This is a genomic window from Pseudomonas sp. R-28-1W-6, assembly GCF_009799925.1.
Classification (GTDB): Bacteria; Pseudomonadota; Gammaproteobacteria; order Pseudomonadales; family Pseudomonadaceae; genus Aquipseudomonas.
This window is the reverse complement of sequence record NZ_WELK01000008.1, coordinates 62,085-116,705: the sequence shown is the minus strand read 5'-3', so window position 1 is coordinate 116,705 and position 54,621 is coordinate 62,085. Positions and strand designations below refer to the sequence as shown.

The 54,621-nt window shown below is 65.3% G+C and carries 56 protein-coding genes and 4 tRNA genes (2 of these 60 running past the window's edge); 30 read left to right on the top strand and 30 right to left on the bottom strand.

What is annotated here, in order from left to right:
• The 5 genes from F3I62_RS15140 to F3I62_RS15120 form a co-directional block, all read left to right on the top strand.
• On the top strand, positions 1–854 hold the 3' portion of the coding sequence (locus tag F3I62_RS15140) for an RnfABCDGE type electron transport complex subunit D (protein ID WP_160490474.1). It extends 178 nt beyond the left edge of the window; only the last 854 of its 1,032 coding nucleotides appear in the window; the start codon falls outside the window, past its left edge; the stop codon is at positions 852–854.
• A gap of 1 nt (position 855) precedes the next feature.
• Positions 856–1,512, top strand: a complete 657-nt coding sequence (gene rsxG, locus F3I62_RS15135) for an electron transport complex subunit RsxG (RefSeq protein ID WP_160490473.1) — start codon at positions 856–858, stop codon at positions 1,510–1,512.
• Positions 1,505–2,215 carry an electron transport complex subunit E gene (locus F3I62_RS15130; protein ID WP_160490472.1) on the top strand — a complete coding sequence of 237 codons (711 nt, stop codon included), beginning with the start codon at positions 1,505–1,507 and terminating at the stop codon, positions 2,213–2,215. Before rsxG ends, F3I62_RS15130 begins: the two co-directional genes overlap by 8 nt.
• Positions 2,212–2,850: an endonuclease III gene (gene nth / locus F3I62_RS15125; RefSeq protein ID WP_160490471.1), complete on the top strand. Its 639-nt coding sequence runs from the start codon at positions 2,212–2,214 to the stop codon at positions 2,848–2,850. The genes F3I62_RS15130 and nth overlap by 4 nt, the downstream gene beginning before the upstream one ends.
• Positions 2,851–2,957: 107 nt before the next feature.
• Positions 2,958–3,143: a PA3496 family putative envelope integrity protein gene (locus F3I62_RS15120; protein WP_160490470.1), complete on the top strand. Its 186-nt coding sequence runs from the start codon at positions 2,958–2,960 to the stop codon at positions 3,141–3,143.
• 152 nt (positions 3,144–3,295) lie between these two features.
• Here the strand turns inward: F3I62_RS15120 and gloA are convergent, their stop codons facing one another.
• The 3 genes from gloA to F3I62_RS15105 all read right to left on the bottom strand — a co-directional run bounded on the left by gloA (position 3,296) and on the right by F3I62_RS15105 (position 6,017).
• On the bottom strand, positions 3,296–3,688 hold the full coding sequence (gloA, locus tag F3I62_RS15115; protein WP_160490469.1) for a lactoylglutathione lyase: 393 nt from the start codon (positions 3,686–3,688) through the stop codon (positions 3,296–3,298).
• A 74-nt stretch (positions 3,689–3,762) separates the two neighbouring features.
• Positions 3,763–4,980: an argininosuccinate synthase gene (locus tag F3I62_RS15110; protein WP_160490468.1), complete on the bottom strand. Its 1,218-nt coding sequence runs from the start codon at positions 4,978–4,980 to the stop codon at positions 3,763–3,765.
• Between the two features lie 119 nt (positions 4,981–5,099).
• Complete coding sequence (locus tag F3I62_RS15105; RefSeq protein WP_256667784.1) at positions 5,100–6,017, bottom strand: OmpA family protein; 918 nt, start codon at positions 6,015–6,017, stop codon at positions 5,100–5,102.
• Between the two features lie 150 nt (positions 6,018–6,167).
• Between F3I62_RS15105 and pyrC the strand changes: the two genes are divergently transcribed.
• From pyrC to alaC, 8 genes are all read left to right on the top strand, one after another.
• Positions 6,168–7,214: a dihydroorotase gene (gene pyrC / locus F3I62_RS15100; RefSeq protein ID WP_160490466.1), complete on the top strand. Its 1,047-nt coding sequence runs from the start codon at positions 6,168–6,170 to the stop codon at positions 7,212–7,214.
• Positions 7,211–7,885, top strand: coding sequence for a ribonuclease T (rnt, locus tag F3I62_RS15095; protein ID WP_160490465.1), 675 nt, complete (start codon positions 7,211–7,213; stop codon positions 7,883–7,885). The genes pyrC and rnt overlap by 4 nt, the downstream gene beginning before the upstream one ends.
• Positions 7,886–8,057: 172 nt before the next feature.
• A complete protein-coding gene (locus tag F3I62_RS15090; protein WP_160490464.1) occupies positions 8,058–8,276 on the top strand; it encodes a bacterioferritin-associated ferredoxin in 219 nt (72 codons plus the stop codon).
• Positions 8,277–8,415: 139 nt separating this feature from the next.
• Positions 8,416–8,625, top strand: a complete 210-nt coding sequence (locus F3I62_RS15085) for a YgdI/YgdR family lipoprotein (protein ID WP_160490462.1) — start codon at positions 8,416–8,418, stop codon at positions 8,623–8,625.
• A gap of 216 nt (positions 8,626–8,841) precedes the next feature.
• Entirely contained in the window at positions 8,842–10,056 is a 1,215-nt protein-coding gene (locus tag F3I62_RS15080) for a CmpA/NrtA family ABC transporter substrate-binding protein (RefSeq protein WP_160490461.1), read from the top strand.
• Between the two features lie 21 nt (positions 10,057–10,077).
• The gene (locus F3I62_RS15075) at positions 10,078–10,656 is read left to right on the top strand and encodes an ANTAR domain-containing response regulator (protein ID WP_160490460.1); all 579 of its coding nucleotides are present in this window, start codon (positions 10,078–10,080) and stop codon (positions 10,654–10,656) included.
• Between the two features lie 179 nt (positions 10,657–10,835).
• Positions 10,836–12,200, top strand: coding sequence for a pyridoxal-dependent decarboxylase (locus F3I62_RS15070; RefSeq protein WP_160490459.1), 1,365 nt, complete (start codon positions 10,836–10,838; stop codon positions 12,198–12,200).
• 120 nt (positions 12,201–12,320) lie between these two features.
• On the top strand, positions 12,321–13,559 hold the full coding sequence (gene alaC, locus F3I62_RS15065) for an alanine transaminase (RefSeq protein ID WP_160490458.1): 1,239 nt from the start codon (positions 12,321–12,323) through the stop codon (positions 13,557–13,559).
• A 139-nt stretch (positions 13,560–13,698) separates the two neighbouring features.
• Here the strand turns inward: alaC and F3I62_RS15060 are convergent, their stop codons facing one another.
• The gene (locus F3I62_RS15060; protein WP_160490457.1) at positions 13,699–14,085 is read right to left on the bottom strand and encodes a hypothetical protein; all 387 of its coding nucleotides are present in this window, start codon (positions 14,083–14,085) and stop codon (positions 13,699–13,701) included.
• 173 nt (positions 14,086–14,258) lie between these two features.
• Here F3I62_RS15060 and F3I62_RS15055 point away from each other — a divergent pair, with 173 nt between their 5' ends.
• The 7 genes from F3I62_RS15055 to F3I62_RS15025 all read left to right on the top strand — a co-directional run bounded on the left by F3I62_RS15055 (position 14,259) and on the right by F3I62_RS15025 (position 20,089).
• Positions 14,259–14,585: a transcriptional regulator gene (locus F3I62_RS15055; RefSeq protein WP_160490455.1), complete on the top strand. Its 327-nt coding sequence runs from the start codon at positions 14,259–14,261 to the stop codon at positions 14,583–14,585.
• A gap of 370 nt (positions 14,586–14,955) precedes the next feature.
• Positions 14,956–16,239, top strand: coding sequence for a CmpA/NrtA family ABC transporter substrate-binding protein (locus F3I62_RS15050; protein ID WP_160490453.1), 1,284 nt, complete (start codon positions 14,956–14,958; stop codon positions 16,237–16,239).
• A 17-nt stretch (positions 16,240–16,256) separates the two neighbouring features.
• A complete protein-coding gene (gene ntrB, locus F3I62_RS15045; protein WP_160490452.1) occupies positions 16,257–17,114 on the top strand; it encodes a nitrate ABC transporter permease in 858 nt (285 codons plus the stop codon).
• Between the two features lie 10 nt (positions 17,115–17,124).
• Positions 17,125–17,916, top strand: coding sequence for an ABC transporter ATP-binding protein (locus tag F3I62_RS15040; protein ID WP_160490451.1), 792 nt, complete (start codon positions 17,125–17,127; stop codon positions 17,914–17,916).
• Positions 17,917–18,261: 345 nt separating this feature from the next.
• Positions 18,262–18,636, top strand: coding sequence for an MAPEG family protein (locus tag F3I62_RS15035; RefSeq protein WP_160490450.1), 375 nt, complete (start codon positions 18,262–18,264; stop codon positions 18,634–18,636).
• Complete coding sequence (locus F3I62_RS15030; protein ID WP_160490449.1) at positions 18,633–19,094, top strand: hypothetical protein; 462 nt, start codon at positions 18,633–18,635, stop codon at positions 19,092–19,094. Before F3I62_RS15035 ends, F3I62_RS15030 begins: the two co-directional genes overlap by 4 nt.
• Positions 19,095–19,171: 77 nt before the next feature.
• On the top strand, positions 19,172–20,089 hold the full coding sequence (locus F3I62_RS15025) for a LysR family transcriptional regulator (RefSeq protein WP_160490448.1): 918 nt from the start codon (positions 19,172–19,174) through the stop codon (positions 20,087–20,089).
• Positions 20,090–20,164: 75 nt separating this feature from the next.
• On the opposite strand, the gene F3I62_RS15020 is transcribed toward F3I62_RS15025, so the two are convergent.
• From F3I62_RS15020 to F3I62_RS15005, 4 genes are read right to left on the bottom strand one after another with little or no spacing between them, the layout of a single operon-like run.
• Complete coding sequence (locus F3I62_RS15020; RefSeq protein ID WP_160490447.1) at positions 20,165–20,902, bottom strand: S-methyl-5'-thioinosine phosphorylase; 738 nt, start codon at positions 20,900–20,902, stop codon at positions 20,165–20,167.
• Between the two features lie 25 nt (positions 20,903–20,927).
• Positions 20,928–21,926 carry a beta-N-acetylhexosaminidase gene (gene nagZ / locus F3I62_RS15015; RefSeq protein ID WP_160490517.1) on the bottom strand — a complete coding sequence of 333 codons (999 nt, stop codon included), beginning with the start codon at positions 21,924–21,926 and terminating at the stop codon, positions 20,928–20,930.
• Between the two features lie 21 nt (positions 21,927–21,947).
• Positions 21,948–22,472 carry a L,D-transpeptidase gene (locus tag F3I62_RS15010; RefSeq protein WP_160490446.1) on the bottom strand — a complete coding sequence of 175 codons (525 nt, stop codon included), beginning with the start codon at positions 22,470–22,472 and terminating at the stop codon, positions 21,948–21,950.
• Between the two features lie 44 nt (positions 22,473–22,516).
• The gene (locus tag F3I62_RS15005; RefSeq protein ID WP_160490445.1) at positions 22,517–23,221 is read right to left on the bottom strand and encodes a TetR/AcrR family transcriptional regulator; all 705 of its coding nucleotides are present in this window, start codon (positions 23,219–23,221) and stop codon (positions 22,517–22,519) included.
• Positions 23,222–23,461: 240 nt separating this feature from the next.
• Here F3I62_RS15005 and lexA point away from each other — a divergent pair, with 240 nt between their 5' ends.
• Positions 23,462–24,073, top strand: coding sequence for a transcriptional repressor LexA (gene lexA / locus F3I62_RS15000; protein ID WP_160490444.1), 612 nt, complete (start codon positions 23,462–23,464; stop codon positions 24,071–24,073).
• A gap of 33 nt (positions 24,074–24,106) precedes the next feature.
• Positions 24,107–24,580, top strand: coding sequence for an SOS-induced cell division inhibitor SulA (sulA, locus tag F3I62_RS14995; RefSeq protein WP_160490443.1), 474 nt, complete (start codon positions 24,107–24,109; stop codon positions 24,578–24,580).
• Between the two features lie 79 nt (positions 24,581–24,659).
• Here the strand turns inward: sulA and F3I62_RS14990 are convergent, their stop codons facing one another.
• The 7 genes from F3I62_RS14990 to F3I62_RS14960 form a co-directional block, all read right to left on the bottom strand.
• Positions 24,660–24,893 (bottom strand): hypothetical protein, encoded by a 234-nt coding sequence (locus F3I62_RS14990; RefSeq protein ID WP_160490442.1) that lies wholly within the window; start codon positions 24,891–24,893, stop codon positions 24,660–24,662.
• A 71-nt stretch (positions 24,894–24,964) separates the two neighbouring features.
• The gene (locus F3I62_RS14985; RefSeq protein ID WP_160490441.1) at positions 24,965–25,483 is read right to left on the bottom strand and encodes a DUF6586 family protein; all 519 of its coding nucleotides are present in this window, start codon (positions 25,481–25,483) and stop codon (positions 24,965–24,967) included.
• A 69-nt stretch (positions 25,484–25,552) separates the two neighbouring features.
• Positions 25,553–28,162, bottom strand: a complete 2,610-nt coding sequence (gene topA, locus F3I62_RS14980; protein WP_160490440.1) for a type I DNA topoisomerase — start codon at positions 28,160–28,162, stop codon at positions 25,553–25,555.
• 102 nt (positions 28,163–28,264) lie between these two features.
• Positions 28,265–28,501, bottom strand: a complete 237-nt coding sequence (locus F3I62_RS14975; protein WP_160490439.1) for a DUF1653 domain-containing protein — start codon at positions 28,499–28,501, stop codon at positions 28,265–28,267.
• Positions 28,502–28,719: 218 nt separating this feature from the next.
• Positions 28,720–29,895 (bottom strand): acetyl-CoA C-acyltransferase FadA, encoded by a 1,176-nt coding sequence (fadA, locus tag F3I62_RS14970; protein ID WP_160490438.1) that lies wholly within the window; start codon positions 29,893–29,895, stop codon positions 28,720–28,722.
• Between the two features lie 30 nt (positions 29,896–29,925).
• Positions 29,926–32,073, bottom strand: coding sequence for a fatty acid oxidation complex subunit alpha FadB (gene fadB / locus F3I62_RS14965; RefSeq protein ID WP_160490437.1), 2,148 nt, complete (start codon positions 32,071–32,073; stop codon positions 29,926–29,928).
• Between the two features lie 384 nt (positions 32,074–32,457).
• Entirely contained in the window at positions 32,458–32,895 is a 438-nt protein-coding gene (locus F3I62_RS14960) for a hypothetical protein (RefSeq protein ID WP_160490436.1), read from the bottom strand.
• Between the two features lie 87 nt (positions 32,896–32,982).
• Between F3I62_RS14960 and F3I62_RS14955 the strand changes: the two genes are divergently transcribed.
• On the top strand, positions 32,983–33,423 hold the full coding sequence (locus F3I62_RS14955; RefSeq protein WP_160490435.1) for a universal stress protein: 441 nt from the start codon (positions 32,983–32,985) through the stop codon (positions 33,421–33,423).
• A 20-nt stretch (positions 33,424–33,443) separates the two neighbouring features.
• On the opposite strand, the gene F3I62_RS14950 is transcribed toward F3I62_RS14955, so the two are convergent.
• Both F3I62_RS14950 and F3I62_RS14945 read right to left on the bottom strand, forming a co-directional pair.
• The gene (locus F3I62_RS14950; protein WP_160490434.1) at positions 33,444–34,130 is read right to left on the bottom strand and encodes a hypothetical protein; all 687 of its coding nucleotides are present in this window, start codon (positions 34,128–34,130) and stop codon (positions 33,444–33,446) included.
• 20 nt (positions 34,131–34,150) lie between these two features.
• On the bottom strand, positions 34,151–36,067 hold the full coding sequence (locus F3I62_RS14945; RefSeq protein ID WP_160490433.1) for an ATP-binding cassette domain-containing protein: 1,917 nt from the start codon (positions 36,065–36,067) through the stop codon (positions 34,151–34,153).
• A 183-nt stretch (positions 36,068–36,250) separates the two neighbouring features.
• On the opposite strand from F3I62_RS14945, the gene F3I62_RS14940 reads away from it, so the two are divergent.
• Complete coding sequence (locus F3I62_RS14940; protein WP_160490432.1) at positions 36,251–38,179, top strand: transglycosylase SLT domain-containing protein; 1,929 nt, start codon at positions 36,251–36,253, stop codon at positions 38,177–38,179.
• A 57-nt stretch (positions 38,180–38,236) separates the two neighbouring features.
• On the opposite strand, the gene F3I62_RS14935 is transcribed toward F3I62_RS14940, so the two are convergent.
• The 6 genes from F3I62_RS14935 to F3I62_RS14910 all read right to left on the bottom strand — a co-directional run bounded on the left by F3I62_RS14935 (position 38,237) and on the right by F3I62_RS14910 (position 45,945).
• Positions 38,237–39,040, bottom strand: coding sequence for an MOSC domain-containing protein (locus F3I62_RS14935; protein WP_372240142.1), 804 nt, complete (start codon positions 39,038–39,040; stop codon positions 38,237–38,239).
• A 77-nt stretch (positions 39,041–39,117) separates the two neighbouring features.
• The gene (locus F3I62_RS14930) at positions 39,118–40,044 is read right to left on the bottom strand and encodes a chemotaxis protein CheV (RefSeq protein WP_160490430.1); all 927 of its coding nucleotides are present in this window, start codon (positions 40,042–40,044) and stop codon (positions 39,118–39,120) included.
• A gap of 128 nt (positions 40,045–40,172) precedes the next feature.
• A complete protein-coding gene (yegS, locus tag F3I62_RS14925; RefSeq protein ID WP_160490429.1) occupies positions 40,173–41,075 on the bottom strand; it encodes a lipid kinase YegS in 903 nt (300 codons plus the stop codon).
• 62 nt (positions 41,076–41,137) lie between these two features.
• Positions 41,138–42,697, bottom strand: coding sequence for an FGGY-family carbohydrate kinase (locus F3I62_RS14920; protein WP_160490428.1), 1,560 nt, complete (start codon positions 42,695–42,697; stop codon positions 41,138–41,140).
• A 66-nt stretch (positions 42,698–42,763) separates the two neighbouring features.
• Entirely contained in the window at positions 42,764–44,344 is a 1,581-nt protein-coding gene (locus tag F3I62_RS14915) for a glycerol-3-phosphate dehydrogenase/oxidase (RefSeq protein WP_160490427.1), read from the bottom strand.
• Between the two features lie 2 nt (positions 44,345–44,346).
• Positions 44,347–45,945 (bottom strand): FAD-binding oxidoreductase, encoded by a 1,599-nt coding sequence (locus tag F3I62_RS14910; protein ID WP_160490426.1) that lies wholly within the window; start codon positions 45,943–45,945, stop codon positions 44,347–44,349.
• 126 nt (positions 45,946–46,071) lie between these two features.
• Here F3I62_RS14910 and F3I62_RS14905 point away from each other — a divergent pair, with 126 nt between their 5' ends.
• Entirely contained in the window at positions 46,072–47,100 is a 1,029-nt protein-coding gene (locus tag F3I62_RS14905) for an AraC family transcriptional regulator (protein ID WP_160490425.1), read from the top strand.
• Positions 47,101–47,288: 188 nt separating this feature from the next.
• Here the strand turns inward: F3I62_RS14905 and glp are convergent, their stop codons facing one another.
• Together glp and moaB are read right to left on the bottom strand one after the other, a co-directional pair.
• Complete coding sequence (glp, locus tag F3I62_RS14900; protein ID WP_160490424.1) at positions 47,289–48,485, bottom strand: gephyrin-like molybdotransferase Glp; 1,197 nt, start codon at positions 48,483–48,485, stop codon at positions 47,289–47,291.
• On the bottom strand, positions 48,482–49,021 hold the full coding sequence (gene moaB / locus F3I62_RS14895) for a molybdenum cofactor biosynthesis protein B (RefSeq protein WP_160490423.1): 540 nt from the start codon (positions 49,019–49,021) through the stop codon (positions 48,482–48,484). The genes glp and moaB overlap by 4 nt, the downstream gene beginning before the upstream one ends.
• Before the next feature lie 65 nt (positions 49,022–49,086).
• Here moaB and mobA point away from each other — a divergent pair, with 65 nt between their 5' ends.
• Both mobA and F3I62_RS14885 read left to right on the top strand, forming a co-directional pair.
• Positions 49,087–49,692 carry a molybdenum cofactor guanylyltransferase MobA gene (gene mobA / locus F3I62_RS14890; protein ID WP_160490422.1) on the top strand — a complete coding sequence of 202 codons (606 nt, stop codon included), beginning with the start codon at positions 49,087–49,089 and terminating at the stop codon, positions 49,690–49,692.
• Between the two features lie 152 nt (positions 49,693–49,844).
• A tRNA-Pro gene (locus tag F3I62_RS14885) sits at positions 49,845–49,921 on the top strand.
• A gap of 111 nt (positions 49,922–50,032) precedes the next feature.
• Here F3I62_RS14885 and F3I62_RS14880 read toward each other — a convergent pair.
• Positions 50,033–50,572, bottom strand: coding sequence for a methylated-DNA--[protein]-cysteine S-methyltransferase (locus tag F3I62_RS14880; protein ID WP_160490421.1), 540 nt, complete (start codon positions 50,570–50,572; stop codon positions 50,033–50,035).
• Between the two features lie 102 nt (positions 50,573–50,674).
• Between F3I62_RS14880 and F3I62_RS14875 the strand changes: the two genes are divergently transcribed.
• Positions 50,675–51,076, top strand: coding sequence for a hypothetical protein (locus F3I62_RS14875; RefSeq protein WP_160490420.1), 402 nt, complete (start codon positions 50,675–50,677; stop codon positions 51,074–51,076).
• A gap of 194 nt (positions 51,077–51,270) precedes the next feature.
• Here the strand turns inward: F3I62_RS14875 and F3I62_RS14870 are convergent.
• Positions 51,271–51,347: transfer RNA gene (locus F3I62_RS14870), tRNA-Arg, on the bottom strand.
• A gap of 362 nt (positions 51,348–51,709) precedes the next feature.
• Here F3I62_RS14870 and F3I62_RS14865 point away from each other — a divergent pair.
• On the top strand, positions 51,710–52,036 hold the full coding sequence (locus F3I62_RS14865) for an Arc family DNA-binding protein (protein WP_160490419.1): 327 nt from the start codon (positions 51,710–51,712) through the stop codon (positions 52,034–52,036).
• Between the two features lie 90 nt (positions 52,037–52,126).
• Here F3I62_RS14865 and mgtE read toward each other — a convergent pair whose 3' ends face one another.
• Positions 52,127–53,569, bottom strand: coding sequence for a magnesium transporter (gene mgtE, locus F3I62_RS14860; protein ID WP_160490418.1), 1,443 nt, complete (start codon positions 53,567–53,569; stop codon positions 52,127–52,129).
• Positions 53,570–53,887: 318 nt separating this feature from the next.
• Between mgtE and F3I62_RS14855 the strand changes: the two genes are divergently transcribed.
• Positions 53,888–54,379 carry a DUF4124 domain-containing protein gene (locus F3I62_RS14855; RefSeq protein WP_256667778.1) on the top strand — a complete coding sequence of 164 codons (492 nt, stop codon included), beginning with the start codon at positions 53,888–53,890 and terminating at the stop codon, positions 54,377–54,379.
• Between the two features lie 40 nt (positions 54,380–54,419).
• Here F3I62_RS14855 and F3I62_RS14850 read toward each other — a convergent pair.
• Both F3I62_RS14850 and F3I62_RS20245 read right to left on the bottom strand, forming a co-directional pair.
• A tRNA-Arg gene (locus F3I62_RS14850) sits at positions 54,420–54,496 on the bottom strand.
• A 72-nt stretch (positions 54,497–54,568) separates the two neighbouring features.
• A tRNA-Arg gene (locus tag F3I62_RS20245) sits at positions 54,569–54,621 on the bottom strand (it continues 124 nt past the right edge of the window).

The following is a 54,621-nucleotide window of genomic DNA, read 5'->3' as shown; positions in this document are numbered from 1 at the left end:
CGATCCTGGCCGCGCGTAAGCGTCCGATCGCCTTCTTCCTCAAGGATGGCAGTGCCCTGGTCACCGCCGTGCTGCTGGCCCTGGCCCTGCCGCCCTATGCGCCCTGGTGGCTGACCCTGGTCGCGGTCGGCTTCGCCATCGTGTTCGGCAAGCAGCTGTATGGCGGCCTCGGTCAGAACCCATTCAACCCGGCGATGATCGGCTACGTGGTGGTGCTGATTTCCTTCCCGATCGACATGACCAGCTGGCCCAAGCCGCACACGGTGGGCGCCTGGGATGGCATCCAGCAGATCTTCGGTCTCGCCGCCCTGCCCGACGGCTGGAGCCAGGCCACCGCCCTGGACAGCCTGAAGGTCAACAAGAGCCTGACCATGGACGAGCTGTGGGCGCAGAACCCGGCCTTCGGCGAGTTCGGCGGCAAGGCGGTGGAATGGGTCAATCTGGCCTTCCTGCTCGGCGGCCTGTTCCTGATCTACAAGAAGGTGATCAGCTGGCACGCGCCGCTGGGCATGCTCGGCGCGCTGTTCGTCATCAGCCTGCTGTGCTGGAACGGTTCCGGCTCGGACTCCAACGGCTCGCCGCTGTTCCACCTGCTAACTGGCGCGACCATGCTCGGCGCCTTCTTCATCGTCACCGACCCGGTGTCCGGCGCCACCAGCAACCTGGGGCGGATCCTCTTCGGCGCAGGCACAGGCGTGCTGGTCTACATCATCCGCACCTGGGGCGGCTACCCGGACGGCGTGGCCTTCGCCGTGCTGCTGATGAACCTGTGCGCCCCGACCATCGACTACTACACCCGCCCGCGCACCTACGGCCATCGCAAGCCGGAGCGCGGCTTCAAGCTGGGGGAATGACATGGCCCTGCCGGAAATTTCCCGCTCGATGCTGAAGAACAGCCTGGTACTCGGCCTGTTCGCCGTGGTCACGGTCGGCGTGGTGGCGATCACCCAGCAAGGCACCGCCGGGCGCATCGCCACCGCCGAACGCGAAGCCAAGGCCCAGGCGCTGGCGCAGATCCTGCCCGCCGGCAGCTATGACAACCACCTGCTGGACCACCCGCGCCTGGTGTTCGACCCGCTGCTCGGCAACAAGACGCCGACTCCCGCCTACCTGGCCACCCTGCAGGGCGAGCCGACGGCGGTGATCCTCCAGGCCACCGCGCCGGACGGCTACAGCGGCAGCATCTTCCTCCTGGTCGGTATCCTCGCCGACGGCCGCCTGGCCGGTGTACGGGTGGTCGGGCACAAGGAAACCCCGGGCCTGGGCGACAAGATCGAGCTGGCCAAGAGCCCGTGGATCAACGGCTTCGTCGGCCAATCGCTGCGGGCACCGGACGCAGACGGCTGGGCGGTGAAGAAGGACGGCGGCCAGTTCGACCAGTTCGCCGGCGCCACCATCACCCCACGGGCGGTGGTCAAGGCGGTGCACAAGACGCTGCAATACTTCGACAAGCACCGGGACGAACTGCTGGCACCCGTGTCCAGCCAGGGCGGGGAAAACGACAATGGCTAGCTACCGCGAAATCGCCGTCAACGGCCTGTGGAAGAACAACCCGGGCCTGGTCCAGCTGCTCGGCCTGTGCCCCCTGCTGGGAGTGAGCAACTCGGTGGTCAACGCCCTCGGCATGGGCCTGGCCACCGCCCTGGTGCTGGCCTGCTCGAACGCCGCCGTGGCGCTGATCCGCGGCGCGGTGACCGACGCCGTGCGCCTGCCGGTGTTCGTCATGATCATCGCCGCGCTGACCACCTGCATCGAGCTGCTGATGCAGGCCTTCACCTACGAGCTGTACCAGATCCTCGGCATCTTCATCCCGCTGATCACCACCAACTGCATCATCCTCGGCCGCGCCGAGGCCTTCGCGGCGAAGAACAGCGTCGGCCATGCCGCCTTCGATGGCCTGATGATGGGCACCGGCTTCGGCCTGGTGCTGCTGGCCATCGGCGCGGTGCGCGAACTGCTCGGCACCGGCGCGCTGCTGGCCAACATGCAGCTGCTGTTCGGCCCGATTGCCGCGAACTGGCAGCTGGTGCTGTTTCCCGACTACCAGGGCTTCCTGCTGGCCATCCTGCCGCCGGGGGCGTTCCTCGTCCTCGGCCTGCTGATCGCCCTGAAGAACCGCATCGACGCGCTGGTCGCCGAGCGCGCCAAGGCCGTCCAGCCGGAAACCGCACCAGCCGCCAGCCGCCGCGTGCGGGTCACCGGGGTGATCGAGTGAACGCCGCCAAACGCTATGAGATCTTCCGCCGCCTGCACGAAGACAACCCCGAGCCGAAGACCGAACTGGCCTACAGCACGCCCTTCGAGCTGCTGATCGCGGTGATCCTCTCCGCCCAGGCCACCGACGTCGGGGTGAACAAGGCCACGGCCAAGCTGTACCCGGTGGCCAACACCCCGGAAGCCATCTACGCCCTGGGCTATGACGGCCTGTGCGAGTACATCAAGACCATCGGCCTGTACCCGAGCAAGGCGAAGAACGTCATCGAGACCTGCCGCCTCCTGGTGGAGAAGCACAACAGCCAGGTGCCGGACAACCGCGCAGACCTCGAAGCCCTGCCCGGCGTCGGCCGCAAGACCGCCAACGTGGTGCTCAACACCGCCTTCCGCCAGCTGACCATGGCGGTGGATACGCACATCTTCCGCGTCAGCAACCGCACCGGCATCGCCCCCGGCAAGACCGTGCTGGAAGTGGAGAAGAAGCTGCTCAAGTTCGTGCCCAGCGAATTCCTCCTCGATTCGCACCACTGGCTGATCCTCCACGGCCGCTACGTGTGCCAGGCGCGCAAGCCGCGCTGTGGCAGCTGCCGCATCGAGGACCTGTGCGAATACAAGGCGAAGACCTCCGACGATTGAGCGCTTATTGACTGAGTCAATGCGTCGATTGAAAAAATCTTTTTTACCCTCCCCCGCTTTGCCGCTATAAGGTCGCCAACATCGCCCCGTAAGTTGGAGTGAACCTGATGAGCACTGACAAAGAAGAACTCGTACTCGACGAAGACTTTGTCGCCGAAGACGCCGAAGAAACCACCGAGCGTCCGGTCGTGGAAGTCGCCAAGACCAACCTGGCCAAACGGCGGGTGATCGACAACTACCTGGAAGAGCGGCGCCTGCAGAAACAGCTCGGCGACTACGACTTCGACCTCTGAAGGTCGCACAAGAAAAAGCCCCGCAAGTGCGGGGCTTTTTTGTTGCGCGCAGCGAAGCCCAACAATGGGCATGCGCCGCAGAGCTTCGTCGCCTTACTCCTCAACCCAACCTACAACCTCTTACGGCTACGGCCGGACGGCAGCCCAACGAGTCAGTCCTTGCGGCTCGGCGACAGCAGCTCGATCTTGTAGCCGTCCGGGTCCTCGACGAACGCCAGGATGCTGCTGCCGTGCTTCATCGGCCCCGGCTCGCGGGTGATCTTGCCGCCGCGCGCGCGGATGTCCTCGCAGGCCTTGTACACATCGGCCACTTCCAGGGCGATATGCCCGTAGCCGGTGCCCAGCTCGTAGCTGTCCACACCCCAGTTGTAGGTCAGCTCGATCACGCTGTTGTGTGCCTCTTCGCCGTAACCGACGAACGCCAGGGTGAACTGGCCGTCCGGGTAGTCCTTGCGGCGCAGCAGGGTCATGCCCAGTACTTCGGTGTAGAAGGCGATGGACTTGTCCAGGTCGCCGACGCGCAGCATGGTATGCAGCAGTCTCATCAGATTTTCCTCTTCTCGAAAAGCAGAACCCCGGCTCGTGGCCGGGGTTCGTCTGGCACAAGGCGTTCAGCTTATCAGAACAGCTTGCGGCCCTTGTTCGCCGCGATACGCATGCGCAGGGCGTTGAGCTTGATGAAGCCGGCCGCGTCGGCCTGGTTGTACGCACCGCCGTCTTCCTCGAAGGTGGCGATGTTGGCGTCGAACAGCGAATCGTCGGACTTGCGGCCGGTGACGATGACGTTGCCCTTGTACAGCTTCAGGCGCACCACGCCGTTCACGTTGCTCTGCGAGGCGTCGATCATCTGCTGCAGCATCAGGCGCTCCGGGCTCCACCAGTAGCCGGTGTAGATCAGGCTGGCGTACTTGGGCATCAGCTCGTCTTTCAGGTGGGCCACTTCGCGGTCCAGGGTGATCGACTCGATGGCGCGGTGAGCGCGCAGCATGATGGTGCCGCCGGGGGTCTCGTAGCAGCCGCGGGACTTCATGCCGACATAGCGGTTCTCGACGATGTCCAGGCGGCCGATGCCGTTGGCGCCGCCGATGCGGTTCAGTTCGGTCAGCACCTGGGCCGGGGTCATTTCCTTGCCGTCGATGGCGACGATGTCGCCCTTGCGGTAGGTCAGCTCGATGTAGGTCGGGGCGTCGGGAGCCTTCTCCGGGGAGACGGTCCACTTCCACATGTCTTCTTCGTGCTCGGTCCAGGTGTCTTCCAGCACGCCGCCCTCATAGGAGATGTGCAGCAGGTTGGCGTCCATGGAGTACGGCGACTTCTTCTTGCCGTGGCGCTCGATCGGGATGGCATGCTTCTCGGCGTAGTCCATCAGCTTCTCGCGCGACAGCAGGTCCCACTCGCGCCACGGGGCGATGACCTTCACGCCCGGCTTCAGCGCATAGGCGCCCAGTTCGAAACGCACCTGGTCGTTGCCCTTGCCGGTGGCGCCGTGGGAGATGGCGTCGGCGCCGGTCTCGTTGGCGATCTCGATCAGGCGCTTGGCGATCAGCGGACGGGCGATGGAGGTACCCAACAGGTACTCGCCTTCGTAGACGGTGTTGGCGCGGAACATCGGGTAGACGAAGTCGCGGACGAATTCTTCGCGCAGGTCGTCGATGTAGATTTCCTTGACGCCCATGGCCTGAGCCTTGGCGCGGGCCGGCTCGACTTCTTCGCCCTGGCCGAGGTCAGCGGTGAAGGTCACCACTTCGCATTCATAGGTGTCCTGCAGCCACTTGAGGATTACCGAGGTGTCCAGGCCACCGGAATAAGCCAGAACTACCTTCTTTACGTCCGCCATGCCAATCAACTCCACGGGGTTGTACGGAAAACCCGTGATTCTACCGGCCGCGCCGGGCGATTTACAGGGGCGCGACAGGCGCTGGCGACAAAGCGACAATTTTATTTGTCAGCGCGACTTCAACTCGTGGCCGCGGGATCGGCTGGCGGCGTGGGCGCCGCCGGGGCTGGAGCGGTCTCTTCGGCCGGTTCGGCCAGCGGCTCGCGGGACAGGGTCAGGGTGACCCGGCGGTTCTTCGCCCGGTTGCTTTCGCCCTTGTTCGGCACCAGCGGGTAGCGCTCGCCGTGGAAGCGTACGACGATCTGCTCGGCCGGCACGCCGCTGGCCTTGAGGTACTCCTCCACGGCGATCGCCCGGCGCCGCGACAGGTCGCGATTGCCCAGGCGGTTGCCGCTGTTGTCGGAGTGACCATCGAGTTCGATGCGGTTGACGCTCGGATCGGCCTTGAGGAAGGCCAGGATGATGTCCAGCTTGGCCCGGCCCACGTCATCCAGCACCACGCCGCTGGGAAAGCCGATCTGCGCCTTGCGGATCTGGTCGAAGTTGACCGGCAGCAGCCCGGCCGTGCATTTCAGGTAATCGTTATAGGCCTGGGCGAACTTGATCGGCAGCAGGCGCACATCGAGGCTGTCGCCCCCCACGCTCGTGCGGTGTCTTACCAATGGGCTGCGCCCTTCGAGCAGGCCGGTGAGCAGGCGTGCGGCCTGTTCCTGGGAACTGTTGAAGGGCACTTCGCCGGCCACCACGGTGACCGGGCCGAGGTTGATATCGCCGCGCCCCGGTTGCCAGGGCGCCGCCGCCGCCAGCAGGGTCGCCGACCCCGCGCCCAGCCAGCGCTCGCGAGCCTTGAGGCGGAAAGTCGCCTGCTCGCCGGCACGGCGAACGAACTCGCCACTGCCGAAATCCGCCACCGGCTGCGCCAGGCGACACTCGAACTGGTCGCCCTCGACCTTCCATTCGACCTTTTCCATGCGGGTCTGGAAGCTGATAGCCGCGACCTGTGTACTCAGGCACAGGCCGACGAACAAGCTGGACAGGGCGAAATAGGGTTGGCGCACGACAGGCTCCACGGGGAGTAACGGCATTCTCCTGGGGTATCGGTCGCGGTCGGCAAAACTTGATAGCCCGTGCCGGCAAAGGCCAATTCCGGTAGCATGCGAGCACGTTTTACCCGCCTGGAACTCTCCATGTCAGACCGCATTACCCTGCTGCGCCCAGACGACTGGCACATCCACCTGCGCGACGGCGCCGTGCTGCCGCATACCGTGGCCGACGTCGCACGCACCTTCGCCCGCGCCATCATCATGCCCAACCTGGTCCCGCCGGTGCGCACCGCCGCCGAGGCCGACGGCTACCGCCAGCGCATCCTCGCCGCGCGCCCGGCCGGCAGCCAGTTCCAGCCGCTGATGGTGCTGTACCTCACCGACAACACCTCGGCCGAGGATGTGCGCACGGCCAAGGCCAGCGGCTTCGTCCATGCCGCCAAGCTCTACCCGGCCGGGGCCACCACCAACTCCGATTCCGGCGTGACCAGCATCGACAAGATCTTCCCGGCGCTGGAAGCCATGGCCGAAGTCGGCCTGCCGCTGCTGGTGCATGGCGAAGTGACCCGTGCCGAGGTCGACGTGTTCGACCGCGAGAAACGCTTCATCGACGAACAGCTGACCCGCGTGGTCGAGCGTTTTCCCAGCCTGAAGGTGGTATTCGAGCACATCACCACCAGCGACGCGGTGCAGTTCGTCAACGCGGCCACCAGCAACGTCGGCGCCACCATCACCGCCCACCACCTGCTGTACAACCGCAACCACATGCTGGTCGGCGGCATTCGCCCGCACTTCTATTGCCTGCCGATCCTCAAGCGCAACACCCACCAGGAAGCCCTGCTGGATGCCGCCACCAGCGGCAGCGCCAAGTTTTTCCTCGGCACCGACTCGGCGCCGCACGCCAAGCACGCCAAGGAAGCCGCCTGCGGCTGCGCCGGCTGCTACACCGCCTATGCCGCCATCGAGCTGTATGCCGAGGCCTTCGAGCAGCGCAACGCGCTGGACAAGCTGGAAGCCTTCGCCAGCCACTTCGGCCCCGACTTCTACAACCTGCCGCGCAACACCGACCGCATCACCCTGGTGCGCGAAGAGTGGACCGCCCCGGCCAGCCTGCCGCTGGGCGAGCAGACCGTAATCCCCCTGCGCGCCGGTGAGAACCTGCGCTGGCGCCTGCTGGAGAATCCCGCGTGAGCGAAGAACATTTCGACGACGAACTCGACGGCAGCCTGCCCTCAGGCCCGCGCCACCCGATGGCCGCGCGCTTTCGCGGCTACCTGCCGGTGGTGGTGGATGTCGAGACCGGCGGTTTCAACTGCGCCACCGATGCGCTGCTGGAGATCGCCGCGACCACCATCGCCATGGACGAGGGCGGTTTCGTCTACCCCGACCACACCCACTTCTTCCGCATCGAGCCGTTCGCCGGCGCCAACATCGAGCAGGCGGCCCTGGAGTTCACCGGAATCAAGCTGGATCACCCGCTGCGCATGGCGGTCAGCGAAGCGCACGCACTCGGGGAAATCTTCAAGGGCCTGCGCAAGTCGATCAAGGCCAATGGCTGCAAGCGCGCCATCCTGGTCGGCCACAACAGCAGCTTCGACCTCGGCTTCCTGAATGCCGCCGTGGCTCGCTGCGACATCAAGCGCAACCCCTTCCACCCCTTCTCCAGCTTCGACACCGCCACCCTGGCCGGCCTCGCCTACGGCCAGACCGTACTGGCCAAGGCCTGCCAGACCGCCGGCATCGCCTTCGACGGCAAGGAAGCGCACTCCGCGCGCTACGACACGGAGAAGACCGCCGAGCTGTTCTGCGGCATCGTCAACCGCTGGAAGGAAATGGGCGGCTGGGACGAGTTCGACCACTGAGTCGCAGCGCATCACCAACAACCCGGCCCAGGCCGGGTTTTTTATGCCCAGCCCCCGGGGCATCGCCCGTCAGAGCAGAGACGGGAAATTCTCACACCAAGTTTTGACAAGCATTCTCATTAACATTAGTATCCCTGGCCATTAGCAACTCACTTTCCAGCCGAGCCCGCCCATGTACGTTTGCCTCTGCCAAGGTGTTACTGACGGCCAAATCCGCGATGCCATCTACGAGGGCTGCTGCAGCTATCGTGACGTACGCGAAAGCCTCGGCGTTGCCACCCAGTGCGGTAAATGCGCATGCATGGCCAAGCAGCTGGTGCGCGACACCCTCGGCGAGCTGCAGAGCAGCCAGGCCGGCCTGGCCTACCCGGCCAGCTTCGTCGCGGCCTGAAAGCCGACCCAGATCAACAAAAGGGATGCTCAGGCATCCCTTTTCGTTGCCCCACTTGCAGGCCAAACCCCCCAGCCAGTAGCTTTGCCCCGTGGGGGCGCGGTGTTGCGCCGTCACTTTCGACCATTGGAGTTGCACCATGAAACACTGGATTCTGGCCCTGTTCTGCACCCTGGGTCTTGCTGGCTGTTCCAGCGAATACATCATCACCACCACCGACGGGCAGCTGCTCACCAGCGATGGCAAGCCGGAACTGGACCGCGACACCGGCATGCTCGAGTTCGAGGACAGTGAAGGCCGCAAGCAGCAAATCCCACAGGCCAATGTGAAGCAGATGATGGAACGCTAACAGCCTGTTCACTGCCGCTGACTTATTTGCAAAACCCCGCTGCGGCGGGGTTTTGTTTTTCTGCAGCGCAACTGCTGGCATATCGCTTGCTAGAGCAGAAGCTGCAGAACTCTCTCCAACGGCGGAGTCAGTTCATAGACAATGGCGTCGTTCCCGGCTATCCCTAGCGCGATAGCTGGGGCGGCGCCTTTTTTGTTCAACGGCGGAACAAAGCACATGACCAACAGCAGCACCACTCGCAGCGACAATCTGGCCTGGGTCGCAGGCTCCGACGCACCGGAAAAGAGCGTCCTGGATCTCGGCTTCATGGCCCTGACCGACTCCGCCTCGCTGATCGTCGCGGCCACCCAGGGTTTCGCCCAGCCCTACGGCCTGACCCTCAACCTGCAGCGCCAGGCCTCCTGGGCCACCCTGCGCGACAAGCTGCTGGCCGGCGAGCTGGACGCCGCCCAGGCGCTGTACGGCCAGGTCTACGGCATTCACCTGGGCCTCAGTGGCCCGGCCACCGACATGGCCATCCTCATGGGTCTGAGCCAGAACGGCCAGGCCATCAACCTGTCCGAGCCGCTCAAGCTGGCCGGCGTGACCAGCGCCGAAGCACTGGCCAACCGCGTGCGCCAAAGCGGTGCAAAACTGACCTTCGCCCAGACCTTCCCCACCGGCACCCACGCCATGTGGCTGAACTACTGGCTGGCCGCCCAGGGCATCCACCCGCTGGAAGACGTCAACAGCGTGGTGGTGCCGCCCTCGCAGATGGTCGCCCACCTCAAGGCCGCGCGCATCGACGGTTTCTGCGCCGGCGGCCCCTGGGGGGCGCTGGCGGTCGAGGAGCACCAGGGCTTCACCCTGGCCACCAGCCAGATGATCTGGGCCGACCACCCGGAGAAGGTCCTCGGCGTCACCCGCGAGTTCGTCGAGCAGTACCCCAACACCGCCCGCGCCCTGACCATGGCCGTGCTGGAGGCCAGCCGCTTCATCGACGAGAATGAAGAGAACAAGCGCAGCACCGCCCAGCTGATCAGCGGCAGCGAGTATGTCGATGCCCCGCTGTCGACCATCGAGCCGCGCTTCCTCGGCCAGTACGAAGACGGCCTCGGCCACGCCTGGCTGGACGCCCACCCGCTGCGCTTCTTCGCCGATGGCCAGGTGACCATGCCCTGGCTGTCCGACGGCATGTGGTTCATGACCCAGTTCCGCCGCTGGGGGCTGCTCAAGGACGACCCGGACTACCTGGCCATCGCCCGGCAGATCCACCAGCTCGAGCTGTACCGGCAGGCCGCCGAAGCCTTGGGCATCAGCGTGCCGGATACGCCCATGCGCAGCTCCACCCTGCTCGACGGCAGCCGGTGGGACGGCAGCGACCCGGCCGGCTATGCCCGCAGCTTTGCCATTCACGCACGCAGCGGCACCGCCGCCGCCATCGCCCTGTAACACTGCGAGACGAACGCCAACATGCTACGAATTCTGCTGATCAACGACACCCCGAAGAAGGTCGGACGCCTGAAGAGCGCCCTGATCGAGGCGGGCTTCGAGGTCATCGACGAGTCGGGGCTGACCATCGACTTGCCCGAACGCGTCGAGGCCGTGCGCCCCGACGTGATCCTGATCGATACCGAGTCGCCGGGCCGCGACGTGATGGAACAGGTGGTGCTGGTGACCCGCGACCAGCCGCGGCCGATCGTCATGTTTACCGACGAACACGACCCCAGCGTGATGCGCCAGGCCATCCAGTCCGGGGTCAGCGCCTACATCGTCGAGGGCATCCACGCCCAGCGCCTGCAGCCGATCCTCGATGTGGCCATGGCCCGCTTCGAGAGCGACCAGGCCATGCGTGCCCAGCTGCAGGCCCGCGACGAGCAGCTGGCCGAGCGCAAGCGCATCGAGCTGGCCAAGGGCCTGCTGATGAAGATGAAGAGCTGCAACGAGGAAGAGGCCTACACCCTGATGCGCCGCCAGGCCATGAGCCGCCAGCAGAAGCTGATCCAGGTGGCGGAGCAGATCATCGCCATGCACGACATGCTGGGTAACTGACTCAAGCAGCGGCGCCCGGCCCACGGGTGCCACAACTGTACCGGTAAACCTTGCACTGTTACCCCATCCGTACCGTGTCAGTCTTCAACTGTACGACTCACTTCCTGTAACTGTGTATCTGCGCCAACAGGCCCTGATTGGCTAAGGTGACGGCATTAGCGCCCACCACCGAGATCGCCATGCCTACCACCCACGAAGAATGCCAGCTACTGGCCGACGCGGATCGCCGCGCCCTCGACTATTACGATGGCATCGACAGCCGTCCGGTCTTCCCCTCGCCCGCCGCCATCGCCGCCCTGCAGGCTTTCGAGCAGCCCTTACCCGAACAGGGCCTGAATGATCAGGAGGTGCTGCGCCAGCTGGACGAAATCGGCTCACCGGCCACCGTGGCCAGCAACGGCCCGCGCTACTTTGGCTTCGTCATCGGCGCCACCCTGCCCGCTGCCGCCGCAGCGGAACGCATGGTGCTGGCCTGGGACCAGTGCGCCTCCTCCTTCGACAATGCCCCGGTCGCCGATGTGCTGGAGCGCACCGCCGGACGCTGGGTGCTGGAAGCCCTCGACCTGCCCCGCAGCAGCGCCGTCGGTTTCGGCACCAGTGCCACCGCCTGCACCCTGGCCAGCCTGTCGGCCGCGCGCCGCGCTCTACTGGCGAGCAAGGGCTGGGACTTTGATGGCGATGGCCTGATCGGCGCACCGGAAGTGCGCGTGGTGGTCTCCGCCACCTGCCACATCACGGTGAAGAAGGCCCTGCGCATCCTCGGCTTCGGCATGAACCGGCTGATCGTCGCGCCCACCGATGCCCAGGGCCGCATCGACCCGGCGCAGCTGCCGGCGCTGGATGACCTGAGTATCCTCTGCCTGCAGGCCGGCGAGGTGAACACCGGCGAATTCGACCCCTTCGCCGAGCTGATCCCCACAGCCAAGGCCGTCGGCGCCTGGGTGCATGTGGACGGCGCCTTCGGCCTGTGGGCCCGCGCCTCTTCTTCTGCACAGCTGGCCGCTGGCGTGGAGCTGGCCGACAGCTGGACCTGCGACGGCCACAAATGGCTGAACACCCCCTACGACGGCGCCATGGCCATCTGCCGCGATGCCGACGCCCTGGCCACGGCGATGAACAGCGACGCCGCCTATGCCAGCGCGAGCAAGGACGCGCAGAAGAACCTGACCCTGGAGTTCTCCCGTCGCGCCCGCGGCGTGGCGATCTGGGCAGCCTTGGCCAGCCTCGGCCGCGACGGCCTGCGCGCACTGATCGACCGGCATATCCGCCAGGCCGGCCAGCTGGCCGAGCGCCTGCGCGAGGGTGGCTACCCCGTGCTCAACCGCGTGGTGCTAAACCAGGTGCTGGTGCGCGGCGACAGCGATGCGCAGACCGTGGCCATCCGCGAGGCGGCGCAGGCCAGCGGCGAGGTCTGGTTCGGCCCGACCATCTGGCAGGGCCGCCCGGCCTTTCGTCTCAGCGTCTCGTCGTGGCGCACCACGGATGCCGATATCGAGCTGCTGGCCGACCTGCTGCTACGCCTGAAGCGGCAGATTCCGCTGTGAACACCAGCGTTGCTGCGGGGCTCGACAAAGTCCCGCCGCAGCGCTTATCTTCGCCGCCTGGCCAGCGCACTGGCCAACGTCGCTCGGACGGTTCCGGGCGCTTACGTCTTCGAGGAAAGCATGGCTGAACAAGCTAAGCGCCGTTTTGCGCGCATCGATCGTCTCCCCCCCTACGTTTTCAACATCACCGCCGAACTGAAGATGGCCGCCCGCCGCCGTGGCGAGGACATCATCGACTTCAGCATGGGCAACCCGGATGGCGCCACGCCGCCGCATATCGTCGAGAAACTGGTGCAGGTCGCCCAGCGCGACGACACCCACGGCTATTCCACGTCCCGCGGCATCCCGCGCCTGCGCCGCGCCATCTCGCGCTGGTACCAGGAACGCTACGCCGTCGAGATCGACCCGGAAAGCGAAGCCATCGTCACCATCGGCTCCAAGGAAGGCCTGGCGCACCTGATGCTGGCCACCCTGGATCATGGCGACACCGTGCTGGTGCCCAACCCCAGCTACCCGATCCACATCTACGGCGCGGTGATCGCCGGCGCCCAGGTGCGCTCGGTGCCGCTGGTGCCCGGTGTGGACTTCTTCGCCGAGCTGGAACGGGCGATTCGCGAGTCGATCCCCAAGCCGAAGATGATGATCCTCGGCTTCCCCTCCAACCCCACCGCGCAGTGCGTGGAGCTGGACTTCTTCGAGCGCGTGGTGGCCCTGGCCAAGCAGTACGACGTGCTGGTGATCCACGACCTGGCCTACGCCGACATCGTCTACGACGGCTGGAAGGCGCCGTCGATCATGCAGGTGGAAGGCGCCAAGGACATCGCCGTGGAGTTCTTCACCCTGTCCAAGAGCTACAACATGGCCGGCTGGCGCATCGGCTTCATGGTCGGCAACCCGGAACTGGTCAGCGCCCTGGCGCGGATCAAGAGCTACCACGACTACGGCACCTTCACTCCGTTGCAGGTGGCGGCCATCGCCGCCCTGGAAGGCGACCAGCAGTGCGTGCGCGATATCGCCGAACAGTACCGCCAGCGCCGCAACATGCTGGTCAAGGGCCTGCATGAAGCCGGCTGGATGGTGGAGAACCCCAAGGCCTCGATGTACATCTGGGCCAAGATCCCCGAACCCTATGCCCATCTCGGCTCGCTGGAGTTCGCCAAGAAGCTGCTGCTGGAAGCCAAGGTCTGCGTCTCGCCGGGCATCGGCTTCGGCGACTACGGCGACGACCATGTGCGCTTCGCCCTGATCGAGAACCAGGACCGCACCCGCCAGGCCATCCGCGGAATCAAGGCGATGTTCCGCGCCGATGGGCTGCTCCAGGCACCGGCCGCCAAGCCGCGCAACAAGGGCGAAAGTTGAGGCAGAAGCCTGTAGCGCTCGCGTAGGCTGCGCTGCGCGCACCAGAGTCCTGTACAGGCTGGTTGGTGCGCACGGCGCCCCCTACGGCAAGCATGAGCAACAAGACCCCGGCAGCGCAGTCTGCCGGGGTCTTGTTGTTTCAGCTGGAGTAATCCAGCGCGGTCCAGGCGCGGCTGAGGCCGTTGCCGATCACGCAATCGGGACGTGCCAGTTGCTCATTGCCGCTGGGCGCCAGGCGGGTGATCTCGCCGAACTCGTCGCGCTCGGTAAGCCACTGCAGCTTGCCGCAGTTGGCCGTCTCGATCACATAGCTGGCGGCGATGCTGGAATGCTGGCCGGGCAGCTTGACCACATCCAGTACCCGCCCCGACTCCTCGACCCGCTTGCCATCGGAAACCAGCACCGCCCAGGCTGCGCCATCCTCGATCACCAGGTAGGCGCCGTTGGCCTTGGGCTGCTCCAGTTGTGGCTGGGCGCAGCCGGCCAGCAGGGCCAATAGCAGAAGTGTCATCAGCTTGTGGTGCATATGGGCGGCTCCTCTTCTCGGTGAATCCCCTGCGGGGCAGGCGGAGGTAACTGATCGGTAGTGCGTGAGCTCACTATTATCGAATACTGTTTATTTGTACAGTATTTTTCGATTAGGCTATTTCTACCCACACAACGCGCACCCACCCCGATGCGCCCCAGAGGATTCCTACCATGCAGGACGTACTGCAGTTGAAGAAAAAAGTGAACCAGATGCCGCTGGAGAGCATCCGCGCCATGGTCGAGGAGTTGCACCTGGAAGGCCTGGTCACTGGCAGCAAGACCCCGTTCAAGCGGGTGCACTTCAATACCTGCTTCGCCGAAATCGAAGCCCTGCTGCAGCGCGCCGGCTATCACCGCCAGCTGGACGTGGTCGGCTACCAGGGCCAGGCCTATGCCCTGTTCGACCCGGTGCGCTGGGAGGCAGTGGAAGTCTTGCGCTGGCTGCGCGATTACGTCGAGGCACTCGAAGCCCAGCCGCTGGCGACCCTGCGCAGCTAGCGCGCACACCGAACCAAAAGCGCACACGGCAATGCCCCGCAGCACCGCCGTGACTCGCAAATCACCCAGCCGGAGCATCTGCCGGGGCAGCATTCAGCGCTTTGCGCACACTCGCAACACACCGCTAACCAGTTGATTCAATTGCACTATCTCGACACCTGCAGAGCCTTTCAAAGCCCTCGGCGGGCTCGCCGTACCTGCGCCAGATCAAAACTGGCAAGCCCCTTGCAATACCTCCCATAGATTCCTGCGCAGCACACCAACGGCGGTGGGCCGCGGATCACGGACAACGGCGTCCGCCAGAGCACCCTCCCCCATCGGGTTCCTCTGGCGTACGCCGTTTTTTTTGCCCATGAAAAAGGAAAACTCCATGAGTGATCGTGATTCCAAAGACCCGGTTAACAACAGCCGCCGCAATTTCCTCAAGCATTCCATCGCCGTCGCCGGCACCGTCGGCGGGGTGGCCGCCCTCGGTCTGTCCGCCCCGGGCTTCCTGCGCAGCGCGGCCTATGCCGCTGGCTCCGACGCGCCGGAAAAGGCCGTGCTGAATATCGGCTTCATCCCGCTGACCGACTGCGCCTCGGTGGTGGTCGCCGCCACCCAGGGCTTCGCCGCCAAGTACGGCCTGACCATCAACCCGAGCAAGGAAGCCTCCTGGGCCGGCGTGCGCGACAAGCTGAATACCGGCGAACTGGATGCCTCCCACGTGCTGTACGGCATGATGTATGGCTCGCAGTTGGGCGTCGCCGGGCCGCAGAAGGACATGGCCGTGCTCATGGGGCTGAACCAGAACGGCCAGGCCATCACCCTGTCCAAGCAGCTCAAGGAAGCCGGCGTCACCACCGGCGAACAACTGGCCGCGCACATCAAGAAAGGCGGCAACCCGCTGACCTTCGCCCAGACCTTCCCCACCGGCACCCACGCCATGTGGCTGTACTACTGGCTGGCCAACTATGGCATCAACCCGTTCACCGACGTGAAAACCATCACCGTGCCGCCACCGCAGATGGTTGCCAACATGCGCGTCGGCAACATGGACGGTTTCTGCGTCGGCGAGCCCTGGGGCGCGCGTGCGGTGTTCGACAAGATTGGTTTCACCGCCACCACCACCCAGCAGATCTGGGCCGACCACCCGGAGAAGGTGCTGGGCTGCTCCCGCGAGTTCGTCGAGCAGAACCCCAACACCGCCCGTGCGCTGGTCATGGCCATCCTCGACGCCAGCCGCTTCATCGATGCCTCCGACGCGAACAAGAAGGCCACCGCCAAGCTCATCTCCGGCAAGGCCTACGTCAACGCGCCGGCCGAAGTCATCGAACAGCGCTTCCTCGGCAACTACGAGGACGGTCTGGGCAACAGCTGGCAGGACAAGAACCCGATGGCCTTCTGCAAAGACGGCAGCGTGAACTTCCCCTACCACTCCGACGGCATGTGGTTCCTCACCCAGTTCAAGCGCTGGGGTCTGCTCAAGGACGACCCGGACTACGCCGCCGTGGCCGCGCAGATCAACCAGACCAAGCTCTACAGCGAGGCCGCCAGCGCCCTTGGGCTGAGCGTGCCGAGCAGTGTGATGCGCTCCAGCACCCTGATCGACGGCAAGGTGTGGGACGGCTCCAACCCGGCTGCCTACGCCAATTCCTTCGCGATTAAAGCCTGATTTTCGGAGGCACCTAGATGAACGCTCCAGTGAAAACACCACTGACAATGGCCACCCCGGTTGCCCCCAGCAGCACTCCGCGCCGGGCCCTGCTCGGCGCGGAGGCCCTCACCAACCTGATCAAGGCAGTCATTCCGCCGCTGCTCGGCATTGCCCTGTTCATCGGCGTCTGGGCCCTGATCGCCACCCGCAGCGAAGGTCTGCCGGGCCCCTTGTCGACCTGGTATTCGGCACTGGAGCTGTTCGCCGACCCGTTCTATGACAATGGCCCGAACGACATGGGCATCGGCTGGAATATCCTGCATTCCCTTGGCCGTGTCGGTCTGGGCTTCGGCCTGGCGGCGCTGATCGGCATTCCGCTCGGCTTCGCCATCGGCCGCTTCGCCTTCCTCGGCAACATGCTCTCGCCGATCATCAGCCTGCTGCGTCCGGTTTCGCCGCTGGCCTGGCTGCCGATCGGCCTGCTGGTGTTCGAGGCTGCCGGTCCGGCCTCGATCTGGGTGATCTTCATCAGCTCGATCTGGCCGATCATTCTCAACACGGCCGCCGGCGTCGCCAGCGTGCCACAGGACTACCTCAACGTGGCACGCGTGCTCAAGCTGTCGGAGTTCAAGGTGCTCACGCGCATCCTCTTCCCCGCCGTGCTGCCGCACCTGATGACCGGCATCCGCCTGGCCATCGGCGTGGCCTGGCTGGTGATAGTCGCCGCCGAGATGCTCACCGGCGGCACCGGTCTGGGCTTCTGGGTGTGGGACGAGTGGAACAACCTCAACGTCGAACACATCCTCATCGCCATCATCATCGTCGGCCTGGTCGGCCTGGCCCTGGAGCAGGCCCTGCTCCTGCTGGCCAAGCGCTTCGACTACGCCAGCTAAGGAGTTCGCCATGGACAAGTTCGTCGAGCTGACCCACGTCAGCAAACACTTCGATACCAAGAAAGGCCGTTTCCAGGCGCTCAGCGACGTCAACCTGAGCATCGCCAAGGGCGAGTTCGTCTCGCTGATCGGCCACTCCGGCTGCGGCAAATCCACCGTGCTCAACCTGATCGCCGGCCTGCTCGAGGCCAGCGAGGGCGGGCTGATCTGCAACGGCCGCGAGATCGACGGCCCCGGTCCGGAACGCGCCGTGGTGTTCCAGAACCACAGCCTGCTGCCCTGGATGACCTGCTTCGGCAACGTCCATCTGGCGGTGGAAAAGGTCTTCGCCGGCAAGGAAAGCAAGGCCCAGCTCAAGGAGCGCACCGCCGCCGCGCTGCACATGGTCGGCCTCGACCATGCCGCGCACAAGCACCCCAACGAGATCTCCGGCGGCATGAAACAGCGCGTCGGCATCGCCCGCGCCCTGGCCATGGAGCCCAAGGTGCTGCTGATGGACGAGCCGTTCGGCGCGCTGGACGCCCTGACCCGCGCCCACCTGCAGGACGAGCTGCTGCGCATCGTCGGCGAGACCCACAGCACCGTGGTGATGGTCACCCATGATGTCGACGAAGCCGTGCTGCTCTCGGATCGCATCGTCATGATGACCAACGGCCCGGCGGCGACCATCGGCGATATCGTCAAGGTCGAGCTGGAGCGACCGCGCAATCGCCTGGCCCTGGCCAACGACAGCCAGTACCACGCGTATCGCACGGCCGTGCTGGAGTTTCTCTACCAGCGCCAGCAGCGTCCCGCCGCCTAGCTCTGATTAGGATCTCCCGAGCTAGAGCGAGACAAGGCAAGAACAGCCGAAGAAGCGCAGTTTACGAATTGTAAATGAGCATGACTCGTTTCACTCGCCCTTCGGGTCGCGCGGAAGCGCGTTAGCCGCAAGCGGCTTGCTGAGGCTGTTCTTAACGCCGTATCGCCGACGCGTAGCAGATCCGATTTTTCCGGCCTGCCGGCCCCTCGAAAGCCCGATCTGGTATCGGGCTTTCTTTTACCTGCCATAACCCCAGGGAATCACCGCCATGAGCACTGACGCTTTTACATCGCCAACCCCTGCCCCTAATCTCGCCAGTGCCCCTAACAACAACGAGAAACACCCATGCCCTACAGCGTCTATATCGCCGCGATCCTGTCCCTGCTGCTGATCGGCCTGTCACTCAACATCTCGCGCCTGCGCATGCGTCACCAGATCGCCTTCGGCGACGGCGGCAAGACCGATCTGCTCAAGGCCGTGCGCGCCCATGGCAACAGCCTGGAACAGTCGGTGCTGTTCATCGTCCTGCTCTACCTGGGCGAAACCAGCGGGCAGATCAGTCCCGCGCTGACCGCCGCCCTCGGCTTCGCCTTCATCATGCTGCGCCTGCTCTACTGCACCGGCCTGTTCGCTCGCCTGCTCCTGCTGCGCCAGGCCAGTCATGGCCTGACCGTGCTGGTGCTGCTGGCCGTCAGCGTGCTCCTCCTGCTGCCGCAATGAGCAGCGACGAACAGAAAATCGCCCTGTACCGGCTGGTCAACGGCTTCACCGGCCCGCTGGCGCGCAGCGCCTGGCACTGGCGTACGCGCTGGCTGGCGCGCCTGCTGGCGCAGCTGATCTGGCGCAAGAACCGTGGCCAGGCGCAGCACGGCACCCTGGCCATCGCCGAGGAATGGCGGCGGCTGTTCGGCCTGCCGCAGTTCTGGCGCATCGAGCGCCTGGAAGACGATACCGCCTACTGCGAAATCCGCTTCCCCTGCTCGCTGGAAGGCAGCGGCGACGTGGCCGCCTGCCATCGCCTGATGGAGTACGACCGCGCCCTGTTGAAGAAGATCGGCGGGCAGCTGGTGGTGCTGCAATCGCGTGCCGACCCACAGGTTCGTGACGGCTGTCGGGTCGCCATTCGCCGGATCGAGGATCAGCGCCACGACCTGATCCCGGCGCGCCAGCTCGACTGATCCACCCCCGGCTTGCCCACTGCCGGCGCAACGGTGAAGATGGCGCCGGCAGTCCTGCCAGGGAAATGGAGCCACACGTGCGCCTGGAAATGAAGCACCTGCGCCTGGTGCGCAGCATCAGCCAGACCGGCAATCTCACTCGCGCCGCCGAGGCGCTATTCATCTCGCAGCCGGCATTGAGCAAGCAGCTGGCAGAGCTGGAGGAGCGCCTGGGTCTGGCCCTGTTCCAGCGTACGCAGAAGGCCATGCTGCCGACCGAGGCCGGCCTGGCCTTCGATGACCACGCCCAGCGCATTCTCGGCGACGTGGCGGTGCTGGAGGAGCATCTGGCGCGCTATGCCCGCGGCGACTCCGGGCGCCTGCGCCTGGCCATCGACCGCATGCACCTGAGCGACTGGCTGGCGGACTTCCTGCAAGCGTTCCGTCGGCGCTTCCCGCAGATCGAGGTGCAGGTCAAACAGGTGCCCAACCTGCTCGACAGCCTGCTGTGCCACGACTGCGACATTGCCATTCTCGGCGAAACCAGCGCGGCCAGCGGGGTCGACTGGCTGGCGCTGAACCGCGACGAGATGGTGGTGATCCTGCCGCCGGCCCACCCGCTGGGCGCCAAGCCCTGGCTGGAGGCCAGCGATCTGGCCGGGGTCGACCTGCTCTACCACTTCAAGCTGGAGCAGTCATTGCTCTACCGCCGCTACCTGCACCCGCAACGCATCGAGCTGGGCTCGCTGCAGCATATCCAGGACATCGCCACGATCATCGCCCTGGTGCGTGCCGGCCTGGGCATCAGCCTGCTGCCCCGCCGCCAGCTGCAGGGCGACGAGAGCGGCCTGCTGGTCAGGCCAGTGGGCGCAAGCGGCATGGCTTTCCGCTGGCAGGCCGCCGTGGCCAGCGACGAACGCCGGCCGTTCGTGCAGGGCGCGCTGCACTTGCTGCAGGCACAGCTGTATCAGTCTGGCGGCCTTTGCGTACCGGCGTCTGTCCCAGCCAACCCCTAAGCATGGCACCAGGCCCTGCGCCACCGAAGCTCAGCGGGCAGCACGCATCAGTCGCCGACCCGCAGCAGGGGGTGTTCAGGCCGCCAGCACGCGGGCCAGTACCGCCTTGACCTTGCCGATGCCATCGGCCAGGGCCTGTTCGATCTCGGCCATGGTGATGATGCCGCTGGACTTGCCGGCCGCCGGATTGACCACCAGCGCCAGGCAGGCATAGGGCAGTTCCAGCTCGCGGGCCAGGGCGGCTTCGGGCATGCCGGTCATGCCAACGATGTCGCAGCCGTCGCGCTCCATGCGGGCGATCTCCGCCACGCTTTCCAGGCGCGGGCCCTGGGTGGCGCCGTACACGCCATGGCTGCTGTGCGCATGGCCCAGCGCCTGCAGGGCGTCGACCAGCTTGCCGCGCAGGGTTTCGTCATAGGGGTAGCTGAAATCGATGTGGGTAACGTGCTCGATATCCCCGGCGAAGTAGGTGTGCTCGCGGCCCCAGGTGTAATCGATGATCTGGTGCGCCACACACAGGTGACCACTGCCCATGGCAGCATGGATGCCACCCACCGCATTGACCGCGATGATCGCCTCGGCGCCGGCCTGCCGGAGCGCCCACAGGTTGGCGCGGTAGTTGACCTGATGCGGGGGAATGCGATGCGGATGGCCATGGCGGGCGAGGAACAGCACCTCGCGCCCGGCGTACAGGCCACGCTGGATGGCTGCCGATGGCGCGCCGTAGGGCGTATCCAGGGCTAGTTCCTCGGTCAGGGTCAGGCCTTCCAGCTGGGTCAGGCCGGTACCGCCGATGATGGCGTAGACAGTCATGCGTTTATCCTTTTCAACAGCAAGCTCAATCAATCAGCTGTGCGGCGCGCAAGGCGGCCACGGCCGTCAGCCAACGCGGCTGCTGGCGGTATTCGGTGGTGGCGAAGCCTTGCCCGCGCATGCGCGCCAGGCCCTTGGGTGGCTGCACCTGCAGGCGTTGCAGGGCGCTCAGGGCCAGCTCGGCGGCGCCGCGGTCGTTGCACACCAAACCCATGTCGCAGCCGGCCGCCAGCGCCGCTTCGATGCGGCTGGCGGCATCGCCGACCACATGGGCCCCGGCCATGGACAGGTCGTCGCTGAAGATCACGCCCGCAAAACCCAGCTCGCCGCGCAGGATGTCCTGCAGCCAGCGCCGGGAGAAACCGGCCGGCTGGCTGTCGACCTGCGGGTAGATCACATGGGCCGGCATCACCGCCGCCAGCTGCTGGCTGAGCCGCTGGAACGGCAGCAGGTCGCAGGCGCGGATCTGCTCCAGGCTGCGCTCATCCACCGGGATCGCCACGTGGGAGTCGGCTTCGGCCCAGCCATGACCAGGGAAGTGCTTGCCGGTGGCGGCCATGCCGGCCGCCGCCATGCCACGAATGAAAGCACCAGCCAGCTTGCTCGCCAGCTCGGGATTACCCTCGAAGCTGCGACTACCGACCACCGCGCTGCGTTGATGATCGAGATCCAGCACCGGAGCGAAACTGAGGTCGAGGCCGACTGCCAGCACCTCGGTCGCCATCAGCCAGCCGCACTGCTCGGCCAGGTACTCGGCGTTGTCGTTGTCGGCCAGCGCGCGCATGGCCGGCAGGCGCACGAAGCCCTGGCGCAGGCGCTGCACCCGGCCGCCTTCCTGGTCCACCGCCAGCAGCAGATCCGGGCGCACGGCGCGGATTGCCGCACAGAGTTCGCGTACCTGGCGCGGGTCTTCGATATTGCGGGCAAACAGGATCAGCCCGGCCACTTGTGGCTGGCGCAGGATCTGGCGGTCCTCGGCGGTCAGCCAGGTGCCTTGCACGTCCAGCATCAGCGAACCATACAGGGGAGTCTTCACGAATAGTCCTTAGCCGAGATCGGCAGCCGCCCACGCGGGGCACGGCGCCTCATCGATCAGTACCGCGCAGTGCAGCGGCACACGGGGAAAGAGTGTTAGCAGATCGGCGTTGCGCAGGCGCACGCAGCCATGAGACAGCGGCACGCCCATGGGTTCCCGCTCGGGGGTGCCGTGCAGGTAGATGTAGCGACGGAAGGTGTCCACCGGGCCCAGCCGGTTGCGCCCCGGCTCGCAGCCGCTCAGCCAGAGGATGCGCGTGAGGATCCAGTCGCGCCCGGGGAACTGCTGGTGCAACTCAGCGGACCAGACTTCGCCGGTCCAGCGTCGCCCGCGCAAGACTGCCCCCAGCGGCAAGCCCTCACCGATCTTTGCCCGCACCTGATGGCGGCCGCGCGGCGTGCAGTTGGAGCCGCTCTGCTCGCCCGCGCCATTGCGGGCCGTGGAGACAGGCAGGCGCAGCAGCAGCTGCCCGTCGGCAAAACCGTACAGGCACTGATCGGCGAGGGAAATGTGCAGGAAATCGAGCGGACGCATAGGCGACTAGCTTAGCCGATCGGCCCGCCCGGGCACAGCCGCAATCAGGCTTTTGCCGCGGTGGCGACCTTGGCCCGAGGCTTCAGCTGGGCGGTGGCCAGCGCTTCGCTGCTGACGCCGGTTTCAGCACGCATGCCGGCAGCGAGGAACGGCACCATCAGGCGCATGACCTGCTCGATCGAGGTATCCACGCCGAAATCATTCTCGGCGATGGCACGCAGCGCCTTGATCCCGGACATGCTGAATGACGCCGCACCGAGCATGAAATGCACCCGCCAGAACAGCTCCAATGGTGGGATGCGTGGCGCGGCTTCGTGCAGCAGGACCAAGTAACGGCGGAACACCTTGCCGTACATGTCTTCCAGGTAGCGACGCAGGTGGCCCTGGCTCTGGCTGAAGGCCAGCCCCAGCAGGCGCATGAAGATCGACAGGTCGTTGCCGCTGCGCGGTTTGACCGCCAGGGCCTGCTCCACCAGCATTTCCAGCAGATCCTCGAGGCTGGCCTTGCTCTCGGGCTTGGCCTGGCGACGATCCAGTTCCTTTTCCAGGCTGGCGCAGAACGGCCCGAGGAAGCGCGAGAACACCGCCTGGATCAGCGCCTTCTTGGAGCCGAAGTGGTAATTGACCGCCGCCAGATTGACCCCAGCCTTGCTGGTGATCAGACGCAGAGAGGTCTCGGCGAAGCCTTTTTCCGCGAACAACTGCTCTGCCGCATCAAGAATGCGCTCGACAGTTTCTGACTGAGCCATGACATCTCCACCTGACAAACACTTGTTTGAAACATACGTTTCAGGTCGCTGCCGTGTCAAGTCTCACGAGCCCAATCATGGCCGACCGGTCACGCATTTAACCATAGTGCAGATTGCCCAGGCTTTGCGCCAAGCAGGCAGGCGGAACAAAAGCCCCGCCGGCACGGCGAAAAGAACAGTTGCCAGGGCAATATCACTGTATATAATCACAGCAACTGTATAAACAGACAGACGACCACCATGCTCAAGCTCACGCCCCGCCAAGCCGAAATCCTCGCCTTCATCAAGCGTTGCCTGGAAGCCAATGGTTACCCGCCGACTCGCGCCGAGATCGCCCAGGAGCTGGGCTTCAAGTCACCCAACGCCGCCGAGGAACATCTCAAGGCCCTGGCCCGCAAGGGCGCCATCGAGATGACCCCCGGCGCCTCGCGCGGCATCCGCATTCCCGGCTACGAGCCGGAAGCCCAGGAAGAAGAAGGCCTGCCGATCATCGGCCGGGTCGCCGCCGGTGCGCCGATCCTGGCCCAGCAGCATGTCGAAGAGTCCTGCCAGATCAATCCCTGCTTCTTCCATCCGCGCGCCGACTATCTGCTGCGGGTGCGCGGCATGAGCATGAAGGATATCGGCATCTTCGATGGCGACCTGCTCGCCGTACACACCACCCGCGAAGCCCGCAACGGCCAGATAGTAGTCGCCCGCATCGACGACGAAGTCACGGTCAAGCGCTTCCAGCGCAGCGGCAACAAGGTGCTGCTGCTTGCCGAAAACCCCGAGTTCGCCCCGATCGAAGTGAATCTGGAAGAACAGGATCTGATCATCGAAGGTTTGAGTGTCGGCGTGATCCGTCGCTAACGTGAAACGCCACTAAGTAGTAAGGAGAGCCTCATGCAGTTCCCGCAGTCGCTGAATCGTTCGCAACTTCCGCTGTTTGAAGCTTTCCTGGGGCAGAGCATGGCCCCTCTGCTGCTCGATTCGGCCGAGCTGCCGGCCTGGCTGGAAGAGCCCGAGCCAATCAGCGAGCTCGCCCTGTCCGGCTCCCTCGGCCACTGCCGCCACCTGCTGGGGCCGGTACTGCGCGAGCTGAGCCAGAACCAGGATGCCCGCTGGCTGACCTTGGTCGCGCCGCCCGCCAGCCTGACCACTGCCTGGCTGCGCAGTGCGGGCCTCAACCTGGACCGCCTGCTGGTTCTGCAACCACGCGCCGGGCAGAACGCCCTAGAACTGGCCTGCGAAGCGCTGCGCCTGGGGCGCAGCCATACCGTGGTCAGCTGGATCGATCTGCAGCCGAGCCAGCGCCAAGGCCTGAGCAGCGCCGCCCGCCTGGGCAGCGCGCAGAGCCTGAATATTCGCCTGGATTGATCTGGCTAACGCCGCAGCGGCCTAGCCAAAGCGGAGAGACGGGTGGCGTCGGGCGAGCCTGACTCGCCCAGACACGGGATCAGTGCAGAACGCGCGGCTGATCGTCGTGTTCGAGATCGCCTTCGGCCAGTCGGCCGGCCATCTGCACGCCGACATTGAGCATGGCCTTGGCCACTTCGACATGCTGCCCCTGCAGGAACGCCTTGGCGTCGGCGGAGAAGTCCAGGGTGACCAGGGTTTCCTCATCCTCCGCACGGCGCAGGGCAATACGGCCGTCAGGAAGCTCGACGATTTCCAGGAAGGATGTGGGCATAAACAAGTTCTCCAATCAGGCGCGCAGTGTAACAGCCCAGGGAAAACCGCCCTAGCCCACCCATCTTGTACTCAGCACTCGCTGAGCGACTCGCGAAAACGCAGGGCCAGCTGCTTGAGCTGCTGGCGCCAGGCCTCCAGTTCTTCGTGGCACAGCGGCAGCACTTCCTCTTCGACACTGACCGCCTGGATCAGCGGCAGCGTCGGATCGACCTTGGCCGTCTTCGGCGCCTGCGGCGGCTGAAACAGCTTGGCATAGGCCTGCAGCAACTGGGCCAGCCAGGTTTCCGGCTGCTGCGCCAGCTCGACCAGTTCGGCCAGCTCCGGGCTCGGAGCCTCCTGCAGCACGGCCTGATTCAGCAGCAATTCGGCGCGCGGCACATTGGCCTGCGGCAAACGGTAGTAGCCGGCGATTTCATGGCACAGCCCCAGCAGTGCGCCGTACAGATGGAACAGCGCCGCCTCGCGCTCGGCCTGGACTTGTCCGAGACCGTTCATGGCCCGGCCGTCTTCGGCCTTGCGCAGGTTTTCCAGGGCCAGGCCGGCGAAATAGATCTTCTGGTTGGTGCGGGTATACAGTTCTTGCGCCATGGCAAGGCTCTCCAGAGTCGTGCGCGGCGGATCGCTTGGCGGCGCGCCAGGCGCGCCGCAACGGATCGATCAGCCCTTGCTTTCCACTTTCCACTTGCCGCCGTCGAAGAAGGCGCGCCAGCCGGTGGGCTTGCCGTCCACCTCGCTCTGCACATACTGCTCCTTGGTCTTGCGGCTGTAGCGGATAACCGCCGGACGGCCTTCTGGGTCCTTCTTCGGTGCATCCAGCAGGAAGTGGTACTTGGGATCGATCTCGTCCTTGTGCGGGATCAGCTCCAGCACCAGCGGCGCACGGGTCTCGCGGTTCTTCGGGAACTGGCTGGCTGCCAGGAACAGGCCGGAGGCACCGTCACGCAGCACGTAGGTGTCGTTGACCTTCTCGCACTTGAGCTCCGGCATCTGCACCGCGTCCATCTTAGGTGGCGCCGCCTCGCCACTGCGCAGCAGCTTGCGGGTGTTCTTGCAGCTGCTGTTGGTGCAACCGAAGAACTTGCCGAAGCGGCCAGTCTTCAGCTGCATCTCGCTGCCGCACTTGTCGCACTCCAGGCTCGGCCCTTCATAGCCCTTGATGCGGTACTGGCCCTGCTCGATCTCGTAGCCCGAGCAATCCGGGTTGTTGCCGCAGATATGCAGCTTGCGGGTTTCATCCAGCAGGTAGGCGTCCATCGCCGTGGCGCAGATCGGGCAGCGGTGCTTGTTCAGCAACACGCGCGATTCGGACTCGCCCTCGTCGTCCGCGGCGATCTCGTCGCCCGGAATCAGGTTGATGGTGGCCTTGCAGCGCTCCTTCGGCGGCAGGGCGTAGCCGGAGCAGCCGAGGAACACGCCGGTGGAGGCGGTACGGATCATCATCGGCCGGCCGCAGTCGCGGCAGGCGATGTCGGTCAGGGTCGGCTGGTTGGCACGCATGCCGCTGTCGGCCACTTCCGCCACTTCCAGCTTCTTCTTGAAGTCGCCGTAGAACTCGTCGAGGACATGCTTCCAGTCGCGCTCGCCCTGGGCAACATCGTCCAGATGCTCTTCCATGCCGGCGGTGAAGCCGTAGTCCATCAGGTTGGCGAAGCTTTCGTTGAGACGCTCGGTGACGATGTCACCCATCTTCTCGGCGTAGAAGCGACGGTTCTGCACCGCCACGTAGCCACGTTCCTGGATGGTCGAGATGATCGCCGCATAGGTCGACGGACGACCGATACCACGTTTCTCCAGCTCCTTGACCAGGCTGGCTTCGGAGAAGCGTGCCGGCGGCTTGGTGAAGTGCTGGCTGGGGTCGAGCTTGATCAGCTTGAGCGCTTCGCCTTCGTTCATGTCCGGCAGCACGTCGTCTTCGCCGGGCTTGCTCTGCTGCGGCTGCGCCTTGGTGTAACCGTCGAACTTGAGGATGCGGCCCTTGGCGCGCAGCTCGAAGGTCCCGGCGGCCACGGTGACGCTGGTCGACAGGTATTCGGCCGGCGGCATCTGGCAGGCGACGAACTGGCGCCAGATCAGCTCGTAGAGGCGCTCGGCGTCGCGCTCCATGCCGCTGATCTGGGTCGGGCGCAGGTTGACGTCGGACGGACGAATCGCCTCGTGCGCCTCCTGGGCGCCCTCCTTGCTCGAATAGACATTCGGCTTGGCCGGCAGGTACTTCTTGCCGTACTCGCTCTCGATGAAGCCGCGAACCATCTCCACGGCGTCGGCCGAGAGGTTGGTCGAGTCGGTACGCATGTAGGTGATGTAGCCGGCCTCGTACAGACGCTGGGCCATCATCATGGTCTTCTTCACGCCGAAGCCGAGACGGTTGCTCGCCGCCTGCTGCAGGGTCGAAGTGATATAGGGCGCCGACGGCTTGCTGCTGGTCGGCCGATCTTCGCGCTTGGCGATGCTGTAGGCGGAGGCCTTGAGCTTCTCCAGCGCGGCCATGGCCTGCGCTTCGTTGACCGGTTTGAAGGCCTCGCCCTTCTCGCGGACCACCTCGAAGCGCACGGTGGCGGCCTTGGCGGTGCCGAGGTCGGCGTGCACTTCCCAGTATTCTTCCGGGACGAAGGCGCGGATTTCCTTCTCGCGCTCGACCACCAGTTTCACCGCCACCGACTGCACGCGGCCGGCGGACAGGCCACGGGCGATCTTCTGCCACAGCAGCGGCGAGACCATGTAGCCCACCACGCGGTCGAGGAAGCGCCGCGCCTGCTGGGCATTGACCCGGTTGATATCCAGCTCGCCGGGCTTGGAGAAGGCCTCCTGGATGGCCTTCTTGGTGATTTCGTTGAACACCACGCGCTTGTAGCGGCTGTCGTCGCCACCGATGGCCTCGCGCAGGTGCCAGGCAATGGCTTCCCCCTCGCGGTCCAAGTCGGTTGCGAGATAGATGGTGTCGGCATCCTTGGCCAGGCGGCGCAGTTCCTCAATCACCTTTTCCTTGCCGGGCAGGATCTCGTACTTGGCCTTCCAGCCATGCTCCGGATCGACGCCCATGCGCGAAACCAGCTGACGCTTGGCCTTTTCCTTGGGCGACAGTGCCGGCGCCTCGGCCGCAGCCGCCTTGCCACGCTTGGCCGGTTCCTTGGCGCTACTGGCCGAACCGCTGGTAGGCAGGTCACGGATATGGCCGATGCTCGACTTCACCACGTACTGGTTGCCCAGGTACTTGTTGATGGTCTTGGCCTTGGCCGGGGATTCCACGATGACCAGCGATTTGCCCATGGATTGGAAAATTCCTGAATTCTGAGAGTAAAAGCGGGCGGCGCCGCTAAAGGCACCGCTATATATAGTGGCCGTCGAGGTGAGGTCAAGCGCGCTGCTTGCTCACTCCTTGGCGAAACGTGCCGGTTCGACCTCGATCAAAGCAAAGCGCGGGACTGTCTCGCCGTCCACCTCGACCGTGCTACAGAACATCTCCAGTGGCCTGACCCACAGGCCGAACTCACCGTACAGGGCCTGGTAGACCACCACATCCTCTTCCGTCTCGGAATGCCGGGCGACCCCGAACACACGGTATTGCGGGCCTTTGTAGTGACGGTACAAGCCGGGTTGCAGCTGCATTATTCGACTCCCTATAAGAGCCTGTTCAAGGTCTGCTGCGCGTCGGCCATGCTGCGTTGAAGTCGGGCTCAGAATGCTCATTTACCGCTCGTAAACTGCGCTTCTTCGCCCAACTTCGCCTTGCCTGGCTCTAGCTCGCGAGACTTTGAACAGGCTCTAAGAATTACCCAAAAACAAAAACCGGGGCACAGGGCCCCGGTTCTTCCATCGCGAAACGCTTAGACGCGTTCGAAGACGGTGGTGATGCCCTGGCCGAGACCAATGCACATGGTCGACACACCGAGGGTGCCGCCATTCTGCTTCATCACGTTCAGCAGGGTACCGGAGATACGCGCACCGGAGCAGCCGAACGGGTGGCCCAGAGCGATGGCGCCGCCGTGCAGGTTAACCTTCTGCTCCATCTTGTCGAGGAGTTTCAGGTCTTTCAGCACGGGCAGGGCCTGGGCGGCGAAGGCTTCGTTGAGTTCAACGAAGTCGATGTCGTCCATGGTCAGGCCGGCACGCTTGAGGGCTTTCTGGGTCGACGGCACCGGGCCGTAGCCCATGATCGCCGGATCGACACCGTGTACGGCCATGCCACGCACCACGGCCAGCGGCTGGATGCCGAGGTCCTGGGCGCGCTGGGCGGACATGACGATCATGCAGGAAGCGCCGTCGGTGATCTGCGAGGAAGTACCTGCAGTCACGGTGCCGCCTTTCGGGTTGAACGCCGGCTTCAGGGCAGCCAGGCTTTCCAGGGTGGTTTCCGGACGAATGGTTTCGTCGAAGTCGAAAACCTTCAGGAAGCCGTTCTCGTCGTAGCCTTGCATCGGGATGATTTCATCCTTGAACTTGCCTTCGACGGTGGCCTTGTGGGCCAGGCGGTGCGAACGCTCACCGAACGCATCCTGCTGCTCGCGGCTGATGCCGTGCATCTTGCCGAGCATTTCAGCGGTCAGACCCATCATGCCCGACGCCTTGGCGGCGTACAGGGACATGTGCGGGTTCGGATCGACGCCGTGCATCATGCTGACGTGGCCCATGTGCTCCACGCCACCAACCACGAACACGTCGCCGTTGCCGGTCTGGATCGCCTGCACGGCAGTGTGCAGGGCGCTCATGGAGGAACCACACAGGCGGCTGACGGTTTGCGCAGCGCTGGTATGCGGGATCTGGGTCATCAGCGACGCCATGCGCGCGATGTTCCAGCCCTGCTCCAGGGTCTGATTGACGCAGCCCCAGATCACGTCTTCGACTTCAGCCGGGTCCAGCTTGGTGTTGCGGGCCAGGACGCCGCTGATCAGGTGTGCCGACATGTTCTCGGCACGGGTGTTGCGGTGCATGCCGCCCTTGGAACGACCCATCGGGGTACGGCCGAAGTCGACAATGACTGCGTCTCTCGGATTCAGGCTCATATCTCTACTCTCGCTCTGATCGTTGCGCGATTAACCGAAAAACTTCTGGCCGTTTTTGGCCATTTCGCGAAGTTTTGCGGTCGGGTGGTACAGCGCGCCCAGGTCGGCATACTTGTCAGCCAGGGCCACGAATTCGGCTACACCGATGGAGTCGATGTAACGCAGCGCACCACCACGGAAGGGCGGGAAGCCGATGCCGTAGATCAGGCCCATATCGGCCTCGGCAGCGGTTTCAACGATGCCGTCTTCCAGGCAACGAACGGTTTCCAGGCACAGCGGGATCATCATGAAGTTGATGATGTCTTCATCGCTCAACTCGCGCTGTTCAACGACGATCGACTTCAGCAGCTCGTAGGCAGTCGGGTCGGAGACCTTCTTCGGCTTGCCACGTTTGTCCATCTCGTAAGCGTAGAAACCCTTGCCGTTCTTCTGGCCCAGACGGTTGGCGTCATACATCACGTCGACGGCGGTCTTGCCTTCCACGGCCATGCGGTCCGGGAAGCCTTCGGCCATCACGTCACGGCCATGGTGACCGGTGTCGATACCGACCACGTCGGACAGGTACGCCGGGCCCATGGGCCAGCCGAACTTCTCCATGACCTTGTCGATGCGCACGAAGTCGACACCGAAGCCCAGCAGCTTGGAGAAGCCGCCGAAGTACGGGAACAGCACGCGGTTGACCAGGAAGCCCGGGCAATCGTTGACCACGATCGGGCTCTTACCCATCTTCTTGGCGTAGGCAACGGTGGTAGCCACGGCTACATCGCTGGACTTCTCGCCACGGATGACTTCAACCAGCGGCATCATGTGCACCGGGTTGAAGAAGTGCATGCCGACGAAGTTTTCCGGACGCTTGAGGGCCTTGGCCAGCAAGTTGATGGAAATGGTCGAGGTATTGGAAGCCAGGATCGCGTCTTCGCGAACCACGCCCTCCACTTCGGCCAGCACGATCTGCTTGACCTTCGGGTTCTCGACCACGGCTTCGACGACGATGTCGACGTTGCCGAAATCACCGTAGGACATGGTCGGACGAATGCCAGTCAGGGCTTCGGCCATCTTCGCCGGGGTCATGCGGCCTTTGGCAACGCGACTGCCGAGCAGCTTGGAAGCCTCGGCCAGACCCATCTGGATACCCTCTTCGCGGATATCCTTCATCAGGATCGGGGTGCCCTTGGAAGCGGACTGGTAGGCGATACCGCCACCCATGATGCCGGCGCCCAGTACGGCAGCCAGTTTCACGTCACGGGCGATTTCGTCGTGCTGCTTGGCTTTCTTCTTCAGTTCCTGGTCATTCAGGAACAGACCGATCAGGCTTTCCGCAACCGAAGTCTTGGCCAGCTTGACGAAGCCAGCGGCTTCCACTTCCAGCGCCTTGTCGCGACCGAAGTTGGCGGCTTTCTGGATGGTCTTGATGGCTTCGACCGGGGCTGGGTAGTTCGGACCGGCCTGGCCTGCGACGAACCCCTTGGCGGTTTCGAAGGACATCATCTGCTCAATGGCGTTGAGCTTGATCTTTTCCAGCTTGGGCTGACGCTTGGCCTTGTAGTCCAGCTCGCCGGAGATGGCGCGCTTGACCAAGTCCAGAGCAGCTTCCTGCAGTTTGGCCGGAGCGACCACAGCGTCAACCGCGCCTACTTTCAGGGCATCGGCAGCCTTGGCTTCCTTGCTGGAGGCAATCCACTCGATGGCGTTGTCGGTACCGATCACGCGCGGCAGGCGCACGGTGCCACCGAAGCCTGGGTAGATGCCCAGTTTGACTTCCGGCAGGCCGACCTTGGCGGTCTCTGCGGCAACGCGGTAGTCGGCGGCCAGGCACATCTCGAAACCGCCGCCCAGGGCGATGCCGTTGATGGCCACTACGGTCGGCACATTGAGGTCTTCGAAATCGCTGAAGATCTTGTTGGCTTCGAGGTTGCCGGCTACCAGCTCTTCGTCGGGCAACTTGAAGTTATCGACGAACTCGGTGATGTCGGCGCCGACGATGAATACGTCTTTGCCGCTGGTAACGATTACGCCCTTGATCGAACCGTCGGCCTTAATGGCGTCCACGGACTGGCGCAGCTCGCTCAGAGTGAGACGGTTGAACTTGTTAACGGACTCACCCTTGAGGTCGAAATTCAATTCGACGATGCCGCTCTCAAGAGCCTTAACCGTGATGGCTTTACCTTCGTAAATCATCAACTGATCTCCACGGTATGGAAGCTGAACAGTACACATCGGAGCCAACCAGCAGGCTTGCCCGCGGCGCAGCCGTCGAGCATAGCCGCAATCGGCCAGGCACACCCACCGATGCGATAATCGGGCTGTATTGGCGCTGCCTCTCGCGGCAAACACTCAATTCATACGCCCGTTTGATTTGGGTGTGCACACATTCTGTGAAAACCCGGCAATTGTCAATTGCCCGACACAGGCGCGCCAAATGAGCATGGCGTCACGCAATGACCAGAAACGCCGAAAAAGCCACGAAACACCGATTCCCGCCTTGTCCGCCCTGCATTCCAGCCCGGCGATAAAGCTTATTCATTCACTGAATAATGCCCGAAAAAGCTCCGCGGGCCCGCCTCAGGCCAGCTGCGCCAGCAGGTCGGCGACCCGCTGCAGCTCGGCTTCGCCACCGCGCTCCCCCCAATACAAGGCCAGCATCTGCGGCCCAGCCTCGACCTTGTAGACATCGGCCGGCAGCTGCCGCAACTGGGCCAGCAACTGTTCGTCCGCGCACGGCTCACGCCATTGGTTGAGCCACTGCCCAGGCTGCGCCTGCCAATAGCTCCAGCGGTCCTGCCGGCCACGACGGCGCGCACGGTGATACTGGGCACAGCTGCCCGGCGGGTTGCATTCCAGCCAGTGCGGCCATTCCTGCTGCACCAGCTGCATGCCCAGCCCCAGGCGGCGGGCCGCCAGGCGCAGGGCCATCTGCCCACTCTGCCGGCGCGAGGGGCGCAGCCAGACCAGCGGACTGAGCGCCACGCCCACCAGCAAAATCACGATCCACCAGGTCATATCTGTCACTCTGCGGGAAAAGCCTGTGCTATCAAGCAGGCAAGCCATACTGTTAATAAATAGCCACCCATTTAAGGAGCAAGCCCCATGTCCTACCAGCACATCCTGATCGCCGTCGACCTGACCGACGAATGCCACCCCGTCGTGCAACGCGCCCTGGATCTGGCCGCCAGCAACGGCGCCAAGGCCGCCTTGGTGCATATCATCGAACCCATGGCCATGGCCTTTGGCGGCGACGTGCCGATGGACCTGTCGCTGCTGCAGCAGCAGCAATTCGACCAGGCCAAGGAACGCCTGGTGAGTTTTGCCGAGCGCTATGAGCAACTGGGCAGCGCGCAACGCCACCTGGTGTACGGCCAGCCCCGCCAGGAAATCCACCAGCTGGCCACCGAACTGGGCTGCGACCTGATCGTGGTCGGCAGCCACGGGCGCCATGGTCTGGCCCTGCTGCTGGGCTCCACGGCCAACGACGTGCTGCACGGGGCACCGTGCGACGTGCTGGCCGTACGCCTGAAGAAGCCGAGCTAATAAAGGGGCGCCGGGGCGCCCTATTCGATGGCGTCGCCGGCGCTCATGACCAGCGGGCGGATCTTCTGCAGCTGAGTCTCCAGCGACACCGTCATGCTCGACGACATGGAGAAGAAGGTGAGGAAGGCCTTGAGGTTGGAATCACCCTCGCAGGTGTCGTGGATGCGCTGCCAGAAGGCCTGATTGACCAGTTGCAGCTGCTGGAACTGCTTGACCAGGCCCTTCAGCTCCCAGTCCGGGCGACGCCCTTCGCGGAAGTTGAAATACTGCCGCGCCAGGTACAGGGAAATGGTGCGCAGGATGAACTCCTGGCTGCTGGCAAACGGCAGGTGGTTGTGCGCCATCGGCTTGAGACGCGCCAGCACCGGGCAGGCGCAGGTCGCCATGATCACCCCGAGCAGCGAGCGCAAGCCCTCCTCCAGGCTGACCTGCTTGCTGTACTCGCGCTCCGGCGTACGCACCCAGACCTGCGCCTTCTTCACGGCTGGCAGGCCATGGAAATCCTCGATCACCCGATGCAGATCGACGGCCGCCGGGCAGTGGCTGAACTCGTTTTTATTCAGCGGGCAGTTGCTGCACTGATTGTGTTCCAGGCGCGTCCACTTCGGCGTCGCCTCAGCCCCCTGGTGATCATATTGCCGGTCCAGCTCGATCCTGTAGCTGAACTGATGGTTGTCATCCAAGGTAATGCGGTACTCAATCGCCATGCGTGTCTCCGACAGGCTCCTCAGGCTTCCAGTTCGGCCCAACGCTCCAAGAGTTGGTCCAGTTCTTCTTGCAGGCTCTGCAGGCGATCCAGCACGGCCGCGGTGGTAGCCGCCGGCTGCTGGTAGAATGCCGGATCGGCGATCTGCGCCTGCAACGCTGCCAGCTGGGTTTCGAGGGCGTCGATCTGCCCGGGAATCGCCTCCAGCTCACGCTGCAGCTTGTAGCTGAGCTTCTTCTTTGCCGCCGCCGAGGCTGGCGCCACGGCTTCCTCCAGGGGCGCAGCGGGTGCCACTGCGCTCAATTCGGCCTTGCCCGACTTGCTTTCGCCCACGCCCAGCAGGCGCGGCGAGCCGCCCTGGCGCAGCCAGTCCTGGTAACCGCCGACATACTCGCGCACCCGGCCTTCGCCCTCGAACACCAGGGTGCTGGTCACCACGTTGTCGAGGAAGGCCCGGTCGTGGCTGACCATCAGCACGGTACCGGGGAAATTCAGCAGTACCTCCTCGAGCAGCTCGAGGGTTTCCACGTCCAGGTCGTTGGTCGGTTCGTCCAGCACCAGCAGGTTGGCCGGCTTGCTGAACAGCTTGGCCAGCAACAGGCGTGCCCGTTCGCCGCCGGACAGCGCCTTGACCGGGGTACGGGCACGCTGCGGGCTGAACAGGAAGTCGCCCAGGTAGCTCAGCACATGGCGGCTCTGGCCATCGATGGTGATGAAGTCACGGCCCTCGGCGACGTTGTCGATCACCGTCTTTTCCGGTTCCAGCTGGTGACGCAATTGGTCGAAATACGCCACTTCCAGCTTGGTACCGACCTCGATCTTGCCGCTGGTCGGCTGCAGATCGCCGAGCAACAGCTTGAGCAGGGTGGTCTTGCCGGTACCGTTGGCGCCGAGCAGGCCGATGCGGTCGGAACGCTGCAGGACGAAGGAGAAGTCGTCGACCAGCTTCGGCCCGCCGGGATGGGCGAAGCTGACATGCTCGACCACCATCACCTGCTTGCCGGACTTGTCCGCGGTTTCCAGCTGGATATTGGCCTTGCCCTGGCGCTCGCGACGCTCGCTGCGCTCCTGGCGCATGGCCTTGAGCGCGCGCACGCGCCCCTCGTTACGGGTGCGACGGGCCTTGATGCCCTGACGGATCCACACTTCTTCCTGGGCCAGGCGCTTGTCGAACAGGGCATTGGCGGTTTCTTCCGCGGCCAGCTGCTGCTCCTTGTGCACCAGGAAGCTGGCGTAGTCGCCATTCCAGTCGATCAGGCCGCCGCGATCCAGTTCGAGGATGCGCGTGGCCAGGTTCTGCAGGAAGGAACGGTCGTGGGTGATGAACAGCACGGCGCCGTTGAAGCCGAGCAGCGCCTCTTCCAGCCAGGCGATCGCACCGATATCCAGGTGGTTGGTCGGTTCGTCGAGCAGCAGCAGATCCGGCTCGGACACCAGCGCCTGGGCCAGCAGCACGCGCCGGCGCCAGCCGCCGGAGAGCTCGGCCAGGGTCTTGTCGGCCGGCAGCTGCAGGCGGCTGAGGGTGCTGTCGACCAGCTGCTGCAGGCGCCAGCCGTCCTTGGCCTCCAGCTCCTGCTGCACATGCATGAGCCTGGTCAGGTCTTCGTCGGTGTGGATGTTCTGGCTGAGATGGTGGTACTGGGCGAGCAGCTCGCCGACGCCGGCCAGGCCCTCGGCCACCACGTCGAACACCGTGCGCTCGTCGGCGCGCGGCAATTCCTGCGGCAGCTCGCCGATCTTCAGCCCGGGCGCGCGCCAGATTTCGCCGTCATCGGGCATCTGGTCGCCCTTGACCAGGCGCAGCATGCTCGACTTGCCCGTGCCGTTGCGCCCGATGATGCATGCCCGCTCACCGCGGGCAATCTGCCAGGACACCTTATCCAGCAGCGGCATGGCGCCGTAGGCCAGGGAAACATCGGTGAACTTGAGCAGGGTCATGACGGGCAACTTCCAAAAAACCGGGGACGCATTCTAACCGAGTTGCCGGCAAACCTTGCTGGCATTTATGCATCATGCTTCACGCCCTGCCCCGGCGCTTTCGCCGGCGGCGCGCAAAAGGCTAAGCTAGGCGGATCGGTGCTCACTCACGCGCACTCGTTCTATCTTTTGTTCGGAAGTGTCATGTACCGCTCCCTGCTCAGCCTGTGTTCCTGCCTGCTTCTCAGCACCCTCAGCCTCACCTGCGCCCAGGCCGCCAGCCTGCCCCAGCAGCGCCAGATGTACGACGAAGCCAAGCGCGCCCTGGCCAAGGGCGACAAGGGCCCCTACCTGCGCTATGCCGAGGCCCTGCGCGACTACCCGCTGGAGCCTTACCTGGCCTACGACGAGCTGACCGCCCGGCTGAAATGGGCGAGCAACGAGGAAATCGAGAAATTCCTCGCCGAGCACGGCGACCTGCCGCAGGCCGGCTGGATGAAGCTGCGCTGGTTGCGCTGGCTGGCCGAGCGGGGCGACTGGCAGACCTTCATCAACCACTACGATCCCAAGCTGAACTTCACCGAGCTGGACTGCCTGTACGGCCAGTACCAGCTCAAGCACGGCATGAAGGCAGAAGGCAATGTCACCGCGGAGAAGCTCTGGCTGGTCGGCAAGTCCCAGCCGGAAGCCTGCGACGTGCTGTTCAACATCTGGCGTGGCGATGGCCAGCTGACCGAGGAACGCCGCTGGAAACGCGCCAAGCTGGCCGCCGAAGCGCGCAACTACGGCCTGGCCAGCTACCTGGTGAAGGGCCTGCCGAACTACGACAAGCAAGGCAAGCTGCTCCTTGAGGTGGCGCAGAAACCCCTGCTGCTGACCCAGACCGCCCGCTTCGCCCCGGCCGATCGCGCCATGGCCGATGTGGTCGGCCTCGGCCTGCGCCGCCTGGCCCGCCAGGACCCGGAGAAGGCCCTGAGCCTGCTCGACGTCTACGCCCGCACGATGAAGTTCTCCGACGAGGAAAAGGTCGCCATCGCCCGCGAGATCGGCCTGACCCTGGCCCGCCGCTTCGACATGCGCGGCCTCGACGTGATGGCCCAGTACGACCCGCAGCTGCGCGACAACACCGTATCCGAGTGGCGCGCCCGCCTGCTGCTGCGCCACGGGCGCTGGGACGACGCCTACCAGCTGACCAGCCGCCTGCCCGCCGACCTGGCCGCCACCAGCCGCTGGCGCTACTGGCAGGCACGCAGCCTGCAACTGGCCCAGCCGCAGAGCAAGCAGGCCGCGGCCCTGTATCAGCCGCTGGCCAAGGAGCGCGACTTCTACGGTTTCCTCGCTGCCGACCGCATCGAGGCGCCCTACAGCCTGAACAACAAGCCGATGGCCATCGACCCGCGCGTCATGCAGAAGGTGCGCAACACCGCCGGCATCCGCCGCGCCCTGGAGTTCCACGACCGCGGTCAGATCGTCGACGGGCGCCGCGAGTGGTACCACGTCAGCCGCCTGTTCAGCCGCGAGGAGATGGTCGCCCAGGCCAAGCTGGCCTACGACAAGCAGTGGTATTTCCCGGCCATCCGCACCATCAGCCAGGCCCAGTACTGGGACGACCTGGATATCCGCTTCCCCATGGCGCACCGGGCCAGCCTGACCCAGCAGGCCAAGCTGCGCGGCCTGCACTCCAGCTGGGTGTTCGCCATCACCCGCCAGGAAAGCGCCTTCATGGCCGACGCCCGCTCCCCGGTCGGCGCCATGGGCCTGATGCAGCTGATGCCGGCCACCGCCAAGGAAACCGCGCGCAAGTTCGGCATTCCCCTGGCCAACCCGCAGCAGGCACTGGTGCCGGAGAAGAACATCCAGCTCGGCGCCGCCTACCTGAGCCAGGTGCACGGCCAGTTCAACGGCAATCGCGTGCTCGCCTCCGCCGCCTACAACGCCGGCCCGGGCCGCGTGCGCCAGTGGCTGAAGGGCGCCGACCACCTGGCCTTCGACGTGTGGGTGGAGAACATCCCGTTCGACGAAACCCGCCAGTACGTGCAGAACGTGCTGTCCTACTCGGTGATCTACGGGCAGAAGCTCAACGCCCCGACCCCGCTGGTGGACTGGCACGAACGCTTCTTCGACGACCAGTGAATGCACAACGGGCGCCCTAGGGCGCCCGTTTCGTTTCACCCGCCCGCTTCCAGCGCCCTACTCCAGCACCTCGACCGGCATGCCGACCTGCAGCTCGCCGACTCCGCGCGGCAACAGGTTCTGCCCAAAGTACACCTCGCCATCGCGCTCGCGGTAGGTCTTCAGGGTCCTCAGCGGTTCGCGGTCGGCGCTGCGCTCGCCGGTCTGCGGGTCGACGGTGGTCAGCACGCAGCGGCTGCAGCCCTTGGCCACCTCGAACTCCAGCGCACCGATGCGGATGCGCTTCCAGCCATCCTCGGCGAAGGCCGCGCCGCCCTGCACCACCAGGTTGGGACGAAAGCGCAGCATCTCCAGCGGCCGGCCGACCCGCGCACTCAAGTCGTCCAGCGAGGCCTGGCCGATCAGCAGCAGCGGGAAGCCATCGGCGAAGGCCACCTTGTCGCCGGGCCGGGCATACTGGGTATCGACCTGGCGCGCGCGGCTCTCCGGCACCTGCACCAGGCGGCAGGCTCGGCCGACAAAGGCGCTCAGCCACTCGGCGGCGGCATCGCCGGCATCCGGCACGTTCAGGTTGTCGCGCCAGACGCTGACCTCACGCAGGTTGCTGTCGGCTTGCGGCAGCGCCACCTCCAGGCTGGCGCGCCCCGGCGCACTGAGAGTCAGCCCGCCCGTGGCGTTCCACAGGGCGGACAGCTGGCTCATCTGCGGCAACAGGCGCTGGCTGAGGAATCGCCCGCTGGCCGCCTCCACCAGCATCCAGCGGCGGTCGCCGGCCAGGCCCAGGGCGCCCAGGCGAGCGCTGGCCAGGCTTTCGGCCTGGCCCGACTTGAGGGGGTAGCGATAGAGAGCAGCGAGGTGCATGGCCGGCATCCTTGAGGGCAAAGATGCCGGTTATACGGCGCGCGGAGCGACAGCTCAAGCCCGCCGTGTGCGGCGGGTTACTCGTCGAGCAGCAGGCGCTGGCGAATCACGTCGACCAGCTTGTCCGGCTGGAACTTGGAGAGGAAGTTGTCGCAGCCGACCTTCTTCACCATGGCCTCGTTGAAACTGCCGGACAGCGAGGTGTGCAGGACCACGTAGAGGTCTTTCAGGCGCGGATCGTTGCGGATCTCCGTGGTCAGCCGATAGCCGTCCATTTCCGGCATTTCCGCATCGGTGAAAATCATCAGCAGCTTGTCGGTCATCACCTCGCCGCTGTCGGCCCACTTCTTCAGCTGCTGCAGGCCCTTGAGACCGTCGCTGGCGCTGTGGGTGCGGATACCCAGCTGGGCCAGGGTCTCGCGCAGCTGGTTGAGGGCCACGCTGGAGTCGTCCACCAGCAGCACTTCACGACCGCTGGCCTTGGCCAGCAGCGGATCGGCCAGCTTCTCGTCGGAGACCCGGGTGCTCATCGGCGCGATTTCCGAGAGCACCTTCTCCACATCGATGATCTCGACGATCTGCTCGTCGACCTTGGTGATGGCGGTCAGGTAATGCTGGCGCCCGGCGCCACCGGGCGGCGGCAGGATGGACTCCCAGTTGAGGTTGAGGATGCGATCCACCCCGCCGACCAGGAAGGCCTGCACCGAACGGTTGTACTCGGTGACGATGATGGTGCTGTTCTCCCCCGGGGTCAGCGGACGCATGCCGATCGCCTGGGACAGGTCGATCACCGGCAGGGTCTGCCCGCGCAGGTTGACCACCCCGCAGACATGCGGGTGGCGGTGCGGCATCAGGGTCAACTTGGGCAGCTGCAGGACTTCCTGGACCTTGAACACGTTGATGGCGAACAGTTGCCTGCCGGCCAGACGGAACATGAGGATCTCCAGGCGGTTCTCGCCCACCAGCTGGGTACGTTGATCCACGGTATCGAGAATGCCGGCCATTGCGCGCTCCTGTTAACTGAATCGGGTCTAGCCAGTGTATCGGCCGGTTGCGGGCGAAATGAAATCAGTGGCCGGGCGCCATCATGCCTGAGCCGCTACGGTGGAGCCAGCCTGGCGCCCGCCGCTGCTCAATCCGCCGCGCGCAGCAATGGCGAGCCCGCTGGCAGGTGCACGCGCAGGGCCGCCGGCCGCGCGGCAAAGCGCAGGTGCTTGCTCTCCAGCGGCTCGCCGTCCAGGTTGATGTCCAGCCCCTCGGCGGCCTCCACCTCGACCCAGGGCAGCCGCGCGTTGAGCGACACCGACTCCAGGCCGAGAATCCCGCCGGACAGCAGCGTCCCCAGGGTACCGACCAGATCCGGCGAAGCCGGCACGATGCAGATATCCAGCAGTCCATCGTCCACCCGCGCCTGCGGGCACAGCACATGCCCGCCACCGGCCTGGCGTCCGTTGCCGATGCCGAGGGCGAGGAACTCGCCTTCCCAGGCGAAGCCCGGCCCGCGGAAACGGCCGAAGGCCGAGTGCACCTCGGGGAAGCGCGTCAGCCCGGTGAGGAAATAGGCGGCGCCGCCGAGCAGTTTCTTAAGCTCTTCCGAGGTATTGGCGGTGATCTTCGAGCCGAAGCCGCCGGTGGCCATGTTGAGGAACAGCTGGCCGCCCACCTCGCCCAGGTCGATCGGCCTGGGCGGCTCATCCAGCAGGGCCAGGGCCTCGGCCGGCGACAGGGGCACGCCGGCGGCGCGGGCGAAGTCGTTGGCCGTGCCCAATGGCAACAGGGCCAGGGAGGCCTGCGTAGCGCCGAGGGCCATGGCCTCGGCGATATCGCGCAGGGTGCCATCCCCGCCACCAGCAATCAGGGTCGGATAACCGGCCGCCAGCGCCTCGTCGACCAGGCGCGCGGCGTCGCCGGTCTCCCAGGTCAGGCGTACCGCCAGCTCCCAGCCGGCCTCACGCCGCGCCAGCACGGCGGCGCGTACTTCCTCGTTGAGTGCCTGCTTGCCATGCAGGATCAGCAATGCCTTGCGTTCGGCCATGCCCGACTCCTTGTACCCAATGCAGCCGAGTATATGCAGGCCGCCGGCCTGCACGCGAACGATCAGGCCGGGTAGCCGGTGATCTCGCGGATGCTGCGATACAGCGGACGCAGCTGCTGGTACATGCGCAGGTAGACCTCGCGGTACAGCCGCTCGTAGACCTGCACCGCCTGCGGATTGGGCTGGAACACCTGGCCCACGCGAGTCATGGCGGCGATGGCGGTGGGAAAGTCCGGGTGCAGGCCGAGGCCGACGGCGCAGTCGATGGCCGCGCCGAGGCCGGAAGTCTCGTACAGGTGCGGGCGCTCGGCCGGCAGGTTGAAGATGTCGGCGGTCAACTGCATGGCCGCATCGCTCTGCGAGCCACCGCCGGAGATGCGCAGGCGGCTGATGCGGGTACCCGAGCGTTTCTCGATCTTCTCCTTGCCCTGGCGCAGGGCGTAGGCCAGGCCTTCGAGGATGGCGCGATACAGGTGCGCGCGGGTGTGCACGTCGCCGAAGCCGATGATCGAGCCCTTGGCCTCCAGGCCCGGCTCGCGGATGCCCGGTGACCAGAACGGCTGCAACGTCAGGCCCATGGAGCCGGGCGGTACGCCGTTGACCAGCTCGTCGAACAGGGTTTCCGCCTCCACCCCCAGCTCCAGGCCGCGCTGGCGCTCGGCGTGGCCGAACTGCTCCTTGAACCAGCTGACCATCCAGAAGCCGCGGAAAATCATGACTTCGGTGTTGTAGTGGTCGGGAATCGCCGCCGGGTACGGTGGGATCAGCGGGATGGTTTCCAGGTAGGTCGAACGCGTGGTGTTGATGGTCGCCGTGGTGCCGTAGGACAGGCAGGCCGTGCTTGGCTCCACGCCGCCAGCGCCGATCACCTCGCAGGCCTTGTCCGAGGCGGCGGCAATCAGCGGCAGGCCTTCGGGAATGCCCGTATGCCGACTGGCCTCGGCGGTGATGGAACCCAGGCGCTCACCCGGCTTGACCAGCTCGGGCAGCATCGATAGCTGGATCGGGATGGCCTGCCACTTCCAGTCGCTGGGCTTAGCCCAGCACAGGCGCTTGTAGTCGAACGGCAGATAGGCCACGCAACTGCCCACCGAGTCGGCGAAACGACCGCTCAGGCGATGGGTGAGAAAGCCCGACAGCAAGAGGAACTTGTGCGTCTTGGCCCAGATCTGCGGCTGCTGCTGGGCGATCCAGTTGGCTTCAGCCTGGGCGCGGAAATAGTCGATGGTTTCATCGATGCGGATCAGCTTGAACAGCCAGCCCCAGGGGCCCTTGATGCGCCCGGCCACCTCGGCGCGGCGCTGGTCCAGCCAGAGAATGGCCGGGCGCAGCGACTTGCCTTCGGCATCCACATTGATCAGGGTGCCGCGCTGGGTAGTGACCGAAACACCGGCGATCAGGCGCTTGTCGATGTCGACACTGGCCCACAGCCGGCGGCAGGCCTCGCCCAGGCTGGCCCAGTAGTACTCGGGGTCCTGCTCGGCCCAGCCGGGGTGCTCCGAGTAATAGGGCTCAAGCTCAACCTTGCCCTTGCCCAGCAGGTTGCCGGCCAGGTCGAAGAGCAGCGCGCGCACGCTCTGGGTGCCGTTGTCGATGGCCAGCAGGTAGCGTTGTTCGGTCAACTCAGAGTCCTCGGGTAGGGTGCGCCCTGCGCACCAGCCGCAATGCAGTGGCGCGCACGGCGCACCCTACAGGCAAGGCAGGCTGTAGCAACTGCGCCACAGCTGCAGATAGCGTTGTTGTTCGGCGTCCCAGCGGGCATCGCTCCAGCCAAGGCGCGGCTGGCACAGGGCACGGATGCGCGGCAGCTCGGCCGCCGCCCCTTCGGCCAGCAACAGGCCGATGCGCGTGCGGCGCAGCAGCAGGTCGTCCAGGTGCAGCACCAGCTCGTCGGCGCAGGCCTGGGCCAGCTCGACCCACAGGGTGTCGCTGGCGCCGATGCGCTCGCCGCCCAGCTCGTCCAGCAATGCCGCCAGACGCGGCAACGCCAGGCCATGGCGACCGGCCAGACGGCGCTGCTGCGTCACGCTCAAACCCGTCAATGACAGCGGCGGCGCGGCATGAAACACCGGCTGCCCGACATCCTCCACCGTCTTGCCGGCAAACGGCGCGCAGGCGCGCAGCACTTCCAGGGCCAGCAGGCGGAAAGTGGTCAGTTTGCCACCGGCGAGGGTCACGCAGCCGGGTTCGACCCACAGGGCGTGTTCGCGTTTCTCGTCCGACGGCTTGCTGGTGGGCGTTGCATCCGTGCTGACCACCGGCCGCACGCCAGCCCAGCTCGACAGCACATCGTCACGGCTGACGCCGGCGGCGGGAAATACCTGAGCGCAGGCGGCCAGCAGATAATCGACCTCAGCGCTGGTGATACGCGCATCGCAGTCCAGCGCTTCGCCATGGTCCAGGTCGGTGGTGCCGATCACCGTGGCGCCTTCCCAGGGGAAGACGAATACCGGGCGTTTGTCCTGCCCATGCATAAAGCTGATCGCCTGGGCCACCGGCAGGCGCCAGACCGGCAGCAGCAGGTGGCTGCCACGCAGCGGACGGATATGTTCGAGACCTTCCTTGCGGCGCAGCTCATCGGCCCAGGCACCGGTGGCCTGGGCCACCACCCGGGCACGGAAGTGATAGTGCTGGCCGGACTCGCTGTCCTCGGCCTGCACCCCGACGACCCGGCCGTTGTCGCGCGTCAGTTCGACTACGCGCAGGCCGTTGAGCGCTTCGCCGCCCTCGGAGCGCGCTTCGCCCAGCACCCGCATGACCAGGCGCGCATCATCGGTCACCGCGTCGGTGAACTGGGTGGCGCCCAGCAGGTGCTCGTCCTGCAAACCGGGGGCGAGAAAGCGCAGCTCGCGCAGCGGCTGATAACGATGCAGGCGCTGGCCGGCCAGGGCGTCATACACGGCAAGCAGCCCGCCGAACACCCTGGGCCCAGGAAACTGCCCGCGGTAATGGGGAAACAGGAACGGCAGGGCATCCACCAGCCCCGGCGCCTCGCCGAGCAGGCGCTGGCGCTCGCGCACCGAGTCGCGGGTCAGGCCGAGCTGGCCCTTGGCGATATAGCGCAGGCCGCCATGCACCATCTTCGACGAGCGACTGGAGGTGCCCCAGGCGAAATCGCGCTGTTCCAGCAGCAGGCACTTCCAGCCGCGCCGCGCCGCCTCGCGCAGTATGCCGGCGCCGCTGATGCCGCCGCCAATAACTATCAGGTCCCAGTCGCGCGCCGCCAGCTCGGGCAGCGCCGCCTCACGCCAGGCGGCGTTCCAAGTCATGTTCAGTCTTCCAACAACACGCCAGGGGCCAGGCGCCCTTCCGGATCGAAATGCTGCGCCATGGTCTTCAGAGCGGCGATACCCAGCGCGCCCTTCTCCGCCGCCAGGTACGGTGCATGGTCACGACCGACACCGTGTTGGTGGCTGATGGTGCCGCGGTTGTCGGCAATCGTCCGGCTGGCCGCCTGCTTGAGCTTGCTCCAGCGCGCCTGGGTCTCGCCGTAGCTACTACCGGGGCGGAACACGTAGGTGGTGTAGATGCTCGAACCCTGGCCGTAGACGTGCGACAGGTGGGTGAACACATGCACCCGCTCGCCCTCCTCGCTCAGGCCATGACGCAGGCTGTGCTCGACCTTGTTCAGCAGGTTGTCGACGTTGCTCCAGTCGGTGGCGGTTTCCAGGGTGTCCACCGCATAACCGGCCTCCCACAGGCCATGACGCAGGTAGGGGAAACGGAAGCGGTTTTCCGCCCACTTCTTGCCCAGCAGGGTGCCGGTGAACACCCCGCCGAACCCCTTGAGCAGGCGTTTGGCCTGTTTCACCGAGAGGGCGTTCTGCGCGCGGTTGCCGGTGACGCCGAAGGTCAGCATGCACTTGCCGGCACGGGCGCCACGCAGGGCCAGGTATTTTTCCAGCCAGGCGATCTGCTCGGGGTGGCCGGCCAGGGCCAGTTGGGTCTCGGTCTCGATGGCGTTGGACAGGCGCAGCATCGACAGCGGCACGCGCGCCTGCACCAGCGCGCGGATGCCGGCCAGGGCCTGCTGCCAGCTGGGCAGGAACACGGCGAAGAACTTTTCCTGCTCGGCCAACCGGGTGACCCGCACCTTGACCTCGGAGATCACCCCGAAGCGCCCTTCCGACCCAAGGATCAGCTCGCGCAGGTCGGGGCCGGCAGCCGAGGCCGGGAAAGTCGGGATGTCCAGGGTGCCGGCGAAGGTCTCCACCTTGCCGCCGGCGAACAGCTGCTCGATGCGCCCGTAGCGCAGCGACTGTTGGCCGCTGGAGCGGCTGGCCACCCAGCCGCCGAGGGTCGACAGCTCCCAGGACTGCGGGAAGTGGCCGAGGGTGTAGCCGCGGGCGCGCAGCTGCGCCTCCACCTGCGGGCCGTTGGCGCCGGGGGCGAAGGTGGCGATCAGGCTGCTCTCGTCGAGGTCGAGCAGCTGGGTCATGCGCTCCAGCGACAGGGTCAGCACCGGTTTCTCGGACTCGACCGGGTTGATATGCCCGGCCACCGAGGTGCCGCCGCCGTAGGGAATCACGAACACGTCGTGCTCGCGGGCCCAGGCCAGCAGCTCGCGGATCTGCGCCGGGGTTTCCGGCAGGGCCACGCCGTCGGGGAACACGCCGAACTCGCCGGAGCGCATGGCCAGCCAGTCCGGCAGGCTCTGCCCGCGGGCATGGCGCACGCGCACCTCGGCGTCCAGGCTGATCAGCGGATGGCGAGCGAGCAGACGCGACGCCGGCACCCGGGCCAGCACCTGCGCCAGGCTGGCATCGGCCAGCGCCTGACCCGTGCCGACCCGCGCCTCGAGGAAGGCGCCGCCATTGGCCGGCAGCACCACCTGCGTGGCCTCGTCACCCCATCCATTCCAACGTCGCATCTGCCGCTCCCCTGAGTGTTCCGCTGACCATCGATGGCTGCCTATACTAGCCGGCCGCGTCACCCGGTCACTGTCGGATCGGGACAGCGGTCATCGCCAATCAAGACAAGCAGAACAACAAGAACCATGCTGACCCTTGGCTACACCTCGGTTCCCGCCCTGATCAAATACCTGCGCCATGCCGAACGCCTCGGCCTGGATGTGGAAGCCGTGCGCGCCGCCGTCGGCATCAGCGCCGCAGACCTCGCCGACAACGGCAAGCGCATCCCCAGCGAGCTGCACGAGCGCCTGCTCAGCCACCTGCTGGAAGTCTCCGGCAACCCGCTGTTCGGCCTGCACTCGGCGCAATTCGTGCAGCCCGGTTACTGGAGCGTGCTCGGTTACATCACCATGAACTGCGCCACCCTGGGCGAAGCCATGAGCCGCATCGTGCCCTACGAGAAACTGGTCGGCGATATGGGCACCAGCCAGCTGCTGGCTGAAGGCGACCATATCAAGCTGGTCTGGAACTGCCGCCACGAACGCCCGGACATCCGTCGGCACATGGTCGAGAGCGTGCTCGCCTCGTGGATGCTCTATGCGCGCTGGATCGCCGACATGGACAAGTCGCCGCGCGAGGTGTGGATGGAGCATGCCCGCCCCGATGGCACCACGCAGGCCGATTACGAAGCGGTGTTCGGCTGCCCGGTGCTGTTCGAGCAGTCCTGCAACGCCCTCTTGGTGCCCATGGACTACCTGGCCATCCCCCTGCGCCAGGCCGACGCCAACCTGCTGCGCACCCTGGAAGAACACGCCCTGACCCTGATGGCCGGCCTGGACGACAACGAGCCGCTGCCGCAACGGGTAAAGAATGCCCTGCGCCTGCTGCTCAAGGACGGCCTGCCACGCAAGGAGAAGGTCGCCGAGAAGTTCCACATGACCGTGCGCACCCTGCAGCGCCACCTGCAGAACGCCGGCACCAGCTACCAGGAAATCCTCGACCAGCTGCGCCAGGAACTGGCCGAACACTACCTGCTGCGCAGCGACCTGGCGATCGAGGATATCGCCAGCTACCTGGGCTTCACCGAGGCGCGCTCGCTGCACCGCAGCTTCAAGGCACGCACCGGCATGACCCCGGGCGAGTACCGCGAGCGGCACAAGGGCAATCCGCTGTAGCACGGGAAAACCCGCGCCTGGCCATCGGCCCTAGATCCTGCTGACAGTTTTTCCAGCCACTAAAACGCTGGATCAGAGCCCACGGACTGGTGGCGAGCGGTCCTTGCGTAGGATGCGCCGTGCGCACCAGAAAGCCCGCATATGGCCGTGGTGCGCACGGCGTACTCTACGAAAACCGTGGACAGTCCCTACCCCAGCAGTTCACTCAGCGGAATAAAACGCAGCAGTTCGCCTTCGGCATAGGTCCGGTCTTCCAGCACTTCGACCAGGCCATCGGCCCAGGCGGCGCTGCGCAGCACGCCGGAACTCTGGTTCGGATAGAGCACCGCGCGGCCGCCTTCGAGGCGTGCGCGCAGGTACTCGCGGCGCTTGCCGGCCTTGCTCCAGGCGAAACCGGCCGGCACCTGGACGGCCAGCGGCTCGACGTCGAGCACGCCCAGGCGCCGCAGCAGATAAGGGCGCGCCAGCAGGCCGAAAGTAACCAGGGTCGAGGCCGGATTGCCGGGCAGACCGATCACCGGCACGCCCCGATAATGGCCGCAGGTCAGCGGCTTGCCCGGCTTGATCGCCAGCTTCCACAGGGTCAGCTCGCCGTCTTCCTGCAGCACTTGGCCGAGGAAATCCGCCTCGCCCACCGACACCCCGCCGGTGGACAGGATCAGGTCGACATCGGCCAGCGCCGCCAGGGCATCACGGGTGCGCTGCAGGTCGTCGGCGAGGATGCCGCCGTCCACCACCGTGCAGCCCAGGCGGCGCAGCCAGGCGCACAGCAGGCTGCGGTTGCTGTTGTAGATCTGCCCCGGGCCCAGCGGCAGGCCGGGCTCGACCAGCTCGTCGCCGGTGGACAGCACCGCGACCCGCGGCCGGCGGCGTACCGCCAGCTCGGCGCGGCCAAGGGAGGCGGCCAGGCCCAGTTCGACCGGACCCAGACGAGTGCCGGCGGCCAGCACCAGCTCGCCGACGCGGGTTTCCTGGCCCTGCGGGCGCACGTTCTGCCCGGCCCGCAGCGGCTCGCCGAAGCGCACCCGGCCATCGGCCAGGACTTCGGCGTTTTCCTGCATTTCCACGCAGTCGGCGCCAGGCGGTAGCGGTGCGCCGGTGAAGATCCGCGCACAGGTGCGCGGCTGCAGCGGCCCAGGCGCCTGGCCGGCGAGGATGCGCTGGCTGACCGACAGCGGCTCACCCATGCAGTCGGCCAGGCACAGTGCGTAGCCGTCCATGGCGCTGTTCGGCCAGGGCGGCAGGTCCAGGCTGGCGATCAGCGCCTCGGCCAGCACGCGGCCATCGGCATCGGCCAGGGGCACGATCTCGCACTCGCCAATCGGCGTCGCCGCGGCCTGGGCCAGCAGGCGCGCCAGGGCCTCTTCGACCGGCAGCAGGCTCATCCGCGGCTCTCGCAGGCTCCGACCGCCTTGAGGTGCGGCACGAAATTGCAGGGCCGGTGACGATTGTCCAGCTGCTCGGCGAGGATGCCGTCCCAGGCGGTGCGACAGGCGTTGGTCGAGCCCGGCAGGCAGCAAACCAGGGTGCCGTTGGCCAGGCCGGCCAGGGCGCGCGACTGGATGGTGGAGGTGCCGATATCGGCCACGGAAATCTGCCGGAACAGCTCGCCGAAGCCATCCACCTGCTTGTCCAGCAGGCAGCTCACGGCTTCCGGGGTGCTGTCGCGGCCGGTGAAACCGGTGCCGCCGGTGATCAGCACCACCTGCACCTGGTCCTCGGCGATCCAGCTGGCGACCTGGGCGCGGATCTTGTACAGGTCGTCCTTCAGCAGCACCCGCGCAGCCAGGGTGTGCCCGGCGGCGCTAAGGCGATCGACGAACAGCTGGCCCGAGGTATCGGTCTCCAGGCTGCGGGTATCACTGACGGTCAAAACGGCAATATTCAGCGGCACGAATGCCGCCTCGGCCTTGTGGCTCATGGCGCAATCCGGTTGTGGCGAAAACAGGCCGGTGTTATATCACAGGCCCCAGCCAGAGCACCGCCATGACCGACTCCTGCCCTCTTCCGCCCTGTTCCATCCTGCTCCTGGCCGGCGGTCGCGGACAGCGCATGGGCGGCCAGGACAAGGGTCTGCTGCAATGGCGCGGGCAACCGCTGATCGCCCACCTGCACGCCGTGGTGCGCCCGCTGGGCGATGACCTGATCATCTCCTGCAACCGCAACGCCGAGCGCTACGCCGCCTACGCCGATCGCCTGGTGCAGGATGACGACAGCGAATTCCCCGGCCCGCTGGCCGGCATCCGCGCCGGCCTCAGGGTAGCCCGCCAGCCCTGGCTGCTGATCCTGCCCTGCGATGCCCCGCAGCTCGATACGGCCCTGCTGCAGGCCATGCGCGCCCGAGCAGCCGAGCAGCCGGACAAGCCGCTGCTGATCCGTCGCGGCAGCCAGTGGGAACCGCTGTTCTGCCTGCTGCCACTCAGCCTCGCCGACAGCATCGAACAGGCCTGGCAGGCTGGCGAGCGCAGCCCGCGGCGCCTGTTGCTGCAACTCGGCGCCCAGGCCTTCGAATGCGCCGAAGATGACCCGCGCCTGGCCAACCTGAATACCCCCGAACTGCTGGCGGCAAGCGCAGCTGGCACTCGGCCGTAGAACCTGATCCCCCCTGCCCCGCCAGACGCCAGCTAGCCATCAGAACAGCCCATACCGCCGCCACAGCGAGGCGCAGCGCTGCGCCCGCAAACAAAAAATCAGGCTAACCCCTTGTGCAACAAAACCTTTTCGGTACAATGCGCGCCATTGAACGGAGCGTAGCGCAGCTTGGTAGCGCGTCTCGTTCGGGACGAGAAGGTCGCAGGTTCGAATCCTGTCGCTCCGACCAAATTCCCGAAAGCAGCGAACCCGCAAGGTTAGCTGCTCCGAAAACCGGCCCACAGTGGCCGGTTTTTTCGTTTCTGCCGCCCAGAAAGCCCGCCCTCTGCGCCCAGCCGACTCAGAGCAGCAACTGCTGGCACCCCGCCGTCGGCACACCCTCCAGTTCGAGCAAGGCCTGCTTGCGCGCCAGCCCACCGGCATAACCGGTCAGGCTGCCATCGGCACCGATGATGCGGTGGCACGGCACGATGATCGAGATCGGGTTGAGCGCATTGGCCCGGCCGATGGCCCGCGCCGACGTCCGGTGCGGCAGCAGGCGTGCCCCCAGCTCGACATAGGTCAGGGTGACGCCATACGGCACCTGCCGCAGATGCCCCCAGACCTCCTGCTGATAAGGCGTGCCACGGGGCACCAGAGCCAGATCGAAGACCCGGCGGCGCCCGGCGAAATACTCGTCGAGCTGGCGCGCGATCGGCGCCACGGCCGCCGCATCGCGCTGCCAGGCGAAGCCCTGCCAGAGCGTCGGCGACTGCTGTTCATCGGGCAGAAAGTCCAGACGCAACAACGCACCCCGCCCATCCACCAGGGCAATCATGCGCCCTAACGGGGAGTCGAGCAGATCACCCAGCGCCCTGCTTCGTTCAACCTCTTGCTGCATTCCATCCACCTGCTGTCTGCCGCACCCAAGAAACCCCGGGCGCACGTCAGCCGACGAAGCCCGATAGGCAACAGTGAATGCAGCTCGCTATGATCGGAAGCCATGACACCCTCGCCGCCAACCCGCCAACCCTGTCCACCCGGAGCCTGCATCTGCGGGCGCGAACACCTGCTGGACAGCCCCGGCGCCGACCTACGCATCCTGCGCCTGACTCGCCCGGAGGAAAAGCGCCTGCTCGAACGCCTGGAAAATATTGCGGACCTGAACGACCTCGAGCACATGCAGCGTCGAATCCACGAGCAGCTGGGCATTCGCCTGCAGGTCGCCCCCGGTTTCAACGAAGTCCGCAGCATGCGCGGCATCGCCATCCACATCGACGAACTGCCCGGCCTGTGCCGCAAGACTCGCCAGTCGATTCCCGCCGCGATTCGTCGCGGCCTGGAGAAACACCCGGAAATCGCCTACAGCCTGCTCAACGCCCACGACCTTTTGCGCGACGCCTGAGACCGCCAGGAATACCAGGGAGCGACTGGCTCAAATATCCACTCCAGCTCGGAGTAAGGCGACAGCAGGGAAAGCCCCAGCAGCAATGGGTCTGAACCGAGCTTGCGGATCGTCGCCCACAGCCCTGATGCATCTGCCCTGCACCCTGGGTGACCCGACGAAAACCAGGAATCTTCTGGCGACTTTGATTGGGATGGTGTCCCAGGGCAGGTTCGAACTGCCAACCTTCCCCTTAGGAGGGGGATGCTCTATCCAATTGAGCTACTGGGACCTGCAACGCGCGGCATGCAACACCGGAATTTGACCAGGCCGCATGTTAGCGGGCATCCCCGGATTTGTCATGCCCAACCCGGCACCAACTCGGCACTACTCGCGTAACGCAGCATTTTTTCACCCCGCCCCATGCCGCGCCCCCAGTGCTTTTGCTGATTGGCACGCATTTCGGACAACTGGTGCTGGCAATGCGCCGGTATTATGCGCAAAATTCGTCGTGTAATTGGCGTCAAATACTCGACCCACCACCGAATCGACGATGCTCAATCGACTGAACGGCTAGTGTCAAATGCTGTCAAAGCAGTAACAATTCCATAGCCAAGTGCCAGCATCGCTTTCCTGAACTAACCGGTTTAATGTATGCGCCCTATGAAACAAGCTATCTACTCCAGCCGCACGGCTGACAAGTTTGTGGTTCGCCTCCCCGACGGCATGCGCGAGCGCATCGCCGATGTGGCGCGCAACCATCATCGCAGCATGAACTCGGAAATCATCGCACGCCTGGAGCAGAGCCTGTTCCAGGAAGGCGCGCTGGGTGACGATCAAGAGCTGCGCCTGGACAGCCCCGAGCTTTCCCTGCACGAACGCGAACTGCTGCAGCGCTTCCGCCAGCTCTCGCATCGCCAGCAGAACGCCCTGGTGGCACTTATCGCCCACGATGCCGAGCTCGCCTCCGAACAGGCATGACATCGCGCAAAAACAAAGAAGCCGGCTTGATCGCCGGCTTTTTTATGACCACGAAAAAGCCGCCCGCAGGCGGCTCTCTGTTCCTCGGACCTACAGCAGAAAGATGGTGGCCAGACCGAGAAAGATGAAGAAGCCACCGCTGTCGGTCATCGCCGTGATCATCACACTGGCCCCCATCGCCGGATCACGCCCCATGCGCGCCAAGGTCATGGGGATCAGCACGCCCATCAAGGCCGCCAGCAGCAGGTTGAGGGTCATTGCCCCGGTCATGACCACTCCCAGCGACCAGCTGTCGTAGAGCAGGAAGGCAACCACACCGATCACCCCGCCCCAGACCAGGCCGTTGACCAGCGCCACGCCCAGCTCCTTGCGCATCAGACGCGAGGTGTTGCCCGTACTGATCTGATCCAGCGCCATCGCGCGCACGATCATGGTAATGGTCTGGTTCCCCGAGTTGCCGCCAATCCCGGCCACGATGGGCATCAGCGCCGCCAGGGCCACCAGCTTCTCGATGGAGCCCTCGAACAGGCCGATCACGCGAGAGGCGACAAAGGCGGTAATCAGGTTGATCGCCAGCCATGACCAGCGGTTGCCGAGCGACTTCCACACCGAGGCGAAAATATCTTCCTCTTCGCGCAGACCGGCCATGTTGAGCACTTCGGTCTCGCTCTCCTCACGGATCAGGTCGACCATCTCGTCGATCGTCAGGCGCCCGATCAGCTTGCCGGCGGCATCGACCACCGGCGCGGAAACCAGGTCGTAGCGCTCGAAGGCCTGAGCCGCATCGTAGGCATCCTCATCCGGACCGAAACTGACCGGATCACTGGCCATGACCTCGCCGACCTGCTTGTCCGGATCATTGACCAGCAGACGCTTGATCGGCAGCACGCCCTTGAGGATGCCGTCGTAATCGACCACGAACAGTTTGTCGGTGTGCCCCGGCAGCTCCTTCAGGCGACGCAGGTAGCGCAGCACCACTTCGAGACTGACATCCTCGCGGATGGTGACCATCTCGAAGTCCATCAGCGCCCCGACCTGATCCTCCTCGTAGGACAGCGCCGAGCGCACGCGCTCGCGCTGCTGCGCATCGAGGGATTCCATCAGCTCCAGGACCACATCGCGCGGCAGTTCGGGTGCCAGATCCGCCAGCTCGTCGGCGTCCATCTCCTTGGCCGCGGCGAGAATCTCGTGATCATCCATGTCGGCGATCAGCGATTCGCGAACGGCATCGGAAACTTCGAGGAGAATGTCGCCGTCGCGCTCCGCCTTGACCAGCTGCCAGACGGCTAGGCGTTCATCGAGCGGCAGGGCTTCCAGGATATGGGCGACGTCGGCCGAGTGCAGCTCATCGAGCTTGCGTTGCAGTTCGGCAAGATTCTGGCGATGGACCAGGTTTTCCACCAGGTCCCGATGCTGGCCTTCCTGGCGATGGGCCAGGCTTTCGACCAGCCGGTGACGATGCAGCAGTTCAACCACCTGAGCCAGGCGGTCCTGCATGCTCTCTTGCGGCTTTTTGGCTTCTACTTCAGTCATATGGCGCGCTCCACCCCAGCAGCAGAGCACGCCACGGGGATCAATCAGTCAATACGCGATTGGGCAATCGGAATTTTGAGTAACTACTGGGTAAGTCCATGGTGGTATTCCACAAGCCCCGGCGGAGCTGACAGGGCAATGATAGCACTCCAGGCCAGCCTATACGCGACAAAATCGCGTCTAGAACAAGCGCTTGCACCACACACCTGAGCAAATGCTGAAAGCATGGCTCTGACGCCAGCCAGGCATTGCGAGGCACCACTGGCGGCAGCACGAAGTCCGGCTAGGCTTGCTGGGGAACGTCAAGGAGGACGCCCCATGCTGCGATCAATCTGCGCAGGAATTTGCGCAACCCTGTTACTGCCCACCCAGAACCCTCTCGCCTCGACCGTGTTTCGTTGCGAAGACCACAACGGCCACATCACCTATACCCTGCAAGGCTGCCCGACAGATGCCGAGCAGGCCCTGCAGAGCGCGGACAATCCCACGCCAGGACGGGGCAAACCGATTCCATTGGCCAAGGAAAGCCGCCGCGCACGCAAGAGCGACAGCCGGGAGACGCGAACGGTCGTAGTGGGCGAAAAACAGGATGGCTGCGGCAACCGCATCACCGGCAGCCAGCGGCGCAATGCGATGATTCGCCAGCAGGTGCGCGCCGGCATGACGCGTCGCGACATCGAAAGCAGCCTGGGCAAGCCCGACAAGATCACCACCCAGGACGGCCAGACCCGCTACTACTACGCAGACCAGAAAGGTAATCGCCGCCAGGTCACCTTCGACGAAGCAGGCTGCGTGAAAGGCAAACGCTGAAATGCAAAAGGCCCGCATCGCTGCGGGCCTTTTGGCTTTATGGTGCACTCAGGAGGATTCGAACCTCCGACCGCTCGGTTCGTAGCCGAGTACTCTATCCAGCTGAGCTATGAGTGCATTTGGCGCTTTTAGACCAGATCACCGCTGGTTGAATCCTGGAACTTCGCATCACTGCGATAATCCCTTGTATGGTGCACTCAGGAGGATTCGAACCTCCGACCGCTCGGTTCGTAGCCGAGTAC

What these genes read in the sequence shown, in the direction of transcription:
- F3I62_RS15110 (WP_160490468.1), bottom strand. Translation starts at nt 4,980, where the DNA reads ATGGCGGACGTAAAGAAGGTAGTTCTGGCTTATTCCGGTGGCCTGGAC.
- F3I62_RS15075 (WP_160490460.1), top strand. Translation starts at nt 10,078, where the DNA reads ATGCTACGAATTCTGCTGATCAACGACACCCCGAAGAAGGTCGGACGC.
- F3I62_RS15035 (WP_160490450.1), top strand. Translation starts at nt 18,262, where the DNA reads ATGCCCTACAGCGTCTATATCGCCGCGATCCTGTCCCTGCTGCTGATC.
- F3I62_RS15040 (WP_160490451.1), top strand. Translation starts at nt 17,125, where the DNA reads ATGGACAAGTTCGTCGAGCTGACCCACGTCAGCAAACACTTCGATACC.
- fadB (WP_160490437.1), bottom strand. Translation starts at nt 32,073, where the DNA reads ATGATTTACGAAGGTAAAGCCATCACGGTTAAGGCTCTTGAGAGCGGC.
- F3I62_RS14955 (WP_160490435.1), top strand. Translation starts at nt 32,983, where the DNA reads ATGTCCTACCAGCACATCCTGATCGCCGTCGACCTGACCGACGAATGC.
- mgtE (WP_160490418.1), bottom strand. Translation starts at nt 53,569, where the DNA reads ATGACTGAAGTAGAAGCCAAAAAGCCGCAAGAGAGCATGCAGGACCGC.
- F3I62_RS14985 (WP_160490441.1), bottom strand. Translation starts at nt 25,483, where the DNA reads ATGGCGCAAGAACTGTATACCCGCACCAACCAGAAGATCTATTTCGCC.
- F3I62_RS14940 (WP_160490432.1), top strand. Translation starts at nt 36,251, where the DNA reads ATGTACCGCTCCCTGCTCAGCCTGTGTTCCTGCCTGCTTCTCAGCACC.
- F3I62_RS15050 (WP_160490453.1), top strand. Translation starts at nt 14,956, where the DNA reads ATGAGTGATCGTGATTCCAAAGACCCGGTTAACAACAGCCGCCGCAAT.
- F3I62_RS15130 (WP_160490472.1), top strand. Translation starts at nt 1,505, where the DNA reads ATGGCTAGCTACCGCGAAATCGCCGTCAACGGCCTGTGGAAGAACAAC.
- topA (WP_160490440.1), bottom strand. Translation starts at nt 28,162, where the DNA reads ATGGGCAAATCGCTGGTCATCGTGGAATCCCCGGCCAAGGCCAAGACC.
- F3I62_RS14880 (WP_160490421.1), bottom strand. Translation starts at nt 50,572, where the DNA reads ATGCAGCAAGAGGTTGAACGAAGCAGGGCGCTGGGTGATCTGCTCGAC.
- F3I62_RS14950 (WP_160490434.1), bottom strand. Translation starts at nt 34,130, where the DNA reads ATGGCGATTGAGTACCGCATTACCTTGGATGACAACCATCAGTTCAGC.
- lexA (WP_160490444.1), top strand. Translation starts at nt 23,462, where the DNA reads ATGCTCAAGCTCACGCCCCGCCAAGCCGAAATCCTCGCCTTCATCAAG.
- mobA (WP_160490422.1), top strand. Translation starts at nt 49,087, where the DNA reads ATGACCGACTCCTGCCCTCTTCCGCCCTGTTCCATCCTGCTCCTGGCC.
- gloA (WP_160490469.1), bottom strand. Translation starts at nt 3,688, where the DNA reads ATGAGACTGCTGCATACCATGCTGCGCGTCGGCGACCTGGACAAGTCC.
- fadA (WP_160490438.1), bottom strand. Translation starts at nt 29,895, where the DNA reads ATGAGCCTGAATCCGAGAGACGCAGTCATTGTCGACTTCGGCCGTACC.
- ntrB (WP_160490452.1), top strand. Translation starts at nt 16,257, where the DNA reads ATGAACGCTCCAGTGAAAACACCACTGACAATGGCCACCCCGGTTGCC.
- F3I62_RS14865 (WP_160490419.1), top strand. Translation starts at nt 51,710, where the DNA reads ATGCGCCCTATGAAACAAGCTATCTACTCCAGCCGCACGGCTGACAAG.
- F3I62_RS14910 (WP_160490426.1), bottom strand. Translation starts at nt 45,945, where the DNA reads ATGCGACGTTGGAATGGATGGGGTGACGAGGCCACGCAGGTGGTGCTG.
- F3I62_RS15005 (WP_160490445.1), bottom strand. Translation starts at nt 23,221, where the DNA reads ATGGCTCAGTCAGAAACTGTCGAGCGCATTCTTGATGCGGCAGAGCAG.
- pyrC (WP_160490466.1), top strand. Translation starts at nt 6,168, where the DNA reads ATGTCAGACCGCATTACCCTGCTGCGCCCAGACGACTGGCACATCCAC.
- F3I62_RS15030 (WP_160490449.1), top strand. Translation starts at nt 18,633, where the DNA reads ATGAGCAGCGACGAACAGAAAATCGCCCTGTACCGGCTGGTCAACGGC.
- F3I62_RS15070 (WP_160490459.1), top strand. Translation starts at nt 10,836, where the DNA reads ATGCCTACCACCCACGAAGAATGCCAGCTACTGGCCGACGCGGATCGC.
- F3I62_RS15010 (WP_160490446.1), bottom strand. Translation starts at nt 22,472, where the DNA reads ATGCGTCCGCTCGATTTCCTGCACATTTCCCTCGCCGATCAGTGCCTG.
- sulA (WP_160490443.1), top strand. Translation starts at nt 24,107, where the DNA reads ATGCAGTTCCCGCAGTCGCTGAATCGTTCGCAACTTCCGCTGTTTGAA.
- F3I62_RS14915 (WP_160490427.1), bottom strand. Translation starts at nt 44,344, where the DNA reads ATGACTTGGAACGCCGCCTGGCGTGAGGCGGCGCTGCCCGAGCTGGCG.
- F3I62_RS15020 (WP_160490447.1), bottom strand. Translation starts at nt 20,902, where the DNA reads ATGACTGTCTACGCCATCATCGGCGGTACCGGCCTGACCCAGCTGGAA.
- F3I62_RS14935 (WP_372240142.1), bottom strand. Translation starts at nt 39,040, where the DNA reads ATGCACCTCGCTGCTCTCTATCGCTACCCCCTCAAGTCGGGCCAGGCC.
- alaC (WP_160490458.1), top strand. Translation starts at nt 12,321, where the DNA reads ATGGCTGAACAAGCTAAGCGCCGTTTTGCGCGCATCGATCGTCTCCCC.
- F3I62_RS14960 (WP_160490436.1), bottom strand. Translation starts at nt 32,895, where the DNA reads ATGACCTGGTGGATCGTGATTTTGCTGGTGGGCGTGGCGCTCAGTCCG.
- F3I62_RS14930 (WP_160490430.1), bottom strand. Translation starts at nt 40,044, where the DNA reads ATGGCCGGCATTCTCGATACCGTGGATCAACGTACCCAGCTGGTGGGC.
- moaB (WP_160490423.1), bottom strand. Translation starts at nt 49,021, where the DNA reads ATGAGCCACAAGGCCGAGGCGGCATTCGTGCCGCTGAATATTGCCGTT.
- F3I62_RS14875 (WP_160490420.1), top strand. Translation starts at nt 50,675, where the DNA reads ATGACACCCTCGCCGCCAACCCGCCAACCCTGTCCACCCGGAGCCTGC.
- yegS (WP_160490429.1), bottom strand. Translation starts at nt 41,075, where the DNA reads ATGGCCGAACGCAAGGCATTGCTGATCCTGCATGGCAAGCAGGCACTC.
- F3I62_RS14945 (WP_160490433.1), bottom strand. Translation starts at nt 36,067, where the DNA reads ATGACCCTGCTCAAGTTCACCGATGTTTCCCTGGCCTACGGCGCCATG.
- F3I62_RS15120 (WP_160490470.1), top strand. Translation starts at nt 2,958, where the DNA reads ATGAGCACTGACAAAGAAGAACTCGTACTCGACGAAGACTTTGTCGCC.
- F3I62_RS15060 (WP_160490457.1), bottom strand. Translation starts at nt 14,085, where the DNA reads ATGCACCACAAGCTGATGACACTTCTGCTATTGGCCCTGCTGGCCGGC.
- F3I62_RS14855 (WP_256667778.1), top strand. Translation starts at nt 53,888, where the DNA reads ATGCTGCGATCAATCTGCGCAGGAATTTGCGCAACCCTGTTACTGCCC.
- glp (WP_160490424.1), bottom strand. Translation starts at nt 48,485, where the DNA reads ATGAGCCTGCTGCCGGTCGAAGAGGCCCTGGCGCGCCTGCTGGCCCAG.
- F3I62_RS15090 (WP_160490464.1), top strand. Translation starts at nt 8,058, where the DNA reads ATGTACGTTTGCCTCTGCCAAGGTGTTACTGACGGCCAAATCCGCGAT.
- F3I62_RS15085 (WP_160490462.1), top strand. Translation starts at nt 8,416, where the DNA reads ATGAAACACTGGATTCTGGCCCTGTTCTGCACCCTGGGTCTTGCTGGC.
- F3I62_RS14975 (WP_160490439.1), bottom strand. Translation starts at nt 28,501, where the DNA reads ATGCAGCTGCAACCCGGCTTGTACCGTCACTACAAAGGCCCGCAATAC.
- F3I62_RS15080 (WP_160490461.1), top strand. Translation starts at nt 8,842, where the DNA reads ATGACCAACAGCAGCACCACTCGCAGCGACAATCTGGCCTGGGTCGCA.
- rsxG (WP_160490473.1), top strand. Translation starts at nt 856, where the DNA reads ATGGCCCTGCCGGAAATTTCCCGCTCGATGCTGAAGAACAGCCTGGTA.
- F3I62_RS15055 (WP_160490455.1), top strand. Translation starts at nt 14,259, where the DNA reads ATGCAGGACGTACTGCAGTTGAAGAAAAAAGTGAACCAGATGCCGCTG.
- F3I62_RS14905 (WP_160490425.1), top strand. Translation starts at nt 46,072, where the DNA reads ATGCTGACCCTTGGCTACACCTCGGTTCCCGCCCTGATCAAATACCTG.
- F3I62_RS14990 (WP_160490442.1), bottom strand. Translation starts at nt 24,893, where the DNA reads ATGCCCACATCCTTCCTGGAAATCGTCGAGCTTCCTGACGGCCGTATT.